Here is a 57,671-nt window from a genome sequence, read left to right as displayed (position 1 = left end):
AGATGAATGGTGTCTTGAATATAAAGAAAAATGTCTTCAAAATTTTGATTTAAATATGAAATTTTTTTCGTGTTTAAATCATGATGAATTTGAACATGAAATCACTAACTTTCTTCAAGACAATAAAGAGTTTAAATGTGTACATGATTTAAAAGAATGGAAGGATGACTTTAGATGGATTATTTTTATATGATGTAATAAATATAAAAAAAGAAGCGAGTAAGCCGCTTGAGTCACCATGACTGTACGGTAGAAAACCGCTTCTTTTCTTTAAACTATCATAAATATAGAAATAATGCAAGTAGAAATTTTTGTTCCTGAATATTCACGTCCGCTTCCTGTTTTCAAAAAAGGGTATCTTTTCAATAGCATCCAGTATATCCTGAAAATCTTTCCTGGGAGCCAGGTCTATGTATTTTCTTAAGAGGTCAGTCTCCTGTTTTTTGTATGGGCCGTAGAAGATATTGTAAAGATCGTGGCCTCGGATATAGATTTTAATCTCTTCCATATTCTCCTTAATATCTTCTTCCGTTTCCAGATTATGTCCCAGAACCTGAGTGAGGTGGCGTCCGCTCCGGGTGCGATGGAGATATTCCGTCCATTTTTCCAGAAGGATTTTATAGAAATCTTCCGGCTTAGGAAGGATATCAAGCCTGGCCATAACCTCCGGATTCAAAAAATAATTTTCAAAAGAATAATATTTCAGGACCAGCACGTTTTTCGACGTCACTCTGGGCAGGCGGTCTACATCTTCCAGATTCCGCTCTTCGTAGTACCTGCACAGGGAGCGGACCAGCTCTTCGTGGTCTTTCCCGTCTCCGTCCCGGATCATGAGAAACTGATCCTTCAGGTACACCTGGTTCATGTATTTCAGGTTTGCATAGGTCTTGATGTTGGTACAGCTATTAGTAGTTATAATAGAAATCCGTGAGAGACTGCCGTCTTCGTTGTAGATTTCGGAATAGTATTTTTCCAGAAGAAGAGGAAGGCGGCTTTTGTCCTGCTTTCCCTCTACGATAAAAACAAAATCCACACCCAGGAGATCTCCCGCAGAGTAGCCCAGATCTTCCAGGACCCGTGAGAGGCTGGTCTTTTCCCGAAGGCTGGGAAGACCTTTTTCATCGAGAACAATCTGCCGTATCTGCCGGCTGTTAAATGGGGACAGCAGATTGGGAGAGTGGGTGGAAAAAATTACCTGGCACTTTTTGGAAAGCCGGTAAAGGATTTCGCTGGAAGTCTTTTGAAGCTGAGGATGAAGAAAGATTTCCGGATCTTCCATAAGGAGAAGGGCAGGAAGCCGGTCCTCTTCTTCCATGTAGGCTTCCAGAAGAGACAAAAGGTAAATGCTCCGCATGCCTTCTCCCAGTTGAGATACGGGAAAAGGATCTTCATGGTTTCTCTGCCGGATATATCCCTGAACCTGGAAAAGCTCTCCCGTATGGCTGGTAAGGTCATAGGTAATCTCCCCATGGTAACCGCTGTTTTTTCCGAAATACTGGTTTACCTTGTCTGAAAAATCTTTCAGATTCATATGATACAGTTTATATTCCAGAAGCTTTTCTGTTTCGAAGGCGTTCAGCTCTTCCGGGGTTTTCCTGTTCAGAAGGCCAATACAGGAAAAACAGTGGGTACACTTTTTCATAGGGTCGAAAAGGCAGCAGTCCATACGCATCTGATTCAGCAGATCATCCTCGGTAAAGGACAGGAGATTGTGCTGGACCTTTTCCAGATTCCTTTCACTGTCCAGAAAATAGACAGAGGGAAGAAGCTGGGGAATGTAACGGTTGTTTTTATGAAAACCGTCATGGTACCGGATACTGCCATTCTGATTGGAAATATAGGTAAAGGTCAGCACATCCTTTTGGAAAGAGGGAAGTTTCTGACAGAAATCCCGATACCAGGAGTCCCACCGTTTATAGGAGCTGACTTTTTTTGCCTGAAATAGAAGTTCCAGATCCCGGGAGGTCAGGGAGAGGGAAATAGAAATTTCAATGTTCTGCTTCTGAAGGTTAAAATCAGAAGCAGAAGGGCGATATTCTCCCATGGCAGCGGCAACAGCCTGAAGGACAGAAGACTTCCCTACACTGTTTTGTCCCACTAAAATCAAGGCAGATCCGATATCCCGGATGATCATGTTTTCTATGGATTTAAAATTCTGTATCTGAAGAAAAGAAATTTCCATGGAAGGCCTCCTCGTGCAAGACTTATAAGATATACTCATCATAGCATAGGGCAGGGAAAAATGATAGAAGAAGACAGGAGAAGCTTTGAAAATCTTTAGTGTAAAAAGAGTTTGACATTTTGTATCATAAGCACTATACTGAAAATGTAAAAAGGATTTGACATATTAGAAGTTAAGGGGGATTTTTATGGACAAAGCAGTTGTTGCAACGATTATTTTTGTGGCTGTATTATTGATTTTTGCCGTGCTGGATATTCTTATGATCATATCTCTGGTCCGGCCTGGAGACGAAAGAGGGCAGGTTATTGTATGGAAAGCCAGTGCTTTTACCCTTCTTGGCATGACAGGTGCTTTGATAATCGAGGTCATTGAAAGTATTGCCAGCGGACAGGAAATGGCGATCAATCCTTTTGTCCATTTAACAGCTACAGGGATTGTTTATTTCGGCGCACTGTTATTTTTCAAGAAAAGGCACGGTGGATAATATGGAAAACAGAATCAGAGAAATCCGGAAAGGGCTGGGGATTTCCCAGGAAGAGCTGGCAAAAAAATGCGGTGTGTCCAGACAGACGGTAAATGCCATAGAGAATAATAAATATGATCCAACTCTTTCGCTGGCCTTTCGTCTGGCAATGGAGCTTCAGATACGGGTAGATGAACTTTTTGTATTTCACAGGGAATAGAGAAAGATAGTAATAAGGAACTGTCGCATATTCTCGATTTTGATTAATGTGACAGTTCCTTAAAGATTTAGCGGATACCGTTAAACTTTCCAAATGCTTTTTTCAGTTTTCCATTTTGAGAAATATTTCCGTTGCTGCAGACGATTACCTCTGTAAAGTGTTTCGGATTTTCATAGTCTTTGCTGTTTCCGTCGTCATCGTACAGCTCATAAGCTGCTTTGTCTGTAACATATCCCAACAGATCCAGATGTTCAAAATCCATATCCGATACGCTTCTTGCGCTTTTTGCCACAGGAATCACATGATTTTTCCGGATAAAGAAAATCAGTTCTTCCATGGCTGCGGGTACGTAGTGATGGCCTTTTTCCATGACCCGGACATCATAGTCTTCTGGAGTCCGCATAGTCACCAGCATCATATCTTCCGGCAGATATACATAGCGGCCAGCAGCATTCTGCTCATGGACCGGAGCCACCATGATACTGTCACCTACCATCAACTGATCTTCTACCTGATCTGCAAAAGAATCTTCAGGATAATCAAAGGCCAGGGGGCGGAACATCATCTCATCTCTCAGGGCAGCTTTCATGTATTCACTGTATAAATAAGGCAGGAGACTGTAGCGGATTTTTATCATATTTCCGCAGGCTTTACTGTTTGAGAACTGATACAGTTCCTGTTCACGGGTTCCCAGGGCGGAATGGTTCCTCATCAGAGGAGTAAAGAGGCCGAACTGCATCCAGCGCAGCACCAGGTCCTCTGTTGTGTCAGCACCGAAGCCGCCCAGGTCTGCACCAGTGTACAAAAATCCACACATATTCAGAGAAGGCATCATTTTGATGTTCAGCAGCAGATGAGACCACCAGGACAGGTTGTCACCCTGCCAGATTCCGCCGTATCGATGCATTCCAATATAGGAAGAGCGGGAGAACATGAGGATTCTCTTGTCAGGCTCCAGTTCCTCAAAGGCTTCTCCGGCTGCACGGGTCATATTGTATCCATACAGATTATGGACTTTATCGTGACGCACAGGAGTTCCCTCTCCATTGAAATTATGGTAAAAGCTGCGGTAATCTTCCGGATTATTAGCAAGTCCCAGGACCAGATCTTTAAAGTGAAAATGAGTCATCAGGTCCTGATTTTTTCCCCGGAAAGTTTCCAGTTCATCGAATACTTTTTCCAGCCGCTTTTCTGAGTAGAAAATAGCAGGCTCGTTCATATCATTCCAGAATCCATCAATGCCCTGTTCCAGAAGAAATTTATACTTCAGACCAAACCAGCGGCGGGCTTCCGGATTCAGCATATCCGGGAAGTGTACCCGTCCCGGCCATACGGCAGCAACAAAGTCTTTTCCTTCTTCATCTTTGCAGAAATAGCCTTTTTCTACCCCTTCTTCATAAACAGGATAGCCTTCTTCAATTTTAACTCCGGCATCAATGATAGGAACCAGATGAATATGCTTTTCCTGCATTTCTTTTACAAATTCCGGGAAATTGGGGAAAGTTTCATCGTTCAAAGTAAAATCTTTAAATCGCTCCATATAGTCGATATCCAGGTAGATGCTGTCCAGGGGAATATCCAGTTCCCGATACCGGCGTTCTACTTCTCGGATGTCTTCTTCAGATTTATAACCCCAGCGGCTCTGACCAAAGCCAAAAGCCCATTTGGGCGGGATATAGCTCCGTCCGATCATACGGCGGAACTGATGCACAATGTCTTTGAGATTCTTTCCGTCTATATAATACAGGTCCATGTCCCAGTTATCCATGGTAATCTCCGCAGTATCTTGCTGAGTATACCCCAGGTCAAAGGTGACTTTTCCAGGATTGTCCAGGAAGATTCCGAAGGGCTTTTTTTCGGCAAATATCAGAAAATTATGGGCCGCATAGAGAGAATGGGTGTCTTCTCGATGGTTAGGGTCATCGGTGCAGTCACTGGTATAGATCCAGCCCCTTTTATTAATGCCCCGGACCTGCTCGCCCAGGCCATATACCGGCCTCCCTTTAGTCATTTTAAAGGAAATTTTTTCTCCTTCTTTTACTTCTATACAAGGGATCTTACCTTCTTCAACGGGGTAGTTTTCTACTACCGCCTCTGTATTCAGCGGATTTCCGAAACGAAATTTATGGATCATCTTTATCTCCTTTCTGCTGCTTTGACACAGTTTAATGCCTTATGATATTATTATAGCGGCAGCAGAAGGGATTTTCTTGCATATTTCCAGCTTTTTCTAACACAATCCTGCTGTCAAAGGAGATTATTTATGAAACAAAACCCTAACCTGTTTGAGGCGGTGCAGCATGGTTCTGCCATGTTCCCCCTGGAATACTATCACTGTGTTTTTCCTCTTGGAATCAGTAACCTGCCGGTACACTGGCATGAGGAATTTGAGATTACTCTGGTGCAGAAAGGCACCTGCATCTATCAGATTAATCTTCATCCCTATAAAATCAGTCAGGGGGATATTCTGATCCTTCCTCCAGGAATGCTTCATGGAACTGGCGAACAGCCTGAGACAGAATTTATTACAGACAGCTTTGTTTTTTGCCTGGATATGCTGGAGAGTCAAAGAACAGACTCTTGTACTACAGAATTTTTTGCCCCTTTGATCAGTGGAATGCTTCGTTTTCCTGTATATCTTCCGGCAGAAGATTCCATGGCCAGGCTCCTTGGGGAATCCTTTGAGAAAATCCGGCAGACCTTTCTTCAAAAGCCCCTTGGCTATGAACTGGAGATTAAGTCGGAGCTTCTCCATTTGTTTTTCCTGCTGTACAGCCAGGTACCGTATCAGCGGAGCAGCCAGGAACACAGAGAGATTACAGAGAAGCTGAAGCTGGTGCTGCAGTTTATCCAGGATCATTATCAGCAGGGGATTACCGTAAAGGAGCTGGCAGAGCTCTGTCATTTCAGTGAGTACCATTTTATGCGTTTTTTTAAACGGCATATGAATATGACCAGTATTGAATATCTCAATCAGTATCGGCTGGAAATGGCTTCCCGCCAGCTTGCGGAAACAAATCTCTCTGTGACCAGCATTGCTCTGGAGTCAGGGTTTAATAATATTTCATATTTTAACAGGGTATTTAAGCGAAAATTTGGAGTTACGCCTATGGAATACCGCGCTTACAGTAAAAAGAGTTAACGCAAATGGATGTCTGCAACTTCACTGTTGGTCCAAATCCGGACAGGAAGCTGGAAGAATCCGGCACCGGAGGAAATAATGGCGTGAGTTTTGCCAAAAGTTTCATGACCTATGAGTTTCCACAATTTTCTGATTAAGAAAAGCTATATAGATATGGATTATTTATACGGAAAACTCAGCAAAGCCCAGGGACTTTTTGTTATTGTAAGAATTGAAAAAGATCTCATATTTCCTGTATAATGAACAGAAGGGAAAAATCTGTTTAGAGGAGGGCGTAATTTATGGCTTATAAGGATGAGTGGCTTCTGCTAGAGGCAGATGATGATATAGATGAGATGGAGCACCGGGAGCCCACAGAGGAATTTTTATTCTACCGGGCTGTGGCCAGCGGAGACGTAGAGCAGGTAAAGAAAAACTGTGAACAAGGTCGATTTGTGGAAGAGGAAGGTGTAGGCGTTTTATCGAAAGACCCCGTGATAAATCTGAAATATCACTTCGTAATCACAACGGCTATGATCACCCGTCTGTGCAGGCAAAATGGCATGGAGCTGGAACAGGCTTTCAGGCTTAGCGACTTTTATATTCAGAAACTGGACGATATTTCCACAAAAGAACAGGTCCAGAAGCTTCATGACGAGATGGTCATGGATTATACGGAAAAAATGCGGAAATATTTCCGCAGCGATACCAATTCCAGACATATTAATGTCTGCAAAGAGTATATATATTCCCATATTAAGGAGCGGATCACCATTGAAGATCTGGCTGATGAGCTGGGGGTTTCTGCCAGCTATCTTTCCAGGCTGTTTAAAAAAGAGACTGGAGAATCCGTCAGCGCATATATACGAAAACAAAAAATTGAAATGGCAAAGAACATGCTGAGATACAGTGATTATTCCATGATAGAAATTGCAAACCGTCTGGCTTTTTCTTCCCAGAGCCATTTTATCCAGCAGTTCCGTGAGGTAGTTGGAATGACTCCGAAAAAGTATCGGGACGAATATTATATGGTACAGTGGGATATTACAAAAGAAACAGAGTCTGAACCATAAGAAGTGGAAACAGCACCGGATAAGGCTTTCTGTGCAGGCCTTATCCGGTGCTGTTTTTTAAAGGATCAGAGTGATTTCATTTTCATCCAGAAGCAATTTTTCCGGGATATAATTATCCTCCAGTTCTTTGCCGTTTAAGAGCAGCTTTACACATCCGGATTCATGACCGGAAGGATTCTCTACAGAAATATGCAGTTTCCTTCCACGGAAATCTTTGCGGATCTCAAAATGATCCCAGTCCTTCGGAACAGAAGGGGAGATCCGGATACCCTCCAGATCGGGACGGAGTCCTAAAATACCTTCTACACATCCGACCATAACCGTTGAGGCGGTACCTGTGAGCCAGTGGACATGAGACCGGCCAAAGTGGCTGCTGGCCCGGCCCTCTGTAAACTGACCGTAGCAGTAGGGCTCCAGACGGCGGATTTCTGCCTGGTCATTCTGGGCTGCCGGAGCATTTTCCAGGAAATATTCAAATGCCCGTTCTCCATGTCCCTTCAGAGCCTCTGCCAGGATCAGCCATCCCTGAGACTGAGAGAAGATACCGGCATTTTCTTTTACGCCCTGATTATAGATCACTGCCAGAGCGCCGTCGAAGGCATGAGCGTGATAAGGAGGATCCATAAGGATGGCTCCGTATTGGGTATTGAGACGTTTATGGACATTTTCCATGATAAGATCTCCCTGGTCTTCGGTAGCCAGGCCGCTGATCACTGCCCAGCTCTGAGGATTCAGCCAGAAGTTAGCCTCAGGATCTTCGGCAGCCCCGATCCGGTCTCCGGATTCGGTATATCCCCGGATAAAGCGGTCTTTGTCCCAGCACAGAGTATGGATCTTTTCTTCCATGCTTTTCTGAGTCTCTTCCAGAAAACGGAGATACTGGTCGTCTTTTTTATGGAGAGCAAATTTCTTCATTAATGTTAGTGCATAGTAGAACTGCAGGGCAACAAAAGAAGACTCTCCCTGAGCGCCCAGACGGAGACAGTCATTCCAGTCTGCATACAATCCTGCCGGCATGCCATGAGGTCCCAGATGATCCAAGGAGAACTGGATCGCCCGTTTCAGATGTTCATAGACACTGCCCTCCTCTTTATTGGCAAAGGGGATGACTTCATCCAGAAAGCCGGTATTTCCTGTCTCGGAAATATATTTATAGACTGTAGGGAACAGCCAAAGGGCATCGTCTGCCCGGTATGCGGGATGTCCCGTAGCCTGTACATAGGAAGGATCGTCAGGAGTATCTTCATGTCCCGGGTTATGGGTGAACTTTACAAGAGGAAGTCCTCCCCCGTTGTTTACCTGGGCAGACAGCATGAAACGTATTTTTTCAGCCGCCATCTCCGGGGAAAGATGGATGATCCCCTGGATATCCTGCACTGTGTCACGGTAGCCGTATCCGTTGCGCAGACCGCAGTAGATGAAAGAGGCAGCCCGGGACCAGATGAAGGTTATGAAGCAGTTATAGGCATTCCAGGTATTGATCATAGTGTTAAAGGCAGGACTGGGAGTCTTTACCTGGAGATGATCCAGTCTGCCGTTCCAGTCTGCTTTCAGCGTTTCAACCTCCTGGAGGATCTGTTCCTGTGGATTTTTGTAGGAAGCCAGAATTTCTGCACACTTTTCAGAGGAATCCATTCCCAGGACAAAGAGGATGGTTTTGGATTCTCCCGGCTGTAACGTCACGATGCAGGAGAGAGCGCCGCAGGAATTTTCATTATAACTGGTAACATTTCCCAGATCTCCGGACACTATACCCTGGGGATTTCCATATCCGTGATATTTTCCAAGGAAAACATCCTTGTCTCCGCAGTAGGAAGAAACGTTTTCCCCTGCCAGACCGAAAAACCGTTCTGTGACATTTTTTTCATCTACAAGCCTGTCCTCCGGCTGGGCATCCAGGTTTCCGTGTATCTGTTGGATAATGGAATTATTCCGGAACAGGGTCCTGGTTATAAAAAGAGAGTACTGAAGATTGACCTGATCCTGCTCGTAATTGCTGTGATTGGTAAATTCTCCGTATCCGGTTAAAGTAAGTTCCCGGGACTCAGAAGACTCATTGGTCACTGTAAGCCCCCATACTTCATAGGTTTTTCCAAGAGGAACATAATAGAGAGCTTCGGAACGGATCCCGGCATAGGAAGCAGTCATTTTTGTATAGCCCAGACCATGACGGCACTGGCTGTCATATCTGTCCAGATCTTTTCCTACCGGCTGCCAGGAAGCAGACCAGTAATCCTTTGACTGGTTATCCCGGATATAGAGGTATCGTCCCGGCTGATCGAAATTATTGAATACATATCGGAGGATCCTTCCATTAGCGCCCGATTTGGCGAAACTGTATCCTCCTGCATTGTTGGAGATGATAGCTCCATATTCAGGAGAACCCAGATAATTCACCCAGGGAGCCGGGGTATCCGGCCGTTCAATTACATATTCTCGGTTTTTATCATCAAAATATCCGTATTTCATTATGAATACCTGCCTTTCAATTTCTATTTAAATAAGTTTTATAGTGACAGAATGCAACCCATCTCCAAGACTATCCAGTGTTTTTTGGGAGAGAACCCCATAAGAATTATCAACAACAGGAAGTTCCCTGCCTTCACAGACAGCGGAAGCAAGGGTATAGTTACCATAGTCTTTTCTGTCTGCATTCTCGAAGATGACATCTAAAGTTCTATTGGCAAAAGAGATCCGGATGGAAGCTTTTCCCTGGCTGTCAAATTGCTCTGCCAGAAGTTTGGGAGCGATGATAAGATCCCCGCCTTCTCCCCGGACGCCGAAGACCTGTGTGACCATGGTCAGCATATACCAGCTGGCGGCTCCTGTAAGATAGTGGTACATGCCCCGGCCATCTGAACGGAAATATTCGGGAATCCCAGGATAGATCCGGCTGGTGTTAAAATCCAGAGCTGTATCAGACAGAGATTTCAGGACTTTCCAGCCTTCCTTTGCATAGCCACGGCGATATAAGGCATTTCCATACATGACAGCCATATGAGAGAATACAGCTCCGTTTTCCTTTTCCCCATAGGCAAATCCAAACATCCGGCCAAGGTCAAATTTTAATTCATGGAAATCTGTATTCAGCCGGTATCCTCCGATTTCCTTTTCATATAAGTAATGATCGGCGCTTTTTATAATGCTTCTGATCTGAGGGTCCTCGGCTACTTTTCCCATAATGGCGAAAACCTGCCCTGTAAGCATCATTCGTACCTGGTCTTCCAGGATACCTTCTACAGCCTGGCCGTGATTGTCATAGTAACTGTTGAACCAGCCTTCTCCCTGGCCGGCCTGGATCCATTCCTGTTTCCGGATGTGCCCGGACAGCCATTGGGCTTTGTGCTCAAGATTTTCAGCAAGAGACAGGAGAGAAAATGTTTTTCGTCTGCCGCTGACATGATGGCGGCACAGGGAAGTAAAGCGGGCCAGGACCTGCTGCTTCTCGCTGATATTATCGTAAAGTTCTTTATCATCCTTAAGTAAAACTTCCAGCTCTTCCAACAGGTCTGTGGTTTTGACAGATCCGGTGTCTGCTAAAGCACGGATCAGCTCAGCCAGTTCCCGGAGATTCCCAGCATAGGCACAGGTGAAAGCTACACTTTCTCCTCTTTCTGATGCCATGTCTAAGGCGTCATTCCAGTCTGCTCCCCGGAGCCGGCAGATATTGTGTTCTCCCACCTCATAAAAAGCGGTGAGCTGCTGGATCAGCAGATGCTCCAGGATACTTCCGGTGTAGATCTGTTCCTGGCCGGTCATTTGAAGGTTTCCCTGGCTTTCTGTCCAGAGGGTATCCAGCTCGGTCCCTCTCCGGGCCTGTCCGTCTTTAAAATAAGGAACCTGCCTTGTGAGAATCCGGATATCTCCCGTCTGATCAATATAAAGCTTGGTGGTCATCTGCGGCCAGAGACCATGGTCCATCCATACACGGGCGATTCCGTTTCGGTCTGCGATAAAGTTTCCGTCTCCGGCTCCTATGATGGTAGCGTTAGTGCCGTCAATGCGGACTCCGGAAAAATTTTTCTCAATCATCATTCCTACGTCTTTAGGATCCATTAACAGAAGAGAGAGGCAGTCCTGCCACAGATCCCGCCATCCCCGGCCACCTCTTCCATAATCATGGTGAGGAAGAAAAGAACAGCCAAAGAGGCGACGGAGAAATGGCTGGAAACATACCCATTTCATATAATTATCAAAATCCCTGTCTCCTGTATGGAAGCTCACATTTACCTTTTTCTGCCAGTAAACTTTTGTTTCTTCTAAAAGAGCCTCTGTTTTGCCAGCAGTATTGCATTTTTCAAAGAGCTGATCGATTTCCTCTTCCTGATCGGCAACGCCAAGCATAAGGATATAGCTGGCCTCTTCTCCGGGATCCAGGATTAATGTAGGAAAACGGAAAGCGCCCATGGCCTCCCGTCCATCGATCCTTGTAAATGGGGGACAGCCGGGGGCTCCTTCATAGACAGCCCGGGGATGGGTGAAACTGCCGCCTTCGCCCAGGAAAGCCTCTGTTGTGGGATAAAAACTTTCAGGTAATTCTCCCTTTCCACTGCAGCCTTTCACATAATAAATTTTGTGATTAGGCTGATGGCCCCGCTCATCAAAGGACATGGTGGGGCATACAAGAATACCGGATTCGTCGGTTCTGATACGGTGGAGAAGAGAGGTTACATGCCGGTGATCCCGTATATTATCAGCGCTGCGTCCGTAAACAGGAATTGCGGCATAGGGAAGCAGCTCTTGCTTTTCTTTGGAAAGATTTTTTACAGTGACATACATGATTTCCCCATTACAGTCCTTTGGAATAAAAGAAGTAACGGTGGACTCTAACTGCAATGATCTGGAAGTTCGTCTTACAGACTGCCACATAAAGCCGGCAGTCAGTTCACTGTTATCCTGGAGAGAAGAAAATTTCTGGTTCTCCTGTCCGCTGGAGACGCCTGCTGCAGAGTAAACGCCGGAATTCTTTACTGCAAACCAGAAATTGCGGCAGGAACGGTTATTATGAAGGTTTTCCGCACTTACCGGTTCCAGAAGAAAGGTATCCTGGTCTATTTTGGAGTCTCCGCCCAGATTGGGAGTAACGGCACTTTTTAATCCGGCTTCTGAGGCCAGGGGAAAATACAGATAACTGATGTTTTCCGGCTGCTGTACAGTAAAAGTGCCTTTGTCATCGATGAAATATAAAGGTTTCAATATTCGGTCTCCTTCCTTTTTCAGATTTGTTTAGGGGAATTATATAAGAATTTATTTTCTACAAAAATCAGATATCTGAGAAAAATATCAGAATCATGACATAGAATGTGTTTTTTTGCAAAACGGGTCATGAATCTGACATTTTGTTGAAATTTTTAATATATCCCAAAATGAAAAGCGTCTATAATCTGGTCATGTTCAATGAGAGGGCCATCTCACAGAAAGAATTATGAACAGGAGGTTATATGTAATGAAAAAGAAAGTGGTTGCAATGCTTTTGGCAGGCATTATGGCGGCCGGCGCTCTGGCAGGCTGCGGCGGTTCTTCTGATTCAGGACAGGGAGGATCCGGAAGCACAGAAGAAGGAAAGGTTATCAACATCTATACCTGGAATGATGAGTTCCGTACCCGTGTAGAGGCAGTTTATCCTGAAGTAGAAGAGACTTCCGCAGACGGAACCGTTACAACATTAAAGGATGGAACGGAAATCCACTGGATCGTAAACCCAAACCAGGACGGTGTGTATCAGCAGAAGCTGGATGAGGCCCTGATGAATCAGGCGGACGCAGCAGCAGATGATAAAGTGGATATCTTCTTATCTGAAACAGACTATGTGTATAAGTACACAGACGCTGAGGCTGATGTGGCTATGCCTCTTACAGATCTGGGGATCGATCCTGAGAAGGATCTGGCAGATCAGTATGAATTTACGAAAGTAACAGCTTCTGACCAGGACGGGGTACAGAGAGGTTCTACCTGGCAGTGCTGTCCGGGACTTCTGGTATACCGCAGAGATATTGCAAAAGATGTATTTGGCACAGATGATCCTGCAGCAGTAGGAGAGAAAGTAAAGGACTGGGATACATTAAAGACTACGGCTGAAGAATTAAAAGCAAAAGGCTACTATACCTTTTCTTCTTATGCAGATACTTTCCGTCTTTATGGAAACAGTATTTCTCAGCCTTGGGTAGCAGAGGGTGAAACAACTCTTAAAGTAGATCCTCAGATTATGGAGTGGGTGGAAACCTCCAAGGAATGGCTGGATGCAGGATATTATGATAAGACGGTAAAAGGCCAGTTTAATGACGACTGGAATAAGGCGATGGGTTCCGCTTCTAAAGTTTTTGCATTCCTTCTTCCGCCTTGGGGAATTGATTTTACTTTAAGTCCTAACTGGGACGGCGAAGCAGGCGCCTGGGCAGTTACCAATCCTCCTCAGGAATATAACTGGGGCGGTTCTTATATCCATGCCTGCACAGGAACAGACAATCCGGAACATGTAAAAGATATTATCCTGGCGCTTTCAGCAGATAAGGATAATCTCCTGCAGATCTCCAAAGACTATCTGGATTTCACCAACACAAAGAGCGGTATGTCTGAAGCGGCAGAAGATGACGCCAACTTTTCTTCTGAATTCCTCGGGGGACAAAATGCTTATAAATATTATGTGCCGGTAGCAGAAAACATTGAGATTGCTCCTCTTTCTGCTTACGACCAGGGATGTGTGGAACTGATTCAGAATGCTTTCAGCGATTACTTCCAGGGAAATGTTGACTTCGAGAGAGCAAAAGAAAACTTTGAAACTGCAATTAAAGAACGTTACCCGGATATTACAGAAATACAGTGGCCGGAATAAAGGGTAAAGTGCTGCCGCACAGAAGGTGCGGCAGCCTTCTGACAGAAAGGAACGATGTTTTATGAAAAAAAAGAGTAAAAGCATCAGCTATGCAAAATGGGGATATCTTTTTATTCTTCCGTTTTTTGTCTGCTTTTTGATTTTTTCTCTGATTCCGCTGGTAGATACCATCCGGTACAGTTTCTTTGAATACTATCGTTCAGGAATCAAAGAAGTGGGGCCGAATTTCATAGGCCTGGAGAATTATATCAGCCTTCTGAAATCTGATATGTTTAAATATGGAGGAAATACCTTGATCCTGTGGGTGATCGGATTTATTCCCCAGATCGTTATTGCCCTTCTTCTTGCCAGCTGGTTTACAGATATCCGTCTGAAAATCCATGGAAAACAGGCCTTTAAGGTAATTATTTACCTTCCCAACCTGATCATGGCTTCAGCTTTTGCCATGCTGTTCTTTGCCATGTTTTCCACTAACGGACCCATCAATTCTATTTTAACCTCATTGGGATGGATCAAAGAACCTATTGATTTTATGGGATCGGTTTTTGGGACCAGATCTTTGATCGGATTGATGAACTTCCTTATGTGGTTCGGAAATACCACCATTATGCTTATGGCGGCTATCATGGGAATCAGTCCGGATATTTTTGAAGCCTCAGAACTGGATGGCTGCGGCGGTCTGAAAAGATTTTTCTATATCACTCTGCCTCTGATCAGGCCGATCCTGGCTTACACATTGATCACTTCTATCATTGGCGGTCTGCAGATGTTTGATGTACCTCAGATCCTGACTAACGGACAGGGTAATCCGGACAGAACATCTATGACATTGATCATGTTCCTGAACAGCCACTTAAAGAGCAAAAACTATGGTATGGCAGGTGCCCTGTCTGTATACCTGTTTATTATCAGCGGTATTTTGTGCTTTATTGTATATAGGATGACCAATGATTCAGACCCGGACGGATCGAAAGCTGCTGCAAAGAGAAAAGCAAAAGAAGCGAGAAGGAGGAGATAAGTTATGAAATCAAAAGCAGCACAGAGAGCATGGAGCATTTTTGTCCATGTGATTCTTATTGCACTTTCATTTTTGTGCCTGTTTTTCTTCTACATCCTGATCGTCAATGCTACCCGTTCTCATGCTGAGCTTCAGAGAGGATTTTCGGCACTGCCGGGAAAATATTTCCTGGAAAATTTAAAAAATGTTGCTAATGACGGTACCTTCCCTATGTTTCAGGGAATTATCAACAGCCTGGTAGTCTCCGCCTGCTCAGCGGCTTTATGTACATATTTTTCTTCATTGACGGCATATGGACTTTATGCCTATGACTTTAAGATGAAGAAAGCCGCTTTTACCTTTATTATGGCGATTCTGGTAATGCCTACCCAGGTAACAGCTATGGGATTTCTGCGGTTGATCACAAATATGGGAATGTATGACTCTCTTCTCCCGTTGATCATACCTTCCATTGCCTCACCGTCAGTATTCTATTTTATGTACAGCTATCTGGAATCTTCCCTGCCTCTTTCGCTGGTGGAAGCGGCAAGAATCGACGGTTCCGGAGAATTCAAAACTTTTAACAAGATCGTCCTTCCGATCATGAAACCGGCTATTGCTGTTCAGGCGATCTTCACTTTTGTGGGATCCTGGAATAATTACTTCGTTCCCGCATTAGTTATCCAGTCAAAGGACAAAATGACAGTTCCTATTTTGATCGCAACCCTTCGTGGAGCGGACTACATGAACTTTGATATGGGAAAAATATACATGATGATCACAGTGGCCATTGTTCCGATCATTCTTGTATACCTGATCTTATCCAAATACATTATCGAAGGTGTAACCTTAGGCGGTGTAAAAGGATAAGGAATCAAAAACATATGAAAAACGTCATAGGACATTCCCTTTATGCTGTGTCAGGAAAACTATGGCGTTTTTCTTCTATTATTACAATTACAAATAGAGAGAGGAAAACTATGACAGCAGGAAATTGGACATACAGTGGAACTATGGATCATAAGCCTTCCAAGAGAGAAAAGGAACACCGGATACTGGCGAGAAAGGCTGCGGAGAAAGGAATTGTTCTTCTGAAAAATCAGGGGATCCTTCCTTTATCCCTTTCTTTGCCGGTAGCTCTTCTTGGAAGAGGAGGAGAAAAGACGGTAAAAGGGGGAACCGGCTCCGGAGATGTGAACAACCGGGAAAATATTTCTATTCTCAGAGCCCTGGAAGAGGCCGGGGTGACTATCACCAGTACAGACTGGATCAGGGATTATCATAACCGCTATGAAAATGCCAGACTTACCTGGAAAGAAAAAGTCCTGGAAGACGCCAAAAAGGCAGAGAATCCTTTTGACGCTTATGCAGAAAATCCATTTGCAATGCCGGAAGGGCGCCTTATATCCGATAAGGACCTCCAGGGAGCCAAAGCAGTGATCTATGTGATCAGCCGTATATCCGGAGAAGGAAAGGACCGGCGCAGGGAAAAAGGGGACTATTACCTGAGCCAGAATGAGGAAGAGGACCTTCTTTATCTTCATGAAAAACAGGTTCCCGTAATTCTGATCCTGAATTCCGGAGGGCCTGTGGAGCTGACGGATATTCTGGAGAAAGCAGAAAATATCCAGGCTGTTTTGTATATTTCCCAGCTGGGACAGGAAGGGGGCTATGCAGTTGCAGATATCCTTTTGGGAAAGGCGGTGCCGGAAGGCAAGCTGACATCAACCTGGGCGAGAAGATATGAAGACTATCCCTCAGCCCGGACTTTCGGCTATCTGAATGGAGATCTGAAAAAAGATGAATACAAAGAAGGCATTTACATAGGTTACCGGTATTTTGATACCTTTTCTGTACGGCCCTTGTTTCCTTTTGGATATGGACTGTCCTATACTTCTTTTTCCATAGGATTTCAAGGTCTGGAAATCGGAGAAAAAAACATAGAGCTGACCGTTTCTGTAAAGAATACCGGAGAATGCTACAGCGGAAGAGAAGTGGTGCAGGTTTATATCACAGCGCCTCAGAACGGGGAAGGGAAAGAATACAAAAGACTGGCAGGTTTTGCAAAGACCGGGCTTCTTCAACCGGGGCAGGAGCAGGAGATCAAGATCCGGATAGAACAGAAGGAGCTGGCCAGCTTTAGGGAAGAATCCCATCAGTGGAGCATTGACAAAGGAAGTTACGGACTTTGGATAGGAAACAGCGGGGCTTCCCTTATATTGGCAGCCAAGATTACTGTGTCTGAGACAAAAGTCATTGAGAATACCCACAGAGTCTGCCCGAAACAGAGGGACTTTTCCGATTTACAGCCTTCTGCAGCCAGTGGCGACGAAATGGATCTATGGAAAGAAGAGAAAAGTGATTTTGTTCCTTCCTACCGGTTTATGCCCATGAAGGAAGAGAAGAAAATTTATGTGGCGCCGCCGGACCAGGATCATCCAGTGGAAGATCTGCTCCCTCTTTTGTATGGAAACATTACCTGGGGAGCCAGCAACCTGGGATCTGCGGGAACCAGAGTGCCGGGCTCTGCAGGAGAAACTACCCGGGCCCTGGAAGAAAAATATGGGATTCCTTCCATGATCATGGCAGACGGTCCGGCAGGGATCCGTCTGAGACAGAGCTACCAGGTGGAACGTAAGACCGGGGAAGTTTACGGGATCGGCGTGCTGGGGGCTTTGGAGAATGGCTTTTTAGAGCCGGAAAAGCATCATGAGAATGCAGATGTATATTATCAGTACTGTACGGCCTTTCCTGTAGGGACTGCCCTGGCCCAGACCTGGGATTTGGAATTGATGAAGGAATTTGGAGAGGCTATTGGAAAAGAAATGGAGGAATTCCATATCAATCTTTGGCTGGCTCCGGGGATGAATATCCAGAGAAATCCTCTGTGCGGACGGAATTTTGAATATTATTCAGAAGATCCCTTTCTGTCCGGAAAACTGGCGGCAGCAGTGACTTTGGGAGTTCAGAGCCGAAAAGGCTGCGGTGTGACCATTAAGCATTTTGCCTGCAATAATCAGGAAGACAACCGGATGGGAGTAGATGCCTGTGTTTCAGAACGGGCTCTCAGAGAAATCTATTTCCGGGGATTTGAGATTGCCATAAAAGAAAGTAATCCGGTGGCCATCATGAGTTCCTACAACCTGATCAATGGGGTTCATGCAGCCAACAGCAGAGATTTATGCACGGTTCTGGCAAGAGAAGAATGGGGCTTTGACGGCGTGATCATGAGCGACTGGAATACTACCGTTCCCGAAGATGGAAGTATACCATGGGAATGTGCAGCCGCAGGAAATGACATTATCATGCCGGGAAATGCAGAAGATGACAAAAATATCCGGGAAGCTTATGCAAAAGGACTGCTGTCAGAACAGACCATTCGGGAATGTGCCGGCAGGATATTGTATATGATAAAAAGATTAAGCTGAGATCCCACAGACTCTTTCTTGACATCCATGCTTAGATATTGTATTTATAAATCATGCATACCCTCAGTGTACAAGGGGTTCTTGTACGCTGGGGGTATTTACGAGAAAGGGACCAGAGGAAAAACAGCCATGAACAGAATTACAAAAAGCGGGATGGAGATTGAATTTGATAAAGAGACCTTGAGATTTTCTTTTCAGAAAGATGACGGATGCCGGTGGAGATGGGCCAGGAGCTATGCGCCATATATGGAATGCGAAAATGGAAATGTATTTTTTCATGACGCAGGGGAGATCACCCATGAACTGCTCCATACCGGAGTGGGAGAAGGGATATTAAGTACATACGGTGGCTTTGAAAAAGATGGAAAGGCCGTGCCCTATACATTTCAGACCCTGGTCTGGGTGGAAGGGGCTACAGGAGATGTGTACTGCGAATGGATCCCCCTTCAAGAAGAAGGGCTGGAAGTGAAGAAAGTCTTTTGGCCAGGCCCTATGGAATTTGAAGAGAGAAAAGAAAGCTGGTATACCCTTCTGACTCATCAGCAGGGAATTTTAATCCCAAATACCTGGGAAGTGGAGTTTCAGACTCCGGCATTTGACGGGATGTTCGGAACAGCAGGGGCTTATATGCCCTGGTTTGCCCAGACCCGGGATGGGGAAGGGTACCTGGCAGTGTGCGTGACTCCGTGGAACAGCGGATACCAGGCAGAACATCCGGCAGGAGGGTCTTATACTAGGGTTTCCATGCGTTTTGAGCCCAGCCTTGGGAAGATAGACTACCGCCGCATTGTTAAGTATACATTTCTGAAACAGTGCGATCATAATATTATCTGCAAGACATACAGAAATTATGCGGAGGAACAGGGAAAGCTCCGGACTCTGGCAGAAAAAGCCATAAGGAATCCATCAATAGACCGGCTTATCGGCTGCGCCTTTTTACATAAAGGAATCAAGACATTTGTACAGCCGGATTCTGATTTTTATGACCCTGAGAAACCGGAGAAGAATAACCGCCTGACAACCTTTGCCCGGAGGGAGCAGGAGATCAGGCAGCTCCACGAGATGGGAGTAGAGAAGCTGTATCTCCACTTAGACGGCTGGGCAGAGCCGGGATATGATAACCGCCACCCGGATTACAGCCCTGCATGTAAAGCGGCAGGGGGATGGGAAGGAATGAAATCTCTGGTGGACACTATGCACGAATACGGATATTTATTCGGTATTCACGACCAGTATAGAGATTACCATCTGTCAGCCTCCAGCTTTGATGAAAATTTTGCCTGCCGTCTGCCGGACGGAACAATTCCACGGCATAAGCGGTGGGCGGGAGGCCCCCAGTCCTATCTTTGCGCTACCCAGGCCCCATACTATGTAAAAAGAAATTTTAAAGATCTGGAAGATCACGGGATCCGGCTGGACTGCGCATATCTGGACGTATTTACCTGCAACGAAGGAGATGAATGCGATAATCCGCTGCACCGTATGACAAGAAAGGAATGCTACGATCATCGTGCCTTGTGCTTCCAGTATCTTTTGAAAAAGGGGATCCTTCCAAGTTCGGAAGAGGTCAATGACTGGGCGGTCCAAAGCCAGGTGTTCTGCCATTATGCGCCCTATGATTTTATGATGCGTGCCCCTGGTACGCCTAAGCAGGGGATACCGGTGCCTCTTTATAATCTGGTTTATCATGACTGCGTGATCCAGCCATGGATGATGGAGAAAGTAAGTGAAAAGGAAGATTATATGCTTTATGCCCTGCTAAACGGCGGAGCACCCTATCTGGTGAGAGAGGGGGCTTATCCCAATACAGACGGAGCTTTTGAGGACAGGGTGGAAATGACGTTAGAAGAATGTATCTCCAGAGCAAAGGTTGTTTCAGATCTTCATGAAAAGGTGGGAAAATGTGAGATGGTAAGACATGAATTTGTTGAAGGGAATCCCCAGATACAGAAGACAGTTTTCTCCAATGGAATTTCTGTCCAGGTGGACTTTCAAAAGCAGACCTATGAAATCAGGAATGAAGGAATGAATGGATAGGTTATCAGCAGAAACAAAAATGTTCAGGATCGGGATACCTGTAAAAGATCCCGATCCCGAACAGAAAATACAGATCCGGATGTCCAAGGGGAAGGAGTTTTACTTCCGTGGTTCTACCTGTGCATTGATCTCTTCAAAGAGTTCCCGGATAACTCCCTGGATTTCCGCCACTGCATTTCCTAAGTCTATGAGCTTGGAAATCCCTTTGTCTCTGGTTACTAATTCCAGCTGGCCGTTTTTCAGGTTTTTGGGCCCTACCACCACACGGACCGGAACACCCAAAAGGTCTGCGTCGGCAAACATGGCCCCTGCCCGGATGTCACGGTCATCATAGATCACTTCCACACCGGCTTTCTGCAAATCTTCATATAAGCTGTCTGCAGCAGTTTTGCAGGCTTCCTGGTCCACACGCATACAGCACAGATGTACCTGCCATGGAGCGATGGAAATAGGCCAGATAGGGCCGTTGTCATCGTGCCTTGCCTCGCATACAGAGGCTGCCAGACGGCCTACGCCGATGCCGTAGCAGCCCATGACCGGATATTTTACAGAGCCGTCGGCGTCTGTATAGGTCATATTCATGGACTTGGTATATTTAGTGCCAAGCTGGAAGATATTTCCCACCTCGATACCACGTTTTACCTGAATGGTCTTTTTGCCGCAGCAGGGGCAGATCCCTCCTGTTTTGATCTTGGACACATCTGCATAGTCTACATCTCCCAGGTCTCTTGGGATATTTAATCCTTTATAGTGATAGTTTTCCTCATTTGCACCGCAGGTCAGATACTGGATCCCTTTCAGAGAAGAGTCATAGATCACCTGACAATCTGCCTTTAGCTGATAAGGTCCGGTAAATCCGGCGGCAATTCCGCTTTCCGCAGTGATCTCGGCAGGATGGACTTTCTCTCCCAGGTAATTGGTCAGCTTTGTCTCATTTACTTCATAATCCCCTCTCAGGAATACGATCACATATTCGTCATTTGAGTTTTTCTGATACATTACGGCTTTGCAGGAATATTCCACAGGAACGCCCAGGAAGTCTACCACTTCTTCAATAGTCTTGCAGTGAGGGGTGTAGACTTTCTCCAGTTCTCCCATTTCCAGGCCGCCTTCATTTACTACTTTATTTGGAGCTGCTTCCATATTGGAACGGTAGCCGCATTCCGGACAGATCACAATGGAATCCTCTCCGGCGTCTGCCAGGAGCATATATTCATGGGAAACACTGCCGCCCATCATGCCGGAATCAGACTGTACTGCGATAACTTCCGGAACTCCTGCCCGCTGGAAGATACGGTTATAGGTATGATAGAAAGTATCATAGCAGCGGTCCAGATCCTCCTGGGAGGTATGGAAGGAATAGGCGTCTTTCATGGTAAATTCCCGGACACGGATCAGGCCGGCTCTGGGACGGGCCTCGTCACGGAATTTGGTCTGGATCTGATAGATCATAAAGGGATATTTAGTGTATGTCTGGCCATACTCTCTTACCAGCTGGACAGAGGCTTCCTCATGGGTCATACCCAGGACCATCTGGCTGCCGTTCCGGTCTTTAAAACGGAGAAGTTCCTCGCCAACACTTTCAAAACGGCCGGATTCTTCCCAGAGGCTGCCGGGAAGGGCAACAGGGAAGAGTACTTCCTGACCGCCGATAGCATCCATTTCTTCCCGGATGATCTCCTCGATCTTTCTGGTGATCCTCTTCATAGGAGGATACAGGGAATAGATGCCATTTGCCACATATTTGATATAGCCGCCCCGGATGGTAAAAGCATGGCTGTCGATCACGCAGTCAGCAGGGCGCTCCTTAAAACGGTCGCCAACAAGATTTCTAAGTTTCATAATGCTCTCCTTTTCATTTGTCCTTTCTGCGGCTAGTATACCGCAAAGCAGAGAGACAGGCAAGCATTTCCGTTTATTCCCGCAAGCAACGAGCTAAACCGGCGTGTTTGCATGTCCATTTGGCGACGGCTTATGTTATAAAGGGAAGAGTCGGAAAAGGACTTATATATTGCAAATAATTCTTGAACAGAAACCGGCCTGGTGCTAAGCTTAATACATACGACTGCTGACAGGAGACAAACATGAGCGAGAATATAAAAACACTGAAAAAAGCCTTTCTTTGTGCCTTTCCCCATACCATACCTATCTTTGCAGGATTCTGGTTTCTGGGCATGACTTACGGCATTTACATGAATGTTTCGGGATTCAGTTTCTGGTATCCCATGGTCATGAGCCTGACTATCTTTGCAGGCTCTATAGAATTCGTAGCGGTAAATATGCTTCTGGGAGCTTTTAATCCCCTTCAGGCCCTGGCAATGACCCTGATGATCAACGCCAGACATTTATTTTACGGGATATCTATGCTGGACAGATTCCGGGGAATGGGATGGAAAAAGATATATCTGATCTTCGGTATGTGCGATGAGACATTCTCTATCAATTACACTGCTGAAGTCCCGCCGGATGTAGATCGGGGCTGGTTTATGTTTTTTGTTACTCTGCTGAATCATTTTTACTGGTTTTTCGGAGCCACCCTGGGAGGGATCTTCGGAGGCCTGATCCATTTCAGCACAGAGGGACTGGACTTTGTAGTAACTGCCTTCTCCATTTGTGGAAACGGCAGATGCTGCTGTCGATTGCGGGAGGAACGGCTCTTTATATGCTTTTGGTACAGATGGTCTTTTAAAACGGTGTAAAGAAAAATGTAACGGATAAGGAGGAAGAATATGGAGATTAAAGACTGGACTTATGAAGACTTTCCGGAATTTGACCAGCCTGTGGAAGGAGCGGAGGTTCTTTCCACTACAGGAGATGAAGTCGGATTTGCTTATTTTCATGATGTGGAATACGCCAACGTGGATGGAATCCCTCTTCATCTTCAGATCATAAAGCCCTTTACCAGAAACGAACCGGAGAAAATCTACCCCTGTATAGTGTTTGTCCAGGGGTCTGCCTGGATGAAACAGGATGTTTATGCCAAGATTCCTATGCTGGCCCGGTTGGCGGGAAAGGGTTATGTGATCGCTGTGGTGGAGTACCGGCATTCGGGACAGGCGCCTTTCCCGGCCCAGGCTCTGGATGCCAGGAATGCTGTGCGCTTTATGCGGAAAAACAGCAAAAGCTATCAGATCGATCCGGAGAAGATCGTAATAGGAGGGGACTCTTCCGGAGGCCATACAGCAATGTTTGCAGGGATCCTACAGGATGATGATCAGGCAACCAATCTATATCCGGGAATATCAGCCTCAGTAAAGGGGATTTTAAACTATTATGGTTCTGTCAGCGTTATGCTGGAAGACAGTAATCCCACTACCATCAATCATCATATGCCGGACAGCCCTGAGGGCATGGAAATGGGGGGCGTGAATCTGAAGGAACGGCCGGATCTGTGCCAGAAGCTGTCTGTGGAATGCAATATTACAGAAGACTCGGACCTTCCTCCGGTGCTGATCTTCCATGGGACCAAGGACCGGATCGTGAATACCCGCCAGAGTGTAAATTTGTATAGAAGACTGAAAGAAACGGGAAAAGAAGCCTACCTGTACCTGATCCGGGGAGCGGATCACGGAGGCGCTGAATTCTGGACAGAGGAGGTCTGCGGGATCGCAGATAGATTTATAAAGAAATGTCTGTCATAAAAATGCCGCTGCACCACAGCATGAAAAGGCGTGGTGCAGCGGTATTTTGTGCGATACGTCGGTAGGACGACCAACCTGTTTGCACGAGCGGGCATCCGACCGGCAACGGACAGCGAACAGCAATGCCGTGAGCTGGCCGAGATAATAGGCAGAGAAGAAGCCAATGCTAACGGCAGCTTCTGATAAAAGCCTTCATAGAGACACTGTAGGAGATGATCCCTGTGACTGCCACGATCCCCACTGCGATCCCCCACAGAAGAGGAAGTGGAAGAATGAGCAGATCCAGTGGATCTATATCCAGAAAAAGATACAGGATATAGGCAGCTGCTGCCAGTAAAACAAAAACGATATAGAAGATCGTAGAAATATTGATATTTCCAACAAAAGATACCATCACATTGATCAGCGTCATAAATAAAGCGATCAGAAGGCCGCCTGCAAAGATCCCCAGATAGACCGCTGGACTGTAGGTCCTGTATATAAGGAAATGCAGCGCCAGAAAAAGAATCATAACCCCGATGCCGTAAAGCTGATACAGGCAGCAGGAAAGGTATCTGGAAAGGACCAGCTCTCTTTTGGAAAAGGGAAAGGTCATGGAAAGCATCCGGCCTTTATAGCTGGAGTCCGCCTCTTTTAAAGTGATCGGAATGATAGAGGTCTGTGTAGGCAGATAGAGAAGAACGATGCTCAGCGGACTGAATTTATATTTTCCTAACAGTATGAGAAACATGAGAAAAAACAGTATATCCGGTATAATATTTCCAAGAAAAGAACGACGGATCTGGGTAATAATATCCCGATAAATTAATCCTGACATGGCAATACCCCCTTTGTGGAAAATAACATGAAATCTTCTAATGTGGCCCGATCCATGACCAGATCCTGAAACTGGTTCAGGAGAGCCTGCTTGTTTTTAACCAGCACTTTGCAGGAAAAATCCTCTGGTATATAGGCTTCATAGTCATCTGGAGAAAGAATCTGGAGAAAATCCTTCCGGCAGTGGAGGATTCCATAGTTGTTTTCAATCTCTTCCATAGAGCGGAAAAACTGCAGCTTTCCCTGATGGAGAAAGAGGATATAGTCTGCAATCTTATCCAGGTCACTGGTGATATGGGAAGAAATCAGTACAGAGTGATTTTCGTCCATGACAAATTCCTGCAGAAGTTCCAGAATCTCATCTCTCATGACGGGGTCTAGTCCTGAGGTGGCTTCATCCAGGATCAGAAGCTCCGGATGATAGGACAGAGCCAGGGCAAAATTCAGCTTTACCAGCATACCCTTTGAAAAACTTTTGATCTTTTTGTTCAGTGGAAGAGAAAAACGCTCCAGATACTGATGAAATAATCGGCTGTCCCAGTTTTTGTAGATTCTTTTATAAGTATTTTCCAGATCCCTGCAGTAAAGGCGGGGATTCTGGTTTAATCCGTCCATGACAAGGCCAACCTTCTGAAGATTTTCTTTCCGGCTTTCCTGCCAGTTTTTGCCGAAGAGGCGGATTTCTCCGCTGTCCGGAGAGATCATTTCAAATACAGACATCAGTGTGGTGGTCTTTCCTGCCCCATTTTCGCCTATCATTCCTACGATCATGCCCCGGGGAATCTGGAAGCTTATATGATCCAGGGTAAAATCCTTATACTTTTTTGTAAGCTTATCAAATGAAAGAATTGGTTCCATATTATTCCTCCTCATAAAACATCCGAAGAATCTGGATCATCTGGTCACAGGAAATATGATATTCTTTCCCGATATCAGCCACCTCCATCAGCTTTTTTTCTGCGATACGGAGATGTTCCTCCCGGATAAAATCCTGATTCTGGGCAGCTACAAAGGTTCCTTTGCCTGCCACGGTTTCAATAAACCCATCCCGCTGAAGTTCCTCATAAGCATGCTGTGCGGTGATCACACTTACATGAAGGCTTTTGGCCAGTCCCCGGATAGAGGGGAGAGGATCCTTAGGTTTTAGTTCGCCGCTCATGATCATGGCCTTGATCTGAGTGACAATCTGTTCATAGATGGGCTGACTGTTGCTGCTGCTTAAAATAATATTCATCTTTTCACCTCGGTGTACTTACTGTATATATACTGTACTTGTTTGATAGGTACAGTATATATACAGTAAGTACATTTGTCAATAGGTTTTATGGGAAATTTTTAAGTCATGGAAAACCTGATGTAATTATGATAAAATGAGAAAGAATATTCAGCGCTTGACAGGAGGGAAAGAAAGATGGAGAAAAAATTAAAGTATCTGGTCATAGGAGCCGGGGGAACCGGAGGACCTATTGGAGGCTATCTTGCGAGAGCAGGAAAAGATGTAACCCTCATCGCCAGGGGCAGACATATGGAGGCAATGAAAGCCCATGGATTGGAAATTGAGCTGGGAGGAGAAGCTTTTGTGGCTCCGGTAAAGGCCTGCTCTATGGAGGAATATAAGGAAACAGCAGATGTGATCTTTGTATGTGTAAAAGGATATTCCCTGGAAGAGGCGGCAGAGTTTATTAAGAAAGCAGCAGATGCCCATACCGTTGTGATCCCTATTTTAAATATCTATGGAACTGGAGGAAAGCTTCAGGAAATGCTGCCGTATATTACCGTCACAGACGGATGTATCTATATTGCATCCCAGATCAAAGAGCCTGGAAAAATCCTGATGTCGGGAAAAATCTTCCGGGTGGTTTATGGTCTTAGAAAAGATACTTCAAAGGAAATAGAAGAAAAAGTCATGCCTGTGCTGAAAAAAGTTGAGGCAGATCTGAAAGCTGCAGAAATCCTTCCTGTACTGTCTTCCAATATAGAAAGAGATGCCCTTCAGAAATTCTCTTTTGTTTCACCTATGGCTGCTGTGGGAGCATGCTATGAGGCTCCGGCTGCTGTAATGCAGGAAGGCGGAGAGAAGAGGGAAACCTTTATAGAGCTTATAAAGGAGATCCAGAAAATCGCATCTGCTATGGCTGTGGAGCTGCCGGAAAACATTGTGGAGATTAACCTGCAGATCATGGATGACCTGGCCCCTACGGCAAGCTCTTCTATGCAGAGAGACATTGCCGCAGGCAAACAGTCAGAAGTTGACGGTCTGATCTATCAGGTAGTGCGGCTGGGCAAACAGTACCAGGTAGATGTGCCGGTATATGAAGAAATCGGAGAAAAGCTGAGGGAAAGACTTGGAAATTAAAGAAAAGCACACAGAAAAAGCATATAAGGAAAAGGAACAGCTTTCCTGCCCTCTTTTGAAGCAGGGATGTGGGGGCTGTCCCATGCTTGCTCTTCCTTACGAAGAGCAGCTTCGAAAAAAGCAGAAAAAGATAAAAAAACTTCTGGGGAATTTCGGAAAACCACAGCCCATTATTGGAATGGAAAATCCCTGGCATTATCGGAATAAAGCAATTTCTACCTTTACCTATGCCCAGGGCAGACAGGTGAAGAGCGGAATCTATGTCCAGGGAACCCACCATGTAATTCCCGTAGAAAACTGCCTGCTGCATCATCCGGCACTGGACGAAGCTGTCAGAGCCGTGAGGAAGGCAGTGCGGGAATTTAAGTATCCGGTTTATGATGAGGACAGGAAAACAGGGCTGGTCCGTCATATCCTGGTCCGCCACAGTCTTGCAGAGGACCAGATTCTGGCTGTGCTGGTCACTTCTTCTCCTGTGCTGCCGGGTGCCAAAGCTTTCGCCAAAAGGGTCCGCCAGCTCTGCCCAAGGATCACTACTCTTGTACAGAATATTAATGAGCGTTCTACCAGTGCTGTGCTGGGCTATAAAGAGAGAATCCTATATGGAAAAGGATATATCCAGGATACACTCTGCGGTATCCGGTTCAGAATCTCAGGCTCCAGTTTTTATCAGATCAATCCGGTACAGACAGAGATTCTTTACAGAACTGCTGCGGAAGCGGCAGGACTGGACAAAAGCCAGACTGTGCTGGACGCCTATTGCGGAGTGGGAACCATCGGTCTTTCCGCAGCTTCCAGAGCAAAAAAGGTTATAGGAGTGGAATTAAATAAAAGCGCTGTAAGATGTGCCTGGGAAAATGCCAGGGAAAACGGAATCCAGAACGCCCAGTTTCTCTGCGCAGACGCTACAGATTTTATCCGGAAAATGGCTGCAAAAGGGGAGCGGGCAGACGTAGTATTTATGGACCCGCCCCGGGCCGGAAGTACGCCGGAGTTTTTACGGGCAGTGTCCTCCATGAGACCGGAGAAGATCGTATATGTATCATGCAATCCGGAAACCCAGAAAAGAGACTTAGAGCTGCTGACAAAAGACGGGTGGCAGGTGAAGCTGATCCAGGGAGTGGATATGTTTCCGCACACGGAGGGGATAGAGACTGTGGTGTCTCTGGCCCGGAAATAGGCGGGACTACAGCATTTCTATGGCTGAGTTCAGTGTATTTGCCACCCATTTGCCACCCAGAGAATTAAATTTAGTAGTAAATAGTCAAGAACGGCTGAACACATTGAACAGTGAATAGGCCGTTCTTTTTATGCTTGTGTGGCCTTTTCAAATATGTCAACAGCATTTTGCTGCATTACATTAGTATTAAATGTATAAGTCTGTAATGGAGTCTTTATATCCTTGTGACCTAACCGCTCCATAACGGTTTTGGGATTTACACCATTCTCTGCCAGGATAGTTCCATGTGTGTGCCGAAGACAATGGGAGTGGAATAATTTGTTGCCGAGTTCATAATGAACGACTCTTGCACAATATTTAAAAGAATCCGGAGTAAGCAGTTCACCATTCTCTTTTACACAAAGCGGCATGATCTCTTTATAAGGAACATTCATATCTGACCGGAACTGAGCAAAAGAGTTATCTGGGAGCAGGTAGGTCTTAACATAATATGGACCATATTTCAGCTTATTTATTTTGCGTTGCCGTATCTCGTTTTTCAGCTCCTGCTCCAGAAGATTGCCTATTTTGATGTGACGGTAGGATTCATATTTAGGAGGTTTTAAAAACCACGTTTTTGAAACTTTGATCATTTGCCCTTTGATGTATAGTTCATGCTTCTGAAAATCTATATCTTCATTCAGATCAATAGCAAAGGTCTCACCTATGCGGATTCCGATGTTATAAGGAACAAGCAGCGATAAATAAAAACCATGATTATTTGAAAAACGTTCCAGGATTTTTTGAAATTCTTCTTTGGGGCAGACATATTCTGCGTGTTCCTTCGCTGTAACATCAACAGGTACTTTTCCAATCTTAACTGAATTACAGGGGTTTGACTTAATATATCCGAGCGGATGTATCGCGTAATTCATAGATGTTCGAAAGCATGACAGTACACTTTTGATCATACCTTTGGAGTACCCTTTAATTTTCAGATCATCTGTCCATTCTTGAACTTTATCTGTGGCATATTGAAAATTATTCAGTTCATATTTACCGAAACGGGGCTTTATATGTAGTCTGATTTCATACTCATAACGATTATATGTATTGTAGCTGTATCCATGATCGATATTTTTCTTGACTGCGTTCTCTAGCCAATAATCAAGATAATCAGCTACACTGATTTGTTTTGGAGAAAATACTCTTCCTACATTTTTGTATTCTGCTATTGCCGCCGCCCTGGCCTCAAGGGCTTCCTTTTGCGTCCGGAATCCTCCTTTCTCTATTTTCTTCCGCTCTCCATTAATCTTTGCGGTATCAAAATAGTAAGACCATGTTTTACCTCTTTTTCATACACCTTCTGCCATAAAATCATCTTCTTTTGTATGTTGCGCCGGCGCAATGACCGGCATTTTAGGGTATAAAAATAACAGCCAGGGAGCTTTTGTTCTCATTCCATCTATATGCTCAAACAAATCTTCTTTGATTGGAGAACGCATTGGGTCTAAAATAAAGTCAATACCCTCCCTTCGAGCTTGCTTAGCTGCGGGGACGAAATCACTATCGCCTGATATTAGAATTATCTGATCAACTTGTTTTTTAAAAGCAAGAGATGCAATATCAATTCCGATACGCATATCCACACCTTTTTGGGAAACGGATAACATAAAAATTATACGCGCGTTTTCTATAAAAGGCTCCATTAACCAATATTGCAGTTCTTATCATAAAATATTCTCCTTTATAAAAATACCCCTAGGCTCATCACATCCCTTATGGTGGGAGGATTACTGCTAGGGGTACACTTTCATGGATGGTTATGCAAATACACGATTGCGAAACATTCTTTAATTACATCACAAATGTGATGTAACATTATAATGCCCTTAGTGGTAAAAAATCAATAGAAATAGAGAAAAATTCACAAAAAATTAAAATCTTTGTGTTTAGACAAAAAGCATTATATATACACTAAAATCTTTTGCTTAAAATAGAATTTTCTGAGTCGCGTATATCTTCGGATATTCACTTGGCCGCTCTGGTGTTGCCGCACCGGGGTGGTTTTTTATTTCAGCATATCTGTAATACAAATTATCAGATCTTTAAAGATCTTAGAGCCAATAAGATCAGAGAAAGAATACTGAGTAGAATCTTCTGTGCCTTCAAAAGAATAAACCTGTACTGTTTCTTTCATCGGATTTACGATCCAGTATTCCTTTACACCAGCAGTGCGATATTTCAAAAGTTTGGTGAGATAATCCATGCGCTGGCTACTTGGTGACACAATCTCAATGATCCAATCTGGAGCACCGCTGCACCCTTTGTCTGTAAGCTTATTTTTGTCACATATTACACTAATATCCGGCTCTACATAGTTTTTATCATCTTCATTCAAAAACACAGCAAATGGGGCAGGATAGACTTCACAGGAACCACCCTTGCCGGAGATATGGTTTCCGATAACTCGGCTTAATTCTTGGAGGATTTTTTGATGGATCCTGCTGGGCGGCGCCATCATATATAATTTTCCGTCAATCAACTCTCCACGTTCACCATCTGGAAGCGCATAGATATCTTCGATAGTATAAAGCTTTTCTTTTGGCAATGGCATAGCGTCACGTCCTTTCTTGAATAAAACAAGTGCTCCCTGAGACACATCGTTGAGAGGTACGGGAGCTTTTGATAATTACAGTATACACAACCTTTCAACTGAATACAAATGATTTTCTTTACATGGCAGATTTCAATGGCAGTTCTTACACGGTTCATATCCCAGGCTTTGGGCTTCAGATAAAGAAACTTGTCTGGCTGTATTAGGATTCATATTACCACAGTCAGGAACACTATGATATTTACTGCCAGTTGCAGAGAGCCACACGGAAGCCTCTTGTGGTTGTTGTGCGGCAGCCTGAGCAGCAGCTTGTTCCTGAGCAATTCTTGCCTGTTCTGCGGCTTGCGCTTCTTGTTCCGCTTTGATTCTGGCTTCTTCGGCTGCTTGCGCTTCCTGCTCGGCTTTTATCCTTGCTTCTTCTTCTGCTTTAGCCTGAGCTTCCTGCTCGGCTTTAATTCTTGCCTCTTCTTCCGCCTTGGCCTGAGCTTCCTGTTCAGCTTTAAGCCTTGCTTCCTCTTCAGCTTTGGCTTTTGCCTCTTCGGCCACTTTGTCAGTTACGGAGATTTTTACCGTGTTGCTGTCTATATCATGGTTAGCAGTAAAGAATAATGCAGCTTCTCCAGGTTCCTTGAATGTGATAATAGCTTTACCATCTGTATAGTTAAGCTCTGCAATATCATTGGAAGAGAGTTCAAGCGAAGTTATCTCAGCATCTGAAGGAGAAGTCGTTATTTTTACTTCTGCTGTTTCCGATACATCAAAGGTATCTTTTCCCCAATCAGCATATATACTCTCGGGAGAAGTTGATGATGATCCGAGCAACGCAAAAACAACCAAAGAAGTTACAAACACTGCTGTTGAAATTGCTATATTTCGTCTTTTAGTACCATATAAGTCTTTTTTAATAATAAAATATATCAAAAATCCAATTGCTGGAATCCAGGCAAAAGAATATAGAGCGATAGCAAAACAGATAGCTAAAAGAGCAAGAAAATAAAATAAGCATCCACGTTTCTTTTTATTATTTGGATTATCTGGCGAAGTATTTAATCCAGGGTTGCCTTCCGGAGGAAGAGGCGGCGGATCAGAATCTTTATTTCCGGAAGAAGTTTCAGTATAATATAAACCAGTTCCGGGGATTCCTACACTTTTGGTTTTCTTACCCGTGGAGCTTACCGTATAATCTGATACTTTCATTCAATCATTTTCCTCTACAAATGAAAATCTATCGTTGATTCAATTATAACACATATTGCCCCGGAAATGGACGGCTTTTTTATGGGTAAAGGAGAAATATGAAATTAAGCATATTAACGAATATGATGAAAGGTTGTATTGAAAGTCTCTGATATTGGATGCATTCTTGTTCAATTCTCAAGAAGGAATTATAATATAAGGCTGGAAGAACATGAAGCATTTTAAAGTGACTCACAAGATATGTCTGGATAGTTACTGCAGTGGAGGTTAAAAATGAACGAGAATGGTAAAAAAATGAAACGCATTTTTTTTGTAGAAGATGATTTGAGTTTGATTAACGGATTATCCTTTGCTATTAAAAAGCAGGGATATGAGATAGATGTTGCCCGGACGGGCCTGGAAGCAGAAAAATTATGGATGAACTGGAAGTATGACCTGGTTATTTTGGATGTGACACTTCCAGATGGTTCAGGGTATGATATCTGCAAAAAAATACGCAAAGTTTCAAAAGTGCCGATTATGTTTCTTACTGCGGCAGATGAAGAAACAGATATTATCATGGGGCTTGACATAGGAGGAGACGATTATATTACAAAACCCTTTAAACTTGCAGTATTTCTTTCAAGAGTAAATGCACTTTTACGCAGAAGCGAAAATTTTAATCAGATGGAGACAGAGCTAAGCTCTAATGGGATTACGATACAACGGCTGAAAGGTGAGGTGTACAAGAATGGAAAACAAATCGATCTGACGGCAAGTGAGTATAAGCTGCTTTGTCTGTTTATGGAAAATCCGAATCTGATCCTCTCGCCGGAACAGATATTGAGCAGACTCTGGGACTGTGATGAAAAATACATTGACACCAATACATTGACCGTATATATTCGCAGACTGCGTAAGAAAATTGAAGATGATCCTGCTAATCCCCATAACATAGTTACAGTCCGCGGCATGGGTTATAAGTGGAATGTCATAGAATGAGGTACGGGCCATGAGAATACTGGTAAATCAAAAAATTAAAAGGCTTTTTTCCTGTGTATTGATATTTTTTATCTTATTTACAGCAGTTTCTGTTATCAGTGTCAGCCTCAGAGTTCATTACGCAGCATACTGTGTACTGCTCTCTTCTCTGGCTATGGGAATTGCTGTTTTCGTATCCATGTATTTATATTTTCGTGACCAAAACAAGATTATGGAAGATGCGGTTTTGCAGATTAAAGATTACATTTCCGGAGATCGGAACGCAAGGATTGCGTGTGACGACGAGGGAGAACTGTATCGTTTGTTTCATGAAGTGAACTCCCTGGTTTCTATTTTGAATGCCCAAGCGGAGAATGAAGGCCGTTCAAAAAAATTTATGAAAGATACGATATCGAATATTTCTCATCAGTTGAAAACGCCTCTCGCCGCACTGAATATCTATAATGGAATCCTGCAGGAAGAGGCGAAGGATATACCCACAATTCACGAGTTTATGGAGCTTTCCGAACAGGAACTTGACCGGATTGAAACTCTTGTACAGAACCTGTTGAAAATTGCAAAACTGGATGCCGGAACAATCGTAATTGAGAAAAATGTTGAAAATGTTGCTGAAATGATAGCATATATAGAACGTCATTTTGCTTATCGGGCTGAGCAGGAGAAAAAGACACTTTCTTTTTCAGGTGACGAAGCAATTACCTTGTCCTGTGATCAGAACTGGATGCTGGAAGCGATCAGTAATATTGTAAAAAATGCGTTTGATCATACAAAGGAAGGGGAAGTAATCCGCATCGAATGGAGAAAATTTGCTTCTATCGTACAAATAGTCGTGCGAGACAATGGCTGCGGCATCCATCCAGAGGATCTGCCATATATTTTCAAGCGGTTTTACCGCAGCCGTTTTTCAAAAGACAAGCAGGGGATTGGATTAGGTCTTCCGCTGGCAAAGGCAATTATAGAAGCCCATAATGGAACTATCGAAGTTGATAGTGAATTAGGAGTTGGCACGACTTTCACTTAAAACCTATGGAACAGGAGAGGCTGCAGTTCATGCACTGAAAAATGCCACATTCTCTGTTCCTAAAGGTGAATTTGTTGCAATTGTTGGAGAGTCCGGATCTGGGAAAACGACCTTACTGAATATGATAGGGGCCCTGGATACTCCTGCTTCTGGTAAAGTGTTTATTGACGGAAAAGACATTTTCTCAATGAAAGAGCGTAATCTGACGATTTTCCGCCGCAGGAATATCGGTTTTATTTTCCAGAGTTTTAACCTGATCCCGGAACTGACGGTTGAGCAGAATATCATTTTCCCGGTCTTACTTGACTATCAGAAACCAGATAAAAAGTATTTGGAAGAGCTGCTGAGAGTACTGGGGCTAAAGGATCGGCGTGACCATTTGCCCAGTCAGCTTTCCGGGGGACAGCAGCAGCGTGTGGCGATAGGGCGGGCGCTAATTACTCGTCCTGCGCTGATTCTTGCCGACGAACCGACGGGAAATCTTGATACACAGAATACCAGCGAAGTCATCGCTTTGTTGAAAGAAGCGTCTCGGCTGTATGAGCAGACCATTGTAATGATTACTCATAGTCAGAGCATTGCTCAGACAGCAGATCATATTCTGCAAGTATCAGATGGTGTCGTGAATGATTTTGGGAGGTGTCGAGAATGAGAAGCTATTTAAGTCTGATCCCAATCTCTGTCAAGGTTCACCGGCGTCAAAACCGCATGACATTGCTTTGCGTTATTTTCGCTGTATTCATGGTTACAGCTATCTTTAGTATGGCGGAAATGGGGGCCAGAATGGAGCAGTCCCGTCTCTCAGAAAAACATGGAAATTTTTCTCTCCTTAGCAGCTTGCTAGATTCCAGAATGGGGCAGACACTGCTGATGACAGCGGGAGTAATGTTTCTGTTGGTTCTTATTGCCGGAGTGCTGATGATTTCCAGCAGTATGAATAGCAGTGTTGCTCAGCGTACCCAGTTTTTTGGTATGATGCGCTGCATCGGTATGAGTAAACAGCAGATTATCCGTTTTGTACGGCTGGAAGCATTGAACTGGTGCAAGATTGCCGTTCCTATTGGCCTTGTTCTAGGTATTTTGGCATCGTGGGCATTATGTGCCGCCCTAAGATTCCTTGTCGGGGAAGAGTTCTCGAATATTCCGTTGTTTGGCATCAGCATCATTGGAATTATCAGTGGTATTTTGGTCGGCGTGATCACAGTCCTTCTGGCCGCAGGAATCCCGGCTAAGCGAGCAGCTAAGGTATCACCTGTTGTAGCTGTTTCGGGAAATCCTGAGCCGGATAAAATGAGCCGTCATTCTGTTCACACAGGTTTTTTCAAAATTGAAACGGCATTGGGGATTCACCATGCAGTAGCTGCAAAGAAAAACTTATTTTTGATGACAGGCTCCTTTGCTCTGAGCATCGTCCTATTTTTAAGTTTTTCTGTTCTGATTGATTTTGTGGATCATCTGATGCCTCAATCGGCGGCTGCTTCTGATATTGACATTTCAAGTAGTGACGGTACCAATACTATCGACAGCGATATGGCACAGATGCTTACTAATATGGAAGGTGTCAAACAGGTCTATGGACGCAGGAGCAGCTTTAATGTGGCTGCCGGGCTGGAGGGTGATACGACTCTTTCCAGCACCGTAGATCTTGTCTCCTTTGATGATTTTGACCTGAAAGCTCTCCAAAAAGACGGAACGCTTCGCTGGGGCAGCGATTTGTCCAAAGTTTATGGTGACAGCGGATATGCTCTTGCGACATGGGACCGGAAAAGTCCTTGGGACATAGGCGATACCATCCTTGTTGGAAACGAGGAGATTACGATTGCCGGTCTGTTAAAATATGATCCATTCAGCGGGGATGGCCTGACGAAAGGAAAGATTACACTGATTACATCAGGAGAGACATTTACCCGATTGACCGGAATTACAGACTATTCGCTCATTATGGTCCAAACAACCTCCAATGCCACGGACGAGGATGTTGCCGCAATTTGTCAGATCGTAGAGGAAAACGGTTATACCATGAATGATAAGCGGGATCAACGCACATCCGGCACTTATTTTGCCTTTGTTGCCTGCGTTTATGCTTTTTTGGGCATTATCACACTGGTTACAGTACTGAACATTGTCAACAGTATCGCTATGAGCGTATCGGCCCGGATCAAACAGTATGGTGCTATGCGGGCGGTGGGGCTGGACGGGCATCAGATTTCAAAAATGATTCTGGCAGAAGCTTTTACCTATGCCTTTTGGGGCTGTGTTATTGGCTGTATGATCGGCCTGCCGCTCAGCAAAATCTTGTATGATTTCCTTATCATAAACCACTTCCCCTATGCGGTTTGGAATCTGCCAATCGGAGCGCTGGCAATTATTGTGTTGTTTGTCATTGCTGCAGCGGTGCTGGCCGCATATTCTCCGGCTAAACGGATACAGACGATTTCAGTGACAGAAACTATTAACGAACTCTAAGGAATTCAAAACAAGAAAAAATGCCCTTTGGGACACATCGCTGAGAGGCACGGGGAAAAGTTAAAATTTTTGTGATTAGACAAAAAGAATCACATTTTCTGCATTGGCAGTAAAAGGGACAGAGCTTTACAGGAAGGAGGAATCCGTCTCATTGCTGACAGGGCCGTAAAGTTCAAAATGGTTTCTCTTTGTGTTCAGCAGCCCTTCTTTCTGGAGCTTTGACAATTCTGCGGACATAGCAGCTCTTTCTACACAGAGATAATCGGCCAGCTGCTGTCTGTCATAAGGAATATCAAAGGACAGTTTTCCCTGGCGGATGGATTCAGAGGAAAGATAAGACAGAAGTTTTTCCCTCGTTGTCCTTTTGCTCATATGAGTGATCTTTTCATTGAACAGTAATACTTTGCCTGCCAGCACAGCTACCAGGTTCCGGATCAGTTTGTTGTGGTGCTGGCAGACAGTAGGGCAGACGGACAATAGCCGGTTAATATTCAGCATCATAAGTTCACAGTGCCCGCAGGCCACTACATTCACATTGAGAACAGAGCCTGGAGTGGCGGCATAGGGCTCTGCGAAAAAATCTCCCTCTTCGATTTTAGCCATGATATTTCTATGTCCCCACAGATCTTCCTGGATCACGAGAACAGAACCTTTCAGCACAAGGCCCATGGCCGAAGTGCTGTCCCCTGCCCGCAATACATATTCCTGATTTTCTTTGCAGTATACTTTTGCATCTACACACTTCAAAATGGAAAGAATTTCTTCTTCCGTCATTCCTGCGAAAAAAGGACAATTTTTCAGTACAAATAAATATTTTTTCAAAAAATCTCCTCCTTGTTTGAAATCAAACATACATGTTGAAATTAAAATACTATAATGGCACTGTAAAGTCAAGAATACAAATTCATCTGTGTATCAGTACACAAGACAGTATATAGGTGGTGGTATATATGAAAAGAAGAATTATCTGTATAGACCAGGAAAAATGCAATGGCTGCGGCCTTTGCGCCGAAGCCTGCCACGAAGGGGCCATTGCCATGGTAGAGGGCAAGGCGAAACTTATGCGGGAGGACTACTGTGACGGACTGGGAGACTGTCTGCCTGCCTGTCCTGTGGGAGCCATTTCCTTTGAAGAAAGAGAAGCGGCTCCTTACGACGAGAAAGCAGTTATGAAAAATAAACTTTCAGGAGGCTGTCCAGGCAGCCAGTCCAGGGATATCCTTCATAAGGAAGGACCGGGAGATAAGGGACCTGTTTCTGCTCCATCAGTTTCCAGGCTCAGACAGTGGCCGGTTCAGATCCAGCTTGCGCCAGTAAATGCCCCTTATTTTCAGGGAGCGAAATTACTTATCGCAGCAGACTGTACGGCTTATGCCTATGGGGCCTTCCATGAAGATTTTATCAAGGGACATGTAGCTCTTATCGGCTGTCCGAAACTGGATCATGCAGATTATGCCCGGAAGCTGACAGAGATCATTAAGAACAATGATATCAAGAGCGTTCAGATTGTCCGGATGGAGGTTCCCTGCTGCAGGGGATTGGAACAGGCGGTAAAAACAGCCTTAAAAGACAGCGGAAAATTTATCCCCTGGAATGTAGCGGTCATATCCATAGATGGAAACATTGTGGATGAGTGATAGAAAATAACAAAAAAGATAACAGCAGAAAAGGAGAATAAAGAGATGGATAACAAAATGTTTTGCTTTCAGTGTGAACAGACGGCAGGCTGCGCTGCCTGTACAGGAAATGCAGGAGCCTGCGGCAAGAAGTCAGAGACAGCAGCTCTTCAGGATGAACTGACAGGAGCTCTTATCGGCCTGGCCCGGTCAGTCAGAGGAGATGCGCAGCCAGATGAAAATACTTATCAGATGATCATCGAAGGCTTATTTGCTACTGTGACAAATGTGAATTTTGACGACCAGGCTATTTGTAAAATGACAGAAGCAGTGCGGAAAGAGAAGGAAAGACTGATTCCTCAGTGCAGCAGCTGCGGCTCTCCCTGCGGACAGAATGAGGAATATGATATGAAAGAGCTCTGGACAGAAGAGGAAAACATCCGTTCTCTGAAATCTTTGATCCTTTTTGGTATCCGGGGAATGGCGGCTTATGCTTATCATGCCCTTGTTTTGGGATACAGAGACAACGAAGTAAATGAGTTTTTCTGTGAAGCCTTATTCCGGATAGGCTATGAAGATACTGTAGAAAAGCTCCTTCCTGTTGTGCTGAAAGTAGGAGAGATCAACCTGAAATGTATGGCGCTTCTGGACAAGGCTAATACAGAAACTTATGGAGTTCCGGCTCCGGTGACAGTTCCGCTGAAAGTGGAAAAAGGCCCCTTTATCGTTGTGACCGGACATGATCTGAAAGATCTGAAACTGCTTCTGGAACAGACAGAGGGAAAAGGGATCAACATCTATACTCATGGAGAAATGCTGCCGGCCCATGGTTATCCGGAACTGAAGAAATATCCTCACTTAAAAGGAAATTATGGTACTGCATGGCAGAATCAGAGAAAAGAGTTTGACAATCTGCCGGGAGCTGTTTTATTTACCACCAATTGTCTTATGCCCCCAAAAGACAGTTATAAAGACCGTGTATTCACCACAGAGGTGGTAGGCTTCCCAGGCGCAGTTCACATAGGGAAAGAAAAAGACTTTACGCCTGTTATTGAAAAAGCACTGGAGCTTGGAGGATTTGAAGAGGACAAAGAATTCACAGGCATTAACGGGGGAAGGGAAGTGACTACCGGTTTCGGACATTCTGCAGTTCTCTCCAACGCCGGAAAAATCGTAGAAGCAGTGAAAGCAGGGAAAATCCGGCATTTCTTCCTGGTAGCCGGCTGTGACGGAGCGAAACCAGGCAGAAATTATTACACAGAATTTGTAAAACAGACACCGAAAGACAGTGTAGTGCTTACTCTGGCCTGCGGAAAGTTCCGGTTTAATGACTTAGATCTGGGCGAGATAGACGGTATTCCAAGACTCATTGACATGGGACAGTGTAACGATGCCTACGGGGCAATACAGGTGGCAGCAGCTTTGGCAGATGCCTTCGGCTGTTCTGTTAATGAGCTTCCTCTTTCTTTTGTTCTGTCCTGGTATGAACAGAAAGCGGTGTGCATCCTGCTGACGCTCCTTCATCTGGGAATTAAAAATATCCGCCTTGGCCCGTCCCTGCCGGCTTTTGTATCCCCGGATATTTTGAACTTCCTGGTGGAGAATTATCAGATTGCTCCGATCACAACCCCAGAGGAGGATATCAAAGAACTTCTGAAGTAGGGAAAATAACGGATGTACGGAAACTGCTGTACAAAAGATAGCTGCAGATACCCGGAAAGAATTGACCCAGGTTAAGCTGCATCGGAAATGGGAACTATAAAGCGTGCTCCGCCAGATTTCCTTCCGATGCAGTTTTTTGTGCGCAAAAAAGGAGGGCCAGGGATTTCTCCCTGGCATATGAAAAAGAAAAAAGTCTATCTATATAAAAAAGGTAACTTCCTTTGTTTGATTATTACTATACTATGTATTTGTGAAAAAAATGTGTTGAAAATTCAAAAGAATTGTGAAGAAGTTTTGAATAAACAAAAAAGCTTCTTGACTTAATTAATATAATAGTTATAATAATTATTATACTAATATAGACTGTAAAAAAATGAAATGAGAAAAAGGGAAAGGAGGCGGAAAGTGAAGAATACGGCACAGATCAAGAAAGAAAATCAGAGAAGAATCTGGGAGATATTAAGAGACGGGCTTCCTCATACAAAGCAGGAAGCCACCAGGATCACAGGTCTCAGCCCGGCTACCTGCAATACAATCTTCAATGAACTGGAACAAGAAGGACAGGTCCGAGGAGAGAAGAGAAGATCCGGAGAAGTGGGAAGGGCTTCTGTGGCCTATATGCTGAACCAGGATTATGAAAGTTTTCTTTGCATTGGTTTTGAACTGATCCAGGGAAGAAGGAGTATTTTCTGGAGAGTACTTACAGCAACAGGCCAGGTGCTGGATCAGGGAAGAGACTGCAGGGAAAGGATTACATGCCGGGATATAGAGGATAAGATAGAGGAATTAAAGGAAAAATTTCCAAATCTGAGGGCAGCAGCCATGGGAATCCCCGGTGTGGCAGATAAAGGCTGGATTCGGCATTGCGATCTTCCGGAGTTTGATAATGTGCCCGTGGTGGAGATTCTGGAGCAAACATATCATTTTCCGGTACATCTGGAAAATGATATGCACTATAAAGTCTATGGCTATTATCTGAAAGAATGCTCCAGAGAGGATACAGTAACCATCCTGAATTATCCCAGCCATGTGCTGCCTGGAATGGGCACAGCGGTAGAGGGAAAGGTTATAAAGGGCTGGAACCAATTTGCCGGTATGGTAGGGTTTCTCCCTTATGGAGTTACAAGAGAAGAGCAGATAGAAAAGCTTGTTCCGGAAACCTATCTGCCTTTCCTATCCAAAGGAGCCGCTTCGGTGATCCCCCTTTTAAATCCTCGGATCCTGGTCTTTACAGGCGACCTGGTAAAGGAAGAAGATATAAAGAAAATATGGGAATACTGTGCCAGGACAGTACCGGAAGCCTATCTTCCGGAATTTGTATGGGCTCCGGATATGAAGGAATATTATTTCGCCGGAATGTTTGAAAGAGCAATAGAAGAAAAATGGAGGACAAGACAGTGACAGAGAAAGAATTAATGTTATCAGAACAGCTTTATATTGCCAATGACCCGGAACTGGGGGTTGATAACAACAAAGCTAAAAGGCTAACTCATCTGATCAATACAGCATCAGATGAGGACAGGGAAAAGATCCAAGGGTATTTCCGGAAGCTTCTGAAAAAGACCGGGAAAAATTTTTGGATTGAACCTCCATTTCGCTGTGATTATGGCTGCCACATTTCTGTAGGAGAGAATTTTTACGCCAATTATGATTGTATTATTCTGGATGTTTGCGAGGTGAATATTGGAGACAATGTATTTTTCGGCCCAAGAGTTTCCGTCTATACCGCAGGACACCCATGTAAAGTGATCCGGCACATCACGGAAAAGGACCATGCTTACTGGAAAGAACAGGAAGCACAGTATAAAAAGAACAAAAGTTTATAAAAGAAGATAGAATAAAAAGGTATCAGATGGTCAGGATTAAGGAGAGAGGACTATGGAATTTAAGAAAGAAAATCTGATCTGGACAAGAGAACCGAAAAATTATGCGATAAAGTCTGGAGAAATACGGATTACCACAGAACCGGGGACAGACCTTTGGCAGAGGACTTATTACGGATTTCAGAATGATAATGCCCCGGTGCTTCAGATGAAGACCAGGGAGAAATATTTTTCTTTTGTGGTAAAAACCAGGTTTTCCAGCAAACACCGTTTTGATCAGTGTGGGGTGGTGCTGTACCAGGACAGTGAAAACTGGCTGAAAGCTTCGGTGGAATACGAAAATGAAGAGTATCAGAGGCTGGGCAGCGTGGTGACCAATCATGGGTATTCGGACTGGGCTACTACGGACATTGACGCTTCTATTAAGACGATGTGGTACCGTCTGAGCAGAAGAGAATCTGATTTTTGTGTAGAATGTTCCGGTGACGGAGAAAATTTTAAGCAGATGCGGATCTGCCATCTGGAAGAAGGGGCCGGGGAAATCTCTTTTGGGATCTATGCCTGCAGCCCTGAAGATTCTTCCTTTGAGGCAGTTTTCACGGAGATGAAAATTACAGAATGTATGTGGAAAGCCCATGTATAGCAGAAAAGGCGTCCAAAAACTGCTTTGAGACAGTTTTTGGACGCCTTTTCTGCTATACTAAAAATATAACAGGAAAACAAGTTCAGGTAAGGAGGCGGATCATGGAATTAAAGGAAACCTTGCAAATAAGAGTGGAAGAATTTAAGAAGAATCATCCGGTGGAGGAACAGGTAAAGTCCCGGCTTACACAGCCGTCCATGGCTTTTTATGGGACAGAGATTTTAAACCGGGCGGTGGCCGCCCTGCTGGAGGGAGAGAATCTTCTCCTCTGCGGAGATAAGGCTACAGGAAAGAATGTCCTGGCGGAAAATCTGGCTTGGATTTTTGGAAGGCCTATTTATGACATTTCTTTCCATGTGAACACAGACAGCAGCAGTCTCATCGGTACAGACACATTTGTCAATAATGAGGTAAAACTTCGGGAAGGGCCCATTTACCAGTGCGCCAAGTGGGGAGGATTTGGGATCCTGGATGAGATAAACATGGCAAAAAGTGATGCGGTTTCCGTACTCCATGGAGTCCTGGACTTTCGGCGGATCCTGGATGTGCCGGGCTATGACCGGATCAATCTCCATCCTGCTGCCAGATTCATTGCCACGATGAATTATGGATATGCAGGGACAAAGGAATTAAACGAGGCTCTGGTGTCCAGGTTTATGGTCATCAATATGCCATCTCTCACAATGGAAAGGATGTACCAGATACTGGAGAACCTGTTCCCAACTATCCGCAGGGAAGCTGAGGAACAGTTTGCCGGGCTGTTTTTGGATCTTCAGTTAAAGGCCCAGAATGGAGAAATTTCTACAAAGGCTGTAGATATGAGGGGACTGATCGGAGCTCTTCGTCTGGTAAGAGGCGGCCTGACGCCTCTGGAGGCCATTGACATGGGCATTACCAATAAGACCTTTGATACCTTTGAGCGGGAGCTGATCGGGGATCTGGTTATGACCAGAATACCTGGGACCTGGGACAGGGGCGATGTATTTGATGAATGAAAGAAAACCCAGAGAAGAAAATATTTTTAATATCCAGAGCCGGGTGGAAAACCTGCTCTGGGCGGTAAGCGGAGATTATGAGCTGGATATTCCCGCAAATCTGAAGGCATGGGAGAAATCCCCTTATATAGCCCTATATGAGGCAGTGCGTCAGGGGAGTTTCCGGAAATACTTTGATGCAGACAGGTATCAGGACTTTTTTGCCAAAAAGGTATACCAGGGGATGATTCCTTCTGTGCTGGAGGCCCTGGGGAATCTCTGTATTGACAGCGCTGTGTGGAAAAAGGCGGTAAAAGAGAGGCCCGGAGTGGAAAATCTGAGAAGGAAGGCATTCGCAGACACGTTAGAAAAAGACGATCTTCGCCTCACCCATACAGACTGGGGATACCTGGAAATGTGCTATCTGCAAAAGGCCCTCTGGGGCGAAAACTTTCAGGGAAGAACAGCCAGGATTCTGGACAGGATCTGCTCGATAGAAGACGCAGACTCCGTAGAGGAGATCTGCTGCTGTCTGGAAGAAGTGTATCGGGAAGCTTATGAAAAAGGGCTGGCCCAGAATTTTAAGGGATTGGACCGGGAAATAAAGCCTGCCGATGAGGATATGAAAGAATATACAGATAAGGAAAAGGCAAGGGAAGAGGAGAAAGCAGCGAAGGATGAGGCCCCGGTAAATCTTTTCAGCGGCCATGTAGATCCCCAGGATAACGGAAAACAGGAAAAACCCAGAGCTTCTATGATTTTTTTGGACAGGGAGTCTTCAGACCGGATGGAAGAATACATTGTTCAAAGCTACGGGGAAAGCTGTATTCCTTCCAGAATGCAAAGAGAGCTTCAGAATCAGGTCTGCACAGATACGCATAAAGACTGCCGGATCCATATTACCAGGGGAATCCTCCATGGTCATGGAAAGGACAGCGGCAGAGGGGAGTATGTGAAGAAGGTAAGAGAAGAGAATCTTCGGGTATTAAAAAGTACTCAGCTCATTACCCGTCAGAATATCCAGACACTGGCCAATACATTAAAGAGGGCCCTTCTTACCAGATCGGAAAAAGAAATACTTTCCAGCGAGTATGGAAAAATCCAGGTCAATAAGCTGTGGAATCTGGGAAGAACCCAGAATCGAAAGCTTTTCCAAAGAGAGATACAAAGAGAAGACACAGATTTCGCCGTGGAAATATTGATCGACGCCAGCGGCTCCCAGCAGGGCAGACAGAGCCAGGTAGCTCTTCAGGGGTATATTCTCAGTGAGGCTCTGAGCATTGCTGGGATTCCCCACCGGGTCACTGGTTTTTGCACCCTGGGGGCGTATACAGTCCTGACTATGTTTCGGGATTTTGAGGAAGACCGGGAGATGAACCGGCGGATCTTTGAATTTTACGGTTCTGCCAATAACCGGGACGGGCTGGCAGTAAGAACAGCAGCCGCAGGTCTGGATCAGAGAAAAGAAGAGAATAAAATCCTGGTGGTGTTAAGCGACGGCAGACCCAATGACATTATGGCGGGAAGCCAGAGCCCCGGCTATACGCTGCCTGGGGCTAAAAAAACAGAAAAAGAACCCTACTGTCTGGACTTTGCCCTCCGGGATACGGCAGGAGAGATCCGCAGACTCAGAAACCGGAGAATTGCCGTATTGGGCGTCTTTGCCGGAGAAGAAGAGGATCTGTCTGCGGAGAAGAAAATTTTTGGAAAGGATTTTGCCTATATCCGGGATCTCTCTAATTTTGCCAATGTGGTGGGCCGCTATCTGAAAAAACAGATTGTGGGGCTGGTATAATAACTGGCTGGCTATATCACTCAGGAAGATTTTCCCAATAGAGTCAAGAGCTGCTGACCGCCATACCCAGCAGACAAAGAGCAGTAAATCCGTAGATATCATTGATTACCATGGCAATCTGCATGGCTTTGTTTTTTGCCTGTCCTTTTGTATAAGCCAGAGTAGTGAATACTGCGGAGAAAATCATAAAAGCGGCATAGCTGTAGACAATAATTTCTGCCCCAGGAGACTGCAGTGCCCATGGATTGGTCCGCAGAGGGAAGATCGTCCAGGGAATAAAGATCATCAGTACACTGATAAAGGTAATAAGTTTTTTCATGGTTTATTATCTCCTTTCTGCTCTGCCGAAACATAGGCAGGAAACGGTCAGACATACCAGGGTCACAGCTATAGCCACCGGCAGTAGAGGAAACAGGTCTACAGACAGGTTGAACACGTCTGCTTTGGGCTGTCCTATGAACTGTGACAGGATATGAAAGGGATAGCACATAGGGTAGGCGAACCAGGCCTTTGTGTTGATGAGGAGCACAGAAGGCACGATGGCGGCCAGGCCGATTCCCACAGAAAATACGGAAGTTTGGATGCACACAGCTGCCAGCCAGTAAAAGGCAGCCATGGGAATGGAACTGATATAAATGATCAGAGCTTCGTACAGCACAGAGGACAGAGGAAGGACAAAGTCATAGCCTGTACTGTGGGAGACTATGAATGCCGCAGGAAAATACAGGGCTGCCATCATAAACATCTGGAAGGCTGCCAGGAGCAGGAGCACCAGAAATTTTCCCAGACATAAGCCTGCTGCGTATACAGGAAGAGACAGCATTTTCTGCATTCCCTGATTACTTCGTTCCAGCTGGTTCAGCATAACTGTGATCACTACCAGACTGGCAGGATACATAAACCAGGACAGTCCAAGAAAGGTCTGAAAGAAGAAATTCATTTCCGGAGACAGGCCGGCTGCATTGGAAAAATTGGAGTCTGCATTTAATATTGCAGGAATCCAGAGTAAAATGAGAGGAATCAGCAGGATCCAGATAATATGGGTCCTGCGTATTTTTTTCAGTTCAATGTGAAAGATAGTAAGTAAATTCATACAGGTGTCCTCCTGATCTTTAAGAGAAAAATTTTGACAGCTCCCAAAAGTACCGACTCAGCGGCACAGATTCCCAGAATGGGGAAAATGTCCTCCCATGCTGATGAAGACAACAGACAGCGGTAGGGCAGACAGAAGGTGTAGACCTTGGAAAATACAGCTTCATAGGATACAGTCATTTGTCCCATAAACATACAGACCACTCCGATCCCCAGAGAAACCCACATATTTTTCGCCAAAGAGGCAATCAAAGTGGATAGAAGAAGAACGGGAAGGATGGCGGCTATGGAAAAAGCCGTATTCTGGAGCAGAATTTCCAGGCCTGGATCCTTTCCGGGAAACCAGTGCCGGGCACAAAAGAGGAGAAAACCATCTTCAATGAGAAATACCGGAAGGAAAAGCAGCAGGAGAAGCAGGTTCTTGCAGAAAAACACTTTTCCCTGGCTGACCGGAAGCATATAGAGTTTTTCTATAGCTCTGTTGGCAAACTCTGTGTGATAAAGGATACAGGCTCCCAGTATTGCCAGAAAACTGTGAAAGGTAGCCAGCATATCCCAGTTGCCTTGCAGAAGGATATCCACAGGAGGAAGATCCTGGGAGGTAAATAATTCTGTACGGAAGGCGATATTGAGCACCGGAAAAGCAGAGGCTGCCAGAGCTCCGGCCAGGAAAGCCGGGATCAGTCCGGTGCGCTTTGTTTTTTTCATTTCTAAAGCAAGGATCATCTCTTATCACCTCGTTTCAGGTTGTCTTCCTGGATCATAGCCAGGAAGGTGTCCTCCAGATTGTCGGTGGGATAGCCCATCTGAGCGGCCTGTTCTTTCAGTTCCGGCAGAGTTCCTTCGAAGAGGAGCCTGCCGTGATTCAGGATTCCTATGTCGTCAGCCATTAACTCAATTTCTGAGAGCAGATGGGAGGATACCAGCACCGTGCAGTTATACTTCTGGGGCAGAGATCGGATCAGTGTACGGATCTCATGGATCCCTGCAGGGTCCAGGCCGTTAGTAGGCTCATCCAGGATCAGCAGAGGGGGCCTTCCCAGAAGAGCTTCCGCCAGCCCCAGGCGCTGTTTCATTCCCAGAGAATACTTGCCGGCAGTCCGCTTCCGGAATTCGTAGAGGCCTGTAAGCTCCAGGGCATCTTTGATGCTGCTTTTTGGCAGTCCCAGGATCCTGCGTATAATATCCAGGTTTTCTTCTCCTGTGAGATTTCCATAGAAAGCAGGAGATTCAATAAAGGCTCCGGTTTCACGAAGGATTTTCATCCGATCTTTGGGATAGGAACGGCCCTTTATCTGAAAGCTGCCGCTGGAAGGACGGGTAAGCCCCAGGAACATCTTCATGGTGGTGGATTTTCCTGCTCCGTTTGGCCCCAGAAAACCGTAGACCTGGCCTTTTTTAACATGCATGTTCAGCTTATTTACTGCGGTAAAATCCCGATATCTTTTTGTGAGGTTGTGTGTTTCAATAATATTGCTCATTTTCTTTGCTCCTTTCTTTTGCTGATTCTCAGTATAAAACAGCAACCTTACGGCAACATTCTCCCTACCTTACAATTACCTTACATTTTAACCGGAAGCGCTGCGAGGACGCAAGATATGCTATACTATGTAAAAGCCCAAAAGGCCGGAAGTTATAAATTATATGGGAGGTTATCCAATGGATTTTGAATATTTAAAGAATAAAAAGCTGCTTCTGGTAGATGATGAACCGGAGCTGCTGTCAATGGTGGAGGGAATCTTAGAAAAGGAAGGATATAGGAATATCCGCAGGGCAGGAAACGTAAAAGAAGCTCTGAAAATATTTCAGGAATGGCAGCCGGAAATGGCGGTGCTGGACGTGATGCTTCCTGACGGGGATGGATTCGGACTCTTTGAAAAGATCCGGGAGATTTCAGATATTCCTGTGCTTTTTCTCACAGCAAGAGGAGAGGAGGAAGATAAGTTTCTGGGCCTGGGGCTGGGAGCCGACGACTATATTGTAAAGCCTTTTCTTCCAAGGGAACTGATCCTGCGTATAGGAGTGATCCTCCGAAGATGCTATAAAGAAGAACAGCCCGTGGCGCGTCTGGCCGGCTGCACTGTAGATTTTGAGAGAGCCCAGGTAATAAAAGGAGAAGAAAAACTGCCTCTTACAGCCAAGGAATTTGCTCTTCTTTCTGCCCTGTACAGAAACAGTGGAAAAATAGTTACTATTGATATGCTCTGTCAGGCGGTGTGGGGAGATAATCCCTATGGCTATGAAAATTCTCTTATGGCCCATATCCGGCGGATACGGGAGAAGATTGAGGAAAATCCTTCCAAACCGGTGTCGCTGATCACGGTAAAAGGTCTGGGGTATAAGCTGATCGTAAAGGAGTAGGAAATGAACAGTACCATAAAACTTATCCGAAGATTTTGCTCTATTTTGATTATTTCTATTTTTCTGGGAATCCTGCTGAACCTTATATTTCTGGCTGTTATCACCTGGAATCAGGGAGATAATTCCAGCGGATGGCAGCAGGCGGAGGCAGTTGCGGCGGCTCTCACTCTTTCAGAAGATGGAAGGTATACACTCTCAGAGGAAGAGGAGAAGGAGCTGGAGCAGGCAGGAGCCTGGGGAATCCTGGTGGAGAACAGCACAGGAAATGTGATCTGGGCCAGCGGGAATCTGCCCAAGGAGATCCCCCGGCATTATACCCTGGGGGAAATTTCCTGGGCAGTCCGGGGATATATCCAGGACTACCCTACCACAACAGCTCCACAGGGGGACAATCTTCTTTTTCTCGGTTTTCCCAAGGACCGGTATTTTAAATTAATGTGGCCTACCTTTGACTATGACCTGATCCAGAATTTCTTCTACATGATCCTGGAGTTTCTGGCCTTTAATCTGGTTTTTATTATTGTGGTCTACGCCATTGCTACTTCGGGCATTATCCGCTCAGTCAAGCCCATTGTCCATGGAATAGAGACTCTGGGCAATCAGGAAGATGTATATATTCCGGAAAAAGGTCTTATGTCTCAGCTTGCGGCATCGATTAACCGGGTATCCGAAAAGCTGAGGACCCAGAATTATGCTCTGCGGAAAAAAGAAATGGCCAGAGCAAACTGGATCGCCGGAGTGTCTCATGATATCCGTACGCCCCTGTCCATGGTCCTGGGCCACGCCAGCACACTGGAAGAAGATACGGACCTACCAAAAGAGGCCAGGCAAAAGGCCGGGATCATCCGGCGTCAGAGTATCCGGATGAAAAATCTGATCAATGACCTGAATCTGGCTTCTAAGCTGGAATACAATGTCCAGCCAGTAAAAAGGCAGAGGACAGACTTGGCGGCCCTTGCCAGGTCTGTGGCAGTAGATTTCCTGAACCTGGATAATAAAGGAGACTATCCCATTGAATGGAATACAGGAGAAGAAACAGGCCCTCTTATGGTATATGGAGATCCGGACCTGCTGAAACGGGCCATGTCCAATCTGATCATAAACGCCCAGGTCCACAATCCCCAGGGGTGTACCATTGGAGTGGAGGTAAAAGAAGAGGAAGAAATGTACGCTCTTATTGTCAGCGATGACGGAGTAGGGGTTACTCCGGAAGAACTGAGCTCTATTCAGAAAGCTCCCCACTATATGGTCTGTGACAGCAATACCGGGGAACAGCGTCATGGCCTGGGACTGCTGATCGTAAGGCAGATTGCACAGGCCCATGAAGGAAAGGTAGTGCCGGACCATTCTCCTCAGGGTGGTTTTCTGGTAAAAATTTTACTTCCAAAAGACTGGAAGGAAATCTAACATTTTCGCAACATTGGAATTTTATATCGAAATTTTTCCGTAAACAGGTTACAATATTGCCAGGTGATGAAAATGAAAATATTACTTGTTGAAGATGATCTGACCCTGGCAGAAGAAATCGTAAGGCTCTGCCGGAAGTGGGGCTTTGAAGCAGAATATCTGGAAGAATTTGAGGCCGTGGACCGGGAATGGAAGAAAAGGCAGGGAGATCTGATACTTATGGATATCAACCTGCCTTTTTATGATGGATTTTACTGGGCAAGGGAAATACGGAAAATTTCCCGGGTGCCCATTCTTTTTCTGTCCAGCAGAGACCAGAACAGCGATAAGGTCATGGCCATGGTCTCAGGAGGAGACGATTATGTGGAAAAGCCCTTTGACGGGGAGCTGCTTCTGGTAAAGATCCGGGCTCTGTTAAGAAGGGCTTATGAGTATACTGTAAGTGACCGGGAATATCTGGCAGAGGAGCTTTTGTACGACAGAAGTCAGGGGAATCTGGCCTATAAGGGCCAGACTGTAGAACTGACCAGATCAGAGAATAAAATCCTGGGACTGTTGGCGGACAACCGGGGGAAAATTGTAGAAAGAGAACAGTTGATGGAGTATCTGTGGAGCACTGATGAGTATGTGACAGATGCTTCTCTTACAGTGCTGGTGTCAAGACTGCGGGCAAAAATTGCAGAGTTTGCTCCCGGGATATCCTGTATCTATACCAAGAAGGGAAAGGGGTATTATCTGGAATGAAAGAGTATTTAAAGGACAGAGGAAAGCTGTTTTTTATCCTCCTCTGTCTGTGGTGTTTTGCAGATTTTTACCTGGCTTTTTTATGTGCCTCTAATGTTTATTTTCAGGACCTGCTGTATCTGAATCTGCTGTTTCTGGCAGCTTCTTTCGCCGGGATCTTATGGGATTTTTATCGTTTTAAAAAGACAGAAAAATATCTGGAAGGCAGGCTCTCTCTAACGCCTTTGGAACAGGAAAAGCTCTTTGGAAAAAGGGTGTCTGCATATATGGAGGAGAAGGAAGAGGAGCACAAAAAGGAAATCCGGCACCTGCTCCGGGAACAGGAAGAACTGACGGATTACATTGGAAAATGGAGTCATGAAGCCAAACTGCCTCTGGCAGCCTTAAAGCTGATCAATGAACGGAATCAGGACAGAGAGGCCAGCCGGGAAATGAAAAACAGCATTGCCCGGCTGGAAAGCCTGATCCATACGGTGATGCTGGGAAGCAAGCTCCACCGTCCGGAACATGACGTCCGTTATGAGAAGGTTTCTTTGAAGAAAGCAGTGGGAGAGGCTGTGAAAAATCAGTCGTATTTTTTAATCCGTCACAATTTTGAGATAAAAGAAGAAACGGGAAAAATCCAGGTGTATACCGATAAAAGATGGCTGGTCTATCTCCTGGACCAGCTGATACAAAATGCGGTGAAATACCGGGGAGAAGCTCCGGCTCTCAGCTTTGCTGCCCAGGAAAAAGGGAAGGACAGCATCCTTCTGATAGTGGAAGATAACGGAGTGGGAATCGAACCGGAAGATTTGCCTTATATTTTTCAAAAAGGATATGTAGGGAAGAATTACCGGAAAGGTGACTATCGCTCTACAGGAATGGGACTGTATTTTGTAAAAGAGATCAGCCAGCTGCTCCATACAGAAATCCGGGTCTTTTCGGAACCGGAAAAGGGCACCAGGTTTGAAATACGTTTTCAGGATCTGTCAGAACATTTGCTTTTGTCGGAATAATCCTTTCAGAAATGTTAGATACCAACTAAAACTGTCAGGCAGATGTAAGGATTTTTGAAGGCCTCTCTGCTATGCTGGTATACAGACAGGAGGTAAACAAAAATGAACAAAATTTTAGAAATCCGAAATCTATCAAAAAGCTATGGACGAAGAGGATATCAGACCTGGGTGCTGCGGGATATCAGCCTGGATATTTTTCAGGGAGACTTTATCGGGATCATGGGCCCCAGCGGTGCGGGAAAGACTACCCTTTTAAATATGCTGTCCACTCTGGATAAGCCTTCCCGGGGAGAGATCCTTTTGGATGGGGAAAACATTGTGGAGATGAAAAACCGGCAGCTTTCTCAGGTGAGAAGAGACAAGATCGGCTTTATTTTTCAGGAGTATAATCTTCTGGATAATATGACCCTCCAGGATAATATTGCCCTTCCTTTGTCCTTAAACGGAGTAAAAACAGGAGAAATCCTTAAACGGGTGAGAGGGACGGCAGCAACTTTCGGACTGGAGTCTCATCTGGGGAAATATCCCTATCAGCTTTCCGGAGGACAGAAACAGCGGGCAGCCAGTGCCAGAGCTCTGATCACTAATCCCAGGATTTTGTTTGCTGACGAGCCTACCGGGGCCTTGGACTCCAAATCGGGGAAAGACCTTCTCTGCTGTCTTAAGGCAGCAAATGAGGCGGGAAAAGCAACCATCGTAATGGTGACCCACGATGCCTACTGTGCCAGCTATGCAAAACAGGTGTACTTCTTAAAAGACGGCAGGATTCAGTGCTGCCTGAACCGACAGGAGAGCAGGAAAGCATTCTATGATGAGATCATGGCCATGCTGGCCTCTATAGGAGGTGACCAGGAATGAGTCTTTTTCGGCTGGCGGTGTGGAACTTTAAGAGAAGTGTGAGGGAATTTGGAGCACTGGTTCTGTCTCTGTCTTTTTCTGTATTTATTTTCTTTAACTTTCAGAATGTCATCTATTCCCAGGCTATGGATGTGCTTATGGAATTCCGGAAAGACCTGATTGATTCTGTACTCCAGGCAGCCTCTATTGTATTTGGAGTCTTTCTTTTCTTTTTTATCTGGTATGCTGCCAATGTGTTCCTGAATCAGAGAAAAAAGGAAATCGGCATCTATATTTTTATGGGGCTGGATAATAAACGGATCAGCAGAATGTATGCTCTGGAATCCGCCATGGTAGGACTGTTTTCACTGGTCTTCGGACTGGCTTTCGGCGTTTTGTTTTCCAAATTGTTTCAGATGCTGCTGTTAAAATTGTCAGAGATTAGTGTAGATGTGGAGTTTTCTTTTTCCCTTCAGCCAGTGCTGAATACGGGAGGAATGTTTCTGGTCATTTATGGCTTTATGATCCTGAAAGGCTGCCACACTCTCAGAAACAGCAGCGTGCTGAACCTGCTGTCGGGAGCCAGGCAGAAAGAAATCCGACAGGAAAATAAAGCGCTTACTGCTCTTAGGATACTGGCAGGAACAGCAGCTCTTATTTTGGGGTATCTGGCGGCCCTGGATACAGGGGGACCTCAGGGGCTTGTACGGATGGTCCAGGCGGTAGTTCTGGTTATTGTCGGAGTCTATCTCCTCTATTCTGGTCTGATTCCTGCCATCCTCAGACTCCTTACCAGAAATAAAAAATTCCTTTACCGGAAGGAGAGAACCCTCTGGATCAATAACCTGGCTTTCCGGATAAAAAAGAACTACAGGACCTATGCTATGGTCACTGTTTTGATGATCTGTTCGGTGACTTTAATGGCCCTGGCCATTGCTCTGAAACAGCGATATGACAGAATGGAAAATTTTGATCAGGTCTATTCCTGTCAGGTAGTGAATTATGACGGAACACTGGATGGTGAGGAAATCTTAAAGGGGATCGAAGGGGAAAATCCTGTGGAGTACTGGAATGAATACACTCTTTTAAACCTTCCGTCCGAAATGTTTCGCACAAAATATAACCAGACAATGTATGTTCTGGCGCCCTACTCCCAGGTGAAAGAAGGAGCTGGAAGAGCAGGGCTGGAATTCCCATATAAGGAACTGGAAGATGGCCAGGTGGTTGGTCTTTCCCACGAGATTCTTTTCAGCCTGGTAGGCACCAATGAACCTTCAGCTGTAAATATCGGAGAGAAAACCTATGATGAGGTGGACGTTACAACAACTCCTTACCTTGGAAAGCTCCAGACCTATGCAGAGGCTTATATCGTGTCAGACAGGACCTTCGAGGAGCTGAAAAGCCGGGGCAGCCTGCTCTATATCTATAATTATCGTCTGGAAAACCCCGGCAATATAGAAGCCTCCAGACCCTGGCTTCAGGATCTTGTCCAGGAGGGAGAAGAGGGCATGACAGGAGTCAGCTACACCGAGGATTCTTTAAATGAAGACAGCTATATCCGTGTGACTTACTCTCTGTGTCTTTTCATGTTTGTTACGCTGATGCTTGCGGCGGGAAGCATTATCTTTCTGAAGATCGGGAATGAAGCCTATGAGGACGGGGAAAGATATGAAATCCTGGAGAAAATGGGGGTTCCCCGGAAAACATTGGGAAAGGCTGTGAGAAATGAAATCTGTTTCGCTTATTACTGTCCCTTCCTGCTGATGTCCATATCCTCCTACTTTTCCGTCAGGGCATTGGGAGAACTTATGAAAGAGGATTTGTTCCGGATAAATGTGTGGAGCGCTTTGTTTGTTTTGGTACTTTTCAGCCTAATCTGTTTTTTCTCTGTAAGAGGGGCAAAAAGGAAGCTTTTTGCCCGGTCTTTCTGGAAAGTGTAATCTCTTTGCCGGCTTTTACGCCTCCTTCATAGGTGGGGGGATAAGAAAAAATATATTCCTCACGGAAAGGGATACAGCATTCCTCCAGAGCAGAGGGATAGAGACCATGCCAATCATCAGAAGATACATTAATCAGATCTGCATCGAAAAATACAGTCAATCCCAGGAAGAACAGGTTCTTCTATATAGGACTCCAGGAAGTCTCTGGACACATGGACGTCCACTACCATAGAGGCCAGGGCGCACTGGGACTCATGGATCTGATTAGAATCTATTACAATAAATTCTCCTGGGACAAGAGTATGTTTCACGCCTCCCACAAGAATCTCCGCAGTGCCGTTGAGAATATAGATCAGCTCAATAGCAGGATGCCAGTGGGCAGGAAAATAGGAGCCTCTGTTGGTGTAATAGTGAATGGCAATATTGGTATTTTCCAGATCATAGAGGTGTTCATAAATGGCCTGTTTCATAGAAAAAACTCCTTTGAATGTCAATTTTGACCTAAAAACTGTCAATATACTATCTAAAAATAACCATGTTTACATGATAGCATATGGTTGTAACAAAGAAACTTTCTTTTATCGAGCGTCTTGCAAAATATGTGGAAGATAACGCAGAGTATTTTGCAAACCTGCATTGCGTTTGCTCCGGTGATTTTCATTCAAGATTTTAATTTGATGGAAACGGCGGAACATTAAGATGCAGAAAAAAGAACAAGAGAATAAAAAACAGTTAAAAAAGAACCGAGGTATGAAGCGGTAGATTCCTTTCATATCCCGGTTCTTTCATTTTGCCGGCTGATCAGCGTTCCATCATACTGATGGATTCAATACCTACGCTTCCGCCCCGGACAACTTCGATGGTTTTAAATTCTTCTTTAATCAGTTTGATAACTGCGTCATTTTTGGTTGCCGTCTGGACAAATTCCAGAAGGAGACTGTCCTTTCCGTAATCGATGACTCTGGCTTTAAAGGTTTCTGCAATCTGAAAAAGCTCCACCTTATCTGCAGGGGTGCATTTTTTTACCTTAATATACAGGATTTCTTTCATCCGGATAAAAATATCGGTAAAATCAATGACTTTGATCACTTCCACCATACGGTTCAGCTGCTTTTTAATCTGCTCAAAAGTTTCATCGTCGCTGACAGTGGCAATTGTCATACGGGAGACGGTAGGATCTTCTGTGGTACCTACTGTCAGACTGTCCAGGTTATAGCTCTTTCCGGCAAAAAGCCCGGAAATTTTGGACAGCACACCTACCTGATTTTCTACATATAAAGAGATCCATCTTTTTTTCATTCCTTTTTCCATTTTCCCGTCCTCCTAACAATCCATAATCATATCTTCTAAGGTTCCGCCCGGTTTGATCATAGGATATACCATTTCCTCCGGGTCGATGATAAATTCAATGATGGTAGGCGCCTTGGGGTTCTTTTTCGCTTCTTCAAAAGCCGGGGCGATCTCTTCCTTATTCATTACCCGGATGCCTTTGGCTCCATAGCTCTCTGCCAGCTTCACAAAATCAGGGACATATTCTGATGGAAATTCTTCCCCGTTTGTGCGGCGGGAGAGGGCGCCTGACTTCAGATTTGTCATGGAGTAGCGTTTACCGTAAAACAGTTTCTGCCATTGGCGCACCATACCCAGATATTCATTGTTAAAGATACACAGTATTACAGGAAGCTCCTCCAGAACCGCAGTAGCCATTTCCTGGATATTCATCTGCATGCCGCCGTCGCCGGAAATAGCGATTACCGGAATGTCAGGATTCCCGATTTTAGCCCCAATGGCTCCCGGAAGTCCATATCCCATAGTTCCCAGGCCTCCGGAGGTAACCAGATGCTTCTTATTATTAAGCTCTGCGTACTGAGTTACCAACATCTGATGCTGACCAACATCAGTGACAATGATGGCTTCCTCAAACTGCCGGTTGATTTCACTTATTATATCCAGAGGGCTCATAAGTTTTCGGTCTTTCATATTCAGTGGATGTTCTTCCTTCCACGCCTGGATCTGCCCCAGCCATTTCTCTGTATTCTGCTCGGTTACATATTCCGCCATTTTTGTGATCGCCTCTTTTGCGTCGGCTACAATAGGGATATCCACTTGGATATTTCTGGAGATAGAGGCTGTATCAATATCGATATGGATGATCTGAGCATTTGGAGCAAAAGCATGAAGCTTTCCGGTGATACGGTCATTAAATCTGGTTCCGATAGAAAAGAGTACATCGCAGTTGCTTACGGCCATATTGGCAGCATAGGCTCCATGCATTCCCAGATTTCCTACAAAAAGAGGATGGTCAGTGGGAATGGCTCCCCGGCCCATAATTGTCGTTACCACAGGCACCTGGGTCTTTTCCACTACCTGAGTGAAAATTTCATCCGCTCTGGCGATATTTACTCCGCCGCCTGCCAGAAACAGAGGACGTTTTGCTTTCTGCAGAACCTTAATGGCTTTTTTCAGCTGTCCGATGTGAACGCTGGTGTTAGGCTTATACCCACGGATATTTACGGTTTTGGGATATTCCGGGCTTCCCAGTTCACACATCACATCTTTGGGGAGATCAACAAGAACCGGACCGGGACGGCCAGTGCGGGCGATGTAGAAGGCCTCTTTGATAATACGTCCCAGATCTTCACGTCTTCTTACAGTTACTCCATATTTGGTAATGCTTCTGGTAATGCCTACGATATCCACTTCCTGGAAAGCGTCGTTTCCGATCAGGTATCTGGCTACCTGGCCGGTAAAGCATACAAGAGGCACGCTGTCATAGTTGGCAGTAGCCAATCCGGTAACTACATTGGTAGCTCCGGGGCCGCTGGTAACAAGACATACGCCTACCTTTCCCGTAGTCCTTGCATAAGCGTCTGCTTCATGGACCAGAGCCTGCTCATGGCGGGGAAGGACGATATCGATATTATTCTGCTTATACAGTTCATCACTGATGTCAATCGTGGTCGCTCCCGGATAGCCGAAAAGAACTTCTACCCCTTCTTCCTTCAAGGCTTTTACGAACAATTTGTTTCCTGTGATCTGTTTCATATGAGATACCTCCCTATATTGTCAAGTGATTTTCCTTTAAAATAAAGGTTTTTCAAGTTACTATCTCAGATGAATGAGCCATGGAGATGGGCATTTCTCTGTATCTGATACGAAAATAGCTGGTTTT

Annotated in this window: 51 protein-coding genes and 1 pseudogene (1 of these 52 running past the window's edge); 31 read left to right on the top strand and 21 right to left on the bottom strand. The window is 45.0% G+C overall.

Features of this window, described 5'->3' with window-relative positions:
* Positions 1 to 193 carry the 3' portion of a hypothetical protein gene (locus B5G00_RS03645; protein WP_087268664.1) on the top strand. 155 nt of this gene lie to the left of the window's left edge, so the window shows 193 of its 348 coding nt (coding positions 156-348); its start codon lies beyond the left edge, outside the window; it ends in the stop codon at positions 191 to 193.
* Positions 194 to 325: 132 nt separating this feature from the next.
* On the opposite strand, the gene B5G00_RS03640 is transcribed toward B5G00_RS03645, so the two are convergent.
* On the bottom strand, positions 326 to 2,182 hold the full coding sequence (locus B5G00_RS03640) for an ATP-dependent nuclease (RefSeq protein ID WP_087268661.1): 1,857 nt from the start codon (positions 2,180 to 2,182) through the stop codon (positions 326 to 328).
* Positions 2,183 to 2,369: 187 nt separating this feature from the next.
* Between B5G00_RS03640 and B5G00_RS03635 the strand changes: the two genes are divergently transcribed.
* Together B5G00_RS03635 and B5G00_RS03630 are read left to right on the top strand one after the other, a co-directional pair.
* Entirely contained in the window at positions 2,370 to 2,666 is a 297-nt protein-coding gene (locus tag B5G00_RS03635; RefSeq protein ID WP_087268657.1) for a hypothetical protein, read from the top strand.
* Between the two features lies 1 nt (position 2,667).
* A complete protein-coding gene (locus B5G00_RS03630; protein WP_087269128.1) occupies positions 2,668 to 2,865 on the top strand; it encodes a helix-turn-helix transcriptional regulator in 198 nt (65 codons plus the stop codon).
* 67 nt (positions 2,866 to 2,932) lie between these two features.
* Here B5G00_RS03630 and B5G00_RS03625 read toward each other — a convergent pair whose 3' ends face one another.
* The gene (locus tag B5G00_RS03625) at positions 2,933 to 4,999 is read right to left on the bottom strand and encodes a TIM-barrel domain-containing protein (RefSeq protein WP_087268655.1); all 2,067 of its coding nucleotides are present in this window, start codon (positions 4,997 to 4,999) and stop codon (positions 2,933 to 2,935) included.
* 129 nt (positions 5,000 to 5,128) lie between these two features.
* Here B5G00_RS03625 and B5G00_RS03620 point away from each other — a divergent pair, with 129 nt between their 5' ends.
* The gene (locus B5G00_RS03620) at positions 5,129 to 6,007 is read left to right on the top strand and encodes an AraC family transcriptional regulator (RefSeq protein ID WP_087268651.1); all 879 of its coding nucleotides are present in this window, start codon (positions 5,129 to 5,131) and stop codon (positions 6,005 to 6,007) included.
* 281 nt (positions 6,008 to 6,288) lie between these two features.
* Positions 6,289 to 7,059 carry a helix-turn-helix domain-containing protein gene (locus B5G00_RS03615; protein WP_087268648.1) on the top strand — a complete coding sequence of 257 codons (771 nt, stop codon included), beginning with the start codon at positions 6,289 to 6,291 and terminating at the stop codon, positions 7,057 to 7,059.
* A gap of 57 nt (positions 7,060 to 7,116) precedes the next feature.
* Here the strand turns inward: B5G00_RS03615 and B5G00_RS03610 are convergent, their stop codons facing one another.
* Positions 7,117 to 9,528 (bottom strand): GH36-type glycosyl hydrolase domain-containing protein, encoded by a 2,412-nt coding sequence (locus tag B5G00_RS03610; RefSeq protein ID WP_087268645.1) that lies wholly within the window; start codon positions 9,526 to 9,528, stop codon positions 7,117 to 7,119.
* A gap of 27 nt (positions 9,529 to 9,555) precedes the next feature.
* Positions 9,556 to 12,255, bottom strand: a complete 2,700-nt coding sequence (locus B5G00_RS03605) for a GH36-type glycosyl hydrolase domain-containing protein (protein WP_087268642.1) — start codon at positions 12,253 to 12,255, stop codon at positions 9,556 to 9,558.
* Between the two features lie 250 nt (positions 12,256 to 12,505).
* Here B5G00_RS03605 and B5G00_RS03600 point away from each other — a divergent pair, with 250 nt between their 5' ends.
* The 5 genes from B5G00_RS03600 (at position 12,506) to B5G00_RS03580 (ending at position 20,353) form a co-directional block, all read left to right on the top strand.
* Positions 12,506 to 13,891, top strand: a complete 1,386-nt coding sequence (locus tag B5G00_RS03600; protein WP_087268640.1) for an ABC transporter substrate-binding protein — start codon at positions 12,506 to 12,508, stop codon at positions 13,889 to 13,891.
* Positions 13,892 to 13,952: 61 nt separating this feature from the next.
* Complete coding sequence (locus tag B5G00_RS03595) at positions 13,953 to 14,909, top strand: carbohydrate ABC transporter permease (protein ID WP_087268637.1); 957 nt, start codon at positions 13,953 to 13,955, stop codon at positions 14,907 to 14,909.
* Positions 14,910 to 14,912: 3 nt separating this feature from the next.
* Positions 14,913 to 15,758 carry a carbohydrate ABC transporter permease gene (locus tag B5G00_RS03590; RefSeq protein WP_087268634.1) on the top strand — a complete coding sequence of 282 codons (846 nt, stop codon included), beginning with the start codon at positions 14,913 to 14,915 and terminating at the stop codon, positions 15,756 to 15,758.
* A 110-nt stretch (positions 15,759 to 15,868) separates the two neighbouring features.
* Positions 15,869 to 18,316: a glycoside hydrolase family 3 protein gene (locus B5G00_RS03585; protein ID WP_087269125.1), complete on the top strand. Its 2,448-nt coding sequence runs from the start codon at positions 15,869 to 15,871 to the stop codon at positions 18,314 to 18,316.
* Positions 18,317 to 18,445: 129 nt separating this feature from the next.
* Positions 18,446 to 20,353 (top strand): DUF5696 domain-containing protein, encoded by a 1,908-nt coding sequence (locus B5G00_RS03580; RefSeq protein WP_087268629.1) that lies wholly within the window; start codon positions 18,446 to 18,448, stop codon positions 20,351 to 20,353.
* 99 nt (positions 20,354 to 20,452) lie between these two features.
* On the opposite strand, the gene B5G00_RS03575 is transcribed toward B5G00_RS03580, so the two are convergent.
* Complete coding sequence (locus B5G00_RS03575) at positions 20,453 to 22,195, bottom strand: proline--tRNA ligase (protein ID WP_087268626.1); 1,743 nt, start codon at positions 22,193 to 22,195, stop codon at positions 20,453 to 20,455.
* Positions 22,196 to 22,437: 242 nt separating this feature from the next.
* Here B5G00_RS03575 and B5G00_RS19235 point away from each other — a divergent pair, with 242 nt between their 5' ends.
* Positions 22,438 to 23,052 (top strand): AzlC family ABC transporter permease, encoded by a 615-nt coding sequence (locus tag B5G00_RS19235; protein ID WP_087268623.1) that lies wholly within the window; start codon positions 22,438 to 22,440, stop codon positions 23,050 to 23,052.
* 30 nt (positions 23,053 to 23,082) lie between these two features.
* On the top strand, positions 23,083 to 23,994 hold the full coding sequence (locus B5G00_RS03565; RefSeq protein WP_087268620.1) for an alpha/beta hydrolase: 912 nt from the start codon (positions 23,083 to 23,085) through the stop codon (positions 23,992 to 23,994).
* 166 nt (positions 23,995 to 24,160) lie between these two features.
* Here B5G00_RS03565 and B5G00_RS03560 read toward each other — a convergent pair whose 3' ends face one another.
* Genes B5G00_RS03560 through B5G00_RS03550 form a run of 3 tightly spaced genes read right to left on the bottom strand, consistent with a single transcriptional unit; the run spans position 24,161 to position 26,044 of the window.
* On the bottom strand, positions 24,161 to 24,811 hold the full coding sequence (locus tag B5G00_RS03560; protein ID WP_087268618.1) for an ABC-2 transporter permease: 651 nt from the start codon (positions 24,809 to 24,811) through the stop codon (positions 24,161 to 24,163).
* Positions 24,799 to 25,668: an ABC transporter ATP-binding protein gene (locus B5G00_RS03555; RefSeq protein WP_087268616.1), complete on the bottom strand. Its 870-nt coding sequence runs from the start codon at positions 25,666 to 25,668 to the stop codon at positions 24,799 to 24,801. The genes B5G00_RS03560 and B5G00_RS03555 overlap by 13 nt, the downstream gene beginning before the upstream one ends.
* A gap of 1 nt (position 25,669) precedes the next feature.
* Positions 25,670 to 26,044: a GntR family transcriptional regulator gene (locus B5G00_RS03550; RefSeq protein ID WP_087268612.1), complete on the bottom strand. Its 375-nt coding sequence runs from the start codon at positions 26,042 to 26,044 to the stop codon at positions 25,670 to 25,672.
* A 177-nt stretch (positions 26,045 to 26,221) separates the two neighbouring features.
* On the opposite strand from B5G00_RS03550, the gene B5G00_RS03545 reads away from it, so the two are divergent.
* Positions 26,222 to 27,166 (top strand): ketopantoate reductase family protein, encoded by a 945-nt coding sequence (locus tag B5G00_RS03545; RefSeq protein ID WP_087268608.1) that lies wholly within the window; start codon positions 26,222 to 26,224, stop codon positions 27,164 to 27,166.
* On the top strand, positions 27,156 to 28,346 hold the full coding sequence (gene rlmD / locus B5G00_RS03540) for a 23S rRNA (uracil(1939)-C(5))-methyltransferase RlmD (RefSeq protein WP_242971275.1): 1,191 nt from the start codon (positions 27,156 to 27,158) through the stop codon (positions 28,344 to 28,346). Before B5G00_RS03545 ends, rlmD begins: the two co-directional genes overlap by 11 nt.
* 128 nt (positions 28,347 to 28,474) lie before the next feature.
* Here the strand turns inward: rlmD and B5G00_RS03535 are convergent, their stop codons facing one another.
* The 5 genes and pseudogenes from B5G00_RS03535 to B5G00_RS19225 form a co-directional block, all read right to left on the bottom strand.
* On the bottom strand, positions 28,475 to 29,260 hold the full coding sequence (locus tag B5G00_RS03535) for a site-specific integrase (protein ID WP_242971274.1): 786 nt from the start codon (positions 29,258 to 29,260) through the stop codon (positions 28,475 to 28,477).
* Between the two features lie 72 nt (positions 29,261 to 29,332).
* Positions 29,333 to 29,656: pseudogene (locus B5G00_RS19765) on the bottom strand (Arm DNA-binding domain-containing protein); the annotation flags it as partial.
* 24 nt (positions 29,657 to 29,680) lie between these two features.
* On the bottom strand, positions 29,681 to 29,998 hold the full coding sequence (locus tag B5G00_RS03530) for an NYN domain-containing protein (RefSeq protein ID WP_275532360.1): 318 nt from the start codon (positions 29,996 to 29,998) through the stop codon (positions 29,681 to 29,683).
* 398 nt (positions 29,999 to 30,396) lie between these two features.
* On the bottom strand, positions 30,397 to 30,942 hold the full coding sequence (locus tag B5G00_RS03525) for a Uma2 family endonuclease (protein WP_087268599.1): 546 nt from the start codon (positions 30,940 to 30,942) through the stop codon (positions 30,397 to 30,399).
* 132 nt (positions 30,943 to 31,074) lie between these two features.
* Positions 31,075 to 32,139 (bottom strand): DUF4236 domain-containing protein, encoded by a 1,065-nt coding sequence (locus tag B5G00_RS19225; protein WP_242971272.1) that lies wholly within the window; start codon positions 32,137 to 32,139, stop codon positions 31,075 to 31,077.
* 294 nt (positions 32,140 to 32,433) lie between these two features.
* Between B5G00_RS19225 and B5G00_RS03515 the strand changes: the two genes are divergently transcribed.
* The 4 genes from B5G00_RS03515 to B5G00_RS03500 are packed head-to-tail and all read left to right on the top strand — an operon-like array spanning position 32,434 to position 36,607.
* Positions 32,434 to 33,120, top strand: a complete 687-nt coding sequence (locus B5G00_RS03515) for a response regulator transcription factor (protein WP_087269119.1) — start codon at positions 32,434 to 32,436, stop codon at positions 33,118 to 33,120.
* A 10-nt stretch (positions 33,121 to 33,130) separates the two neighbouring features.
* Positions 33,131 to 34,141 (top strand): sensor histidine kinase, encoded by a 1,011-nt coding sequence (locus B5G00_RS03510; protein WP_087268597.1) that lies wholly within the window; start codon positions 33,131 to 33,133, stop codon positions 34,139 to 34,141.
* The gene (locus B5G00_RS03505; RefSeq protein WP_087268595.1) at positions 34,122 to 34,793 is read left to right on the top strand and encodes an ABC transporter ATP-binding protein; all 672 of its coding nucleotides are present in this window, start codon (positions 34,122 to 34,124) and stop codon (positions 34,791 to 34,793) included. Before B5G00_RS03510 ends, B5G00_RS03505 begins: the two co-directional genes overlap by 20 nt.
* Complete coding sequence (locus B5G00_RS03500; RefSeq protein WP_087268593.1) at positions 34,790 to 36,607, top strand: ABC transporter permease; 1,818 nt, start codon at positions 34,790 to 34,792, stop codon at positions 36,605 to 36,607. Before B5G00_RS03505 ends, B5G00_RS03500 begins: the two co-directional genes overlap by 4 nt.
* Before the next feature lie 126 nt (positions 36,608 to 36,733).
* On the opposite strand, the gene B5G00_RS03495 is transcribed toward B5G00_RS03500, so the two are convergent.
* Positions 36,734 to 37,429: a Crp/Fnr family transcriptional regulator gene (locus tag B5G00_RS03495; protein ID WP_191386042.1), complete on the bottom strand. Its 696-nt coding sequence runs from the start codon at positions 37,427 to 37,429 to the stop codon at positions 36,734 to 36,736.
* A gap of 128 nt (positions 37,430 to 37,557) precedes the next feature.
* On the opposite strand from B5G00_RS03495, the gene B5G00_RS03490 reads away from it, so the two are divergent.
* The 7 genes from B5G00_RS03490 (at position 37,558) to B5G00_RS03460 (ending at position 45,120) form a co-directional block, all read left to right on the top strand.
* Positions 37,558 to 38,244: an ATP-binding protein gene (locus B5G00_RS03490; RefSeq protein ID WP_087268587.1), complete on the top strand. Its 687-nt coding sequence runs from the start codon at positions 37,558 to 37,560 to the stop codon at positions 38,242 to 38,244.
* 45 nt (positions 38,245 to 38,289) lie between these two features.
* Positions 38,290 to 39,885: a hydroxylamine reductase gene (gene hcp / locus B5G00_RS03485; protein ID WP_087268584.1), complete on the top strand. Its 1,596-nt coding sequence runs from the start codon at positions 38,290 to 38,292 to the stop codon at positions 39,883 to 39,885.
* 405 nt (positions 39,886 to 40,290) lie between these two features.
* Complete coding sequence (locus B5G00_RS03480) at positions 40,291 to 41,286, top strand: ROK family transcriptional regulator (protein WP_162613476.1); 996 nt, start codon at positions 40,291 to 40,293, stop codon at positions 41,284 to 41,286.
* Positions 41,283 to 41,711 (top strand): maltose acetyltransferase domain-containing protein, encoded by a 429-nt coding sequence (locus tag B5G00_RS03475; protein ID WP_242971271.1) that lies wholly within the window; start codon positions 41,283 to 41,285, stop codon positions 41,709 to 41,711. Before B5G00_RS03480 ends, B5G00_RS03475 begins: the two co-directional genes overlap by 4 nt.
* 52 nt (positions 41,712 to 41,763) lie before the next feature.
* Positions 41,764 to 42,351 carry a DUF1349 domain-containing protein gene (locus tag B5G00_RS03470; protein WP_087268575.1) on the top strand — a complete coding sequence of 196 codons (588 nt, stop codon included), beginning with the start codon at positions 41,764 to 41,766 and terminating at the stop codon, positions 42,349 to 42,351.
* 101 nt (positions 42,352 to 42,452) lie between these two features.
* Positions 42,453 to 43,346 carry an AAA family ATPase gene (locus tag B5G00_RS03465; RefSeq protein WP_087269116.1) on the top strand — a complete coding sequence of 298 codons (894 nt, stop codon included), beginning with the start codon at positions 42,453 to 42,455 and terminating at the stop codon, positions 43,344 to 43,346.
* Positions 43,339 to 45,120 carry a cobaltochelatase CobT-related protein gene (locus B5G00_RS03460; RefSeq protein WP_087268573.1) on the top strand — a complete coding sequence of 594 codons (1,782 nt, stop codon included), beginning with the start codon at positions 43,339 to 43,341 and terminating at the stop codon, positions 45,118 to 45,120. The genes B5G00_RS03465 and B5G00_RS03460 overlap by 8 nt, the downstream gene beginning before the upstream one ends.
* 43 nt (positions 45,121 to 45,163) lie before the next feature.
* Here B5G00_RS03460 and B5G00_RS03455 read toward each other — a convergent pair whose 3' ends face one another.
* From B5G00_RS03455 to B5G00_RS03440, 4 genes are read right to left on the bottom strand one after another with little or no spacing between them, the layout of a single operon-like run.
* Positions 45,164 to 45,439: a hypothetical protein gene (locus tag B5G00_RS03455; RefSeq protein ID WP_087268570.1), complete on the bottom strand. Its 276-nt coding sequence runs from the start codon at positions 45,437 to 45,439 to the stop codon at positions 45,164 to 45,166.
* Between the two features lie 6 nt (positions 45,440 to 45,445).
* The gene (locus tag B5G00_RS03450; RefSeq protein ID WP_087268567.1) at positions 45,446 to 46,213 is read right to left on the bottom strand and encodes an ABC transporter permease; all 768 of its coding nucleotides are present in this window, start codon (positions 46,211 to 46,213) and stop codon (positions 45,446 to 45,448) included.
* Positions 46,210 to 46,938: an ABC transporter permease gene (locus B5G00_RS03445; RefSeq protein ID WP_087268564.1), complete on the bottom strand. Its 729-nt coding sequence runs from the start codon at positions 46,936 to 46,938 to the stop codon at positions 46,210 to 46,212. The genes B5G00_RS03450 and B5G00_RS03445 overlap by 4 nt, the downstream gene beginning before the upstream one ends.
* The gene (locus B5G00_RS03440) at positions 46,935 to 47,693 is read right to left on the bottom strand and encodes an ABC transporter ATP-binding protein (protein ID WP_087269112.1); all 759 of its coding nucleotides are present in this window, start codon (positions 47,691 to 47,693) and stop codon (positions 46,935 to 46,937) included. Before B5G00_RS03440 ends, B5G00_RS03445 begins: the two co-directional genes overlap by 4 nt.
* Before the next feature lie 178 nt (positions 47,694 to 47,871).
* Between B5G00_RS03440 and B5G00_RS03435 the strand changes: the two genes are divergently transcribed.
* The 6 genes from B5G00_RS03435 to B5G00_RS03410 all read left to right on the top strand — a co-directional run bounded on the left by B5G00_RS03435 (position 47,872) and on the right by B5G00_RS03410 (position 54,499).
* Positions 47,872 to 48,573 (top strand): response regulator transcription factor, encoded by a 702-nt coding sequence (locus tag B5G00_RS03435; RefSeq protein ID WP_087268560.1) that lies wholly within the window; start codon positions 47,872 to 47,874, stop codon positions 48,571 to 48,573.
* 3 nt (positions 48,574 to 48,576) lie between these two features.
* Complete coding sequence (locus tag B5G00_RS03430; protein WP_087268557.1) at positions 48,577 to 49,980, top strand: sensor histidine kinase; 1,404 nt, start codon at positions 48,577 to 48,579, stop codon at positions 49,978 to 49,980.
* A gap of 72 nt (positions 49,981 to 50,052) precedes the next feature.
* On the top strand, positions 50,053 to 50,724 hold the full coding sequence (locus B5G00_RS03425) for a response regulator transcription factor (protein WP_087268554.1): 672 nt from the start codon (positions 50,053 to 50,055) through the stop codon (positions 50,722 to 50,724).
* The gene (locus B5G00_RS03420; RefSeq protein WP_087268551.1) at positions 50,721 to 51,722 is read left to right on the top strand and encodes a sensor histidine kinase; all 1,002 of its coding nucleotides are present in this window, start codon (positions 50,721 to 50,723) and stop codon (positions 51,720 to 51,722) included. Before B5G00_RS03425 ends, B5G00_RS03420 begins: the two co-directional genes overlap by 4 nt.
* Before the next feature lie 102 nt (positions 51,723 to 51,824).
* A complete protein-coding gene (locus tag B5G00_RS03415) occupies positions 51,825 to 52,580 on the top strand; it encodes an ABC transporter ATP-binding protein (RefSeq protein WP_087268548.1) in 756 nt (251 codons plus the stop codon).
* Positions 52,577 to 54,499, top strand: a complete 1,923-nt coding sequence (locus B5G00_RS03410) for an FtsX-like permease family protein (RefSeq protein ID WP_087268545.1) — start codon at positions 52,577 to 52,579, stop codon at positions 54,497 to 54,499. Before B5G00_RS03415 ends, B5G00_RS03410 begins: the two co-directional genes overlap by 4 nt.
* A 128-nt stretch (positions 54,500 to 54,627) precedes the next feature.
* Here the strand turns inward: B5G00_RS03410 and B5G00_RS03405 are convergent, their stop codons facing one another.
* The 3 genes from B5G00_RS03405 to ilvB form a co-directional block, all read right to left on the bottom strand.
* Positions 54,628 to 54,969, bottom strand: coding sequence for a cupin domain-containing protein (locus tag B5G00_RS03405; RefSeq protein ID WP_087268543.1), 342 nt, complete (start codon positions 54,967 to 54,969; stop codon positions 54,628 to 54,630).
* A gap of 331 nt (positions 54,970 to 55,300) precedes the next feature.
* Positions 55,301 to 55,810, bottom strand: coding sequence for an acetolactate synthase small subunit (ilvN, locus tag B5G00_RS03400; protein ID WP_087268540.1), 510 nt, complete (start codon positions 55,808 to 55,810; stop codon positions 55,301 to 55,303).
* Positions 55,811 to 55,822: 12 nt separating this feature from the next.
* A complete protein-coding gene (ilvB, locus tag B5G00_RS03395; RefSeq protein ID WP_087268537.1) occupies positions 55,823 to 57,544 on the bottom strand; it encodes a biosynthetic-type acetolactate synthase large subunit in 1,722 nt (573 codons plus the stop codon).
* Positions 57,545 to 57,671 lie beyond the last annotated feature (127 nt).

It is taken from the genome of Blautia sp. An46 (assembly GCF_002161645.1).
Classification (GTDB): domain Bacteria; phylum Bacillota; class Clostridia; order Lachnospirales; family Lachnospiraceae; genus Blautia; species Blautia ornithocaccae.
This window is presented reverse-complemented; position numbering and strand designations above follow the sequence as displayed.

What these genes read in the sequence shown, in the direction of transcription:
- B5G00_RS03640 (WP_087268661.1), bottom strand. Translation starts at nt 2,182, where the DNA reads ATGGAAATTTCTTTTCTTCAGATACAGAATTTTAAATCCATAGAAAAC.
- B5G00_RS03635 (WP_087268657.1), top strand. Translation starts at nt 2,370, where the DNA reads ATGGACAAAGCAGTTGTTGCAACGATTATTTTTGTGGCTGTATTATTG.
- B5G00_RS03630 (WP_087269128.1), top strand. Translation starts at nt 2,668, where the DNA reads ATGGAAAACAGAATCAGAGAAATCCGGAAAGGGCTGGGGATTTCCCAG.
- B5G00_RS03625 (WP_087268655.1), bottom strand. Translation starts at nt 4,999, where the DNA reads ATGATCCATAAATTTCGTTTCGGAAATCCGCTGAATACAGAGGCGGTA.
- B5G00_RS03620 (WP_087268651.1), top strand. Translation starts at nt 5,129, where the DNA reads ATGAAACAAAACCCTAACCTGTTTGAGGCGGTGCAGCATGGTTCTGCC.
- B5G00_RS03615 (WP_087268648.1), top strand. Translation starts at nt 6,289, where the DNA reads ATGGCTTATAAGGATGAGTGGCTTCTGCTAGAGGCAGATGATGATATA.
- B5G00_RS03610 (WP_087268645.1), bottom strand. Translation starts at nt 9,528, where the DNA reads ATGAAATACGGATATTTTGATGATAAAAACCGAGAATATGTAATTGAA.
- B5G00_RS03600 (WP_087268640.1), top strand. Translation starts at nt 12,506, where the DNA reads ATGAAAAAGAAAGTGGTTGCAATGCTTTTGGCAGGCATTATGGCGGCC.
- B5G00_RS03595 (WP_087268637.1), top strand. Translation starts at nt 13,953, where the DNA reads ATGAAAAAAAAGAGTAAAAGCATCAGCTATGCAAAATGGGGATATCTT.
- B5G00_RS03590 (WP_087268634.1), top strand. Translation starts at nt 14,913, where the DNA reads ATGAAATCAAAAGCAGCACAGAGAGCATGGAGCATTTTTGTCCATGTG.
- B5G00_RS03585 (WP_087269125.1), top strand. Translation starts at nt 15,869, where the DNA reads ATGACAGCAGGAAATTGGACATACAGTGGAACTATGGATCATAAGCCT.
- B5G00_RS03580 (WP_087268629.1), top strand. Translation starts at nt 18,446, where the DNA reads ATGAACAGAATTACAAAAAGCGGGATGGAGATTGAATTTGATAAAGAG.
- B5G00_RS03575 (WP_087268626.1), bottom strand. Translation starts at nt 22,195, where the DNA reads ATGAAACTTAGAAATCTTGTTGGCGACCGTTTTAAGGAGCGCCCTGCT.
- B5G00_RS19235 (WP_087268623.1), top strand. Translation starts at nt 22,438, where the DNA reads ATGAGCGAGAATATAAAAACACTGAAAAAAGCCTTTCTTTGTGCCTTT.
- B5G00_RS03565 (WP_087268620.1), top strand. Translation starts at nt 23,083, where the DNA reads ATGGAGATTAAAGACTGGACTTATGAAGACTTTCCGGAATTTGACCAG.
- B5G00_RS03560 (WP_087268618.1), bottom strand. Translation starts at nt 24,811, where the DNA reads ATGTCAGGATTAATTTATCGGGATATTATTACCCAGATCCGTCGTTCT.
- B5G00_RS03555 (WP_087268616.1), bottom strand. Translation starts at nt 25,668, where the DNA reads ATGGAACCAATTCTTTCATTTGATAAGCTTACAAAAAAGTATAAGGAT.
- B5G00_RS03550 (WP_087268612.1), bottom strand. Translation starts at nt 26,044, where the DNA reads ATGAATATTATTTTAAGCAGCAGCAACAGTCAGCCCATCTATGAACAG.
- B5G00_RS03545 (WP_087268608.1), top strand. Translation starts at nt 26,222, where the DNA reads ATGGAGAAAAAATTAAAGTATCTGGTCATAGGAGCCGGGGGAACCGGA.
- B5G00_RS03535 (WP_242971274.1), bottom strand. Translation starts at nt 29,260, where the DNA reads ATGAATTACGCGATACATCCGCTCGGATATATTAAGTCAAACCCCTGT.
- B5G00_RS03530 (WP_275532360.1), bottom strand. Translation starts at nt 29,998, where the DNA reads ATGTTATCCGTTTCCCAAAAAGGTGTGGATATGCGTATCGGAATTGAT.
- B5G00_RS03525 (WP_087268599.1), bottom strand. Translation starts at nt 30,942, where the DNA reads ATGCCATTGCCAAAAGAAAAGCTTTATACTATCGAAGATATCTATGCG.
- B5G00_RS19225 (WP_242971272.1), bottom strand. Translation starts at nt 32,139, where the DNA reads ATGAAAGTATCAGATTATACGGTAAGCTCCACGGGTAAGAAAACCAAA.
- B5G00_RS03515 (WP_087269119.1), top strand. Translation starts at nt 32,434, where the DNA reads ATGAAACGCATTTTTTTTGTAGAAGATGATTTGAGTTTGATTAACGGA.
- B5G00_RS03510 (WP_087268597.1), top strand. Translation starts at nt 33,131, where the DNA reads ATGAGAATACTGGTAAATCAAAAAATTAAAAGGCTTTTTTCCTGTGTA.
- B5G00_RS03500 (WP_087268593.1), top strand. Translation starts at nt 34,790, where the DNA reads ATGAGAAGCTATTTAAGTCTGATCCCAATCTCTGTCAAGGTTCACCGG.
- B5G00_RS03490 (WP_087268587.1), top strand. Translation starts at nt 37,558, where the DNA reads ATGAAAAGAAGAATTATCTGTATAGACCAGGAAAAATGCAATGGCTGC.
- hcp (WP_087268584.1), top strand. Translation starts at nt 38,290, where the DNA reads ATGGATAACAAAATGTTTTGCTTTCAGTGTGAACAGACGGCAGGCTGC.
- B5G00_RS03470 (WP_087268575.1), top strand. Translation starts at nt 41,764, where the DNA reads ATGGAATTTAAGAAAGAAAATCTGATCTGGACAAGAGAACCGAAAAAT.
- B5G00_RS03465 (WP_087269116.1), top strand. Translation starts at nt 42,453, where the DNA reads ATGGAATTAAAGGAAACCTTGCAAATAAGAGTGGAAGAATTTAAGAAG.
- B5G00_RS03460 (WP_087268573.1), top strand. Translation starts at nt 43,339, where the DNA reads ATGAATGAAAGAAAACCCAGAGAAGAAAATATTTTTAATATCCAGAGC.
- B5G00_RS03455 (WP_087268570.1), bottom strand. Translation starts at nt 45,439, where the DNA reads ATGAAAAAACTTATTACCTTTATCAGTGTACTGATGATCTTTATTCCC.
- B5G00_RS03450 (WP_087268567.1), bottom strand. Translation starts at nt 46,213, where the DNA reads ATGAATTTACTTACTATCTTTCACATTGAACTGAAAAAAATACGCAGG.
- B5G00_RS03445 (WP_087268564.1), bottom strand. Translation starts at nt 46,938, where the DNA reads ATGATCCTTGCTTTAGAAATGAAAAAAACAAAGCGCACCGGACTGATC.
- B5G00_RS03440 (WP_087269112.1), bottom strand. Translation starts at nt 47,693, where the DNA reads ATGAGCAATATTATTGAAACACACAACCTCACAAAAAGATATCGGGAT.
- B5G00_RS03435 (WP_087268560.1), top strand. Translation starts at nt 47,872, where the DNA reads ATGGATTTTGAATATTTAAAGAATAAAAAGCTGCTTCTGGTAGATGAT.
- B5G00_RS03430 (WP_087268557.1), top strand. Translation starts at nt 48,577, where the DNA reads ATGAACAGTACCATAAAACTTATCCGAAGATTTTGCTCTATTTTGATT.
- B5G00_RS03425 (WP_087268554.1), top strand. Translation starts at nt 50,053, where the DNA reads ATGAAAATATTACTTGTTGAAGATGATCTGACCCTGGCAGAAGAAATC.
- B5G00_RS03420 (WP_087268551.1), top strand. Translation starts at nt 50,721, where the DNA reads ATGAAAGAGTATTTAAAGGACAGAGGAAAGCTGTTTTTTATCCTCCTC.
- B5G00_RS03415 (WP_087268548.1), top strand. Translation starts at nt 51,825, where the DNA reads ATGAACAAAATTTTAGAAATCCGAAATCTATCAAAAAGCTATGGACGA.
- B5G00_RS03410 (WP_087268545.1), top strand. Translation starts at nt 52,577, where the DNA reads ATGAGTCTTTTTCGGCTGGCGGTGTGGAACTTTAAGAGAAGTGTGAGG.
- B5G00_RS03405 (WP_087268543.1), bottom strand. Translation starts at nt 54,969, where the DNA reads ATGAAACAGGCCATTTATGAACACCTCTATGATCTGGAAAATACCAAT.
- ilvN (WP_087268540.1), bottom strand. Translation starts at nt 55,810, where the DNA reads ATGGAAAAAGGAATGAAAAAAAGATGGATCTCTTTATATGTAGAAAAT.
- ilvB (WP_087268537.1), bottom strand. Translation starts at nt 57,544, where the DNA reads ATGAAACAGATCACAGGAAACAAATTGTTCGTAAAAGCCTTGAAGGAA.